The organism is Neobacillus sp. NPDC093182 (assembly GCF_044754045.1).
In genome coordinates, this window is the sequence record NZ_JBIVOI010000002.1 from 1 (window position 1) to 57,671 (window position 57,671).

At 38.9% G+C, this 57,671-nt stretch carries 56 protein-coding genes and 1 rRNA gene (1 of these 57 running past the window's edge); 15 read left to right on the plus strand and 42 right to left on the minus strand.

All coding sequences use genetic code 11. The features are described 5' to 3' along the window. Both ACIQAA_RS04650 and ACIQAA_RS04655 read right to left on the minus strand, forming a co-directional pair. Positions 1 to 1,029: ribosomal RNA gene (locus tag ACIQAA_RS04650) — 16S ribosomal RNA — on the minus strand; the annotation flags it as partial. A 272-nt stretch (positions 1,030 to 1,301) separates the two neighbouring features. Next, the gene (locus ACIQAA_RS04655; protein ID WP_402615629.1) at positions 1,302 to 2,177 is read right to left on the minus strand and encodes a nucleotidyltransferase-like protein; all 876 of its coding nucleotides are present in this window, start codon (positions 2,175 to 2,177) and stop codon (positions 1,302 to 1,304) included. A 147-nt stretch (positions 2,178 to 2,324) separates the two neighbouring features. On the opposite strand from ACIQAA_RS04655, the gene ACIQAA_RS04660 reads away from it, so the two are divergent. Continuing rightward, positions 2,325 to 2,690: a YgzB family protein gene (locus tag ACIQAA_RS04660; protein ID WP_283863911.1), complete on the plus strand. Its 366-nt coding sequence runs from the start codon at positions 2,325 to 2,327 to the stop codon at positions 2,688 to 2,690. An 18-nt stretch (positions 2,691 to 2,708) separates the two neighbouring features. Here ACIQAA_RS04660 and perR read toward each other — a convergent pair whose 3' ends face one another. The 5 genes from perR to ACIQAA_RS04685 form a co-directional block, all read right to left on the minus strand. Next, positions 2,709 to 3,146, minus strand: coding sequence for a peroxide-responsive transcriptional repressor PerR (gene perR, locus ACIQAA_RS04665; protein WP_179602546.1), 438 nt, complete (start codon positions 3,144 to 3,146; stop codon positions 2,709 to 2,711). Between the two features lie 105 nt (positions 3,147 to 3,251). Beyond that, positions 3,252 to 3,806, minus strand: coding sequence for a cob(I)yrinic acid a,c-diamide adenosyltransferase (locus tag ACIQAA_RS04670; protein WP_402615633.1), 555 nt, complete (start codon positions 3,804 to 3,806; stop codon positions 3,252 to 3,254). Between the two features lie 293 nt (positions 3,807 to 4,099). After that, a complete protein-coding gene (locus ACIQAA_RS04675) occupies positions 4,100 to 4,738 on the minus strand; it encodes an MBL fold metallo-hydrolase (protein ID WP_402615636.1) in 639 nt (212 codons plus the stop codon). Then, positions 4,707 to 4,808: an LmrA/YxaF family transcription factor gene (locus tag ACIQAA_RS04680; protein WP_402615639.1), complete on the minus strand. Its 102-nt coding sequence runs from the start codon at positions 4,806 to 4,808 to the stop codon at positions 4,707 to 4,709. The genes ACIQAA_RS04675 and ACIQAA_RS04680 overlap by 32 nt, the downstream gene beginning before the upstream one ends. 5 nt (positions 4,809 to 4,813) lie before the next feature. Further along, entirely contained in the window at positions 4,814 to 5,176 is a 363-nt protein-coding gene (locus tag ACIQAA_RS04685; protein ID WP_402615642.1) for a TetR/AcrR family transcriptional regulator, read from the minus strand. Between the two features lie 140 nt (positions 5,177 to 5,316). Between ACIQAA_RS04685 and ACIQAA_RS04690 the strand changes: the two genes are divergently transcribed. Then, positions 5,317 to 6,075, plus strand: coding sequence for an IclR family transcriptional regulator (locus ACIQAA_RS04690; protein ID WP_402615645.1), 759 nt, complete (start codon positions 5,317 to 5,319; stop codon positions 6,073 to 6,075). Between the two features lie 89 nt (positions 6,076 to 6,164). Here ACIQAA_RS04690 and bcp read toward each other — a convergent pair whose 3' ends face one another. Beyond that, positions 6,165 to 6,635: a thioredoxin-dependent thiol peroxidase gene (gene bcp, locus ACIQAA_RS04695; RefSeq protein WP_402615648.1), complete on the minus strand. Its 471-nt coding sequence runs from the start codon at positions 6,633 to 6,635 to the stop codon at positions 6,165 to 6,167. Between the two features lie 65 nt (positions 6,636 to 6,700). Beyond that, complete coding sequence (locus ACIQAA_RS04700; protein WP_402615650.1) at positions 6,701 to 7,105, minus strand: ion channel; 405 nt, start codon at positions 7,103 to 7,105, stop codon at positions 6,701 to 6,703. 175 nt (positions 7,106 to 7,280) lie between these two features. On the opposite strand from ACIQAA_RS04700, the gene ACIQAA_RS04705 reads away from it, so the two are divergent. The 6 genes from ACIQAA_RS04705 to ACIQAA_RS04730 all read left to right on the plus strand — a co-directional run bounded on the left by ACIQAA_RS04705 (position 7,281) and on the right by ACIQAA_RS04730 (position 17,555). Next, positions 7,281 to 8,576 (plus strand): glutamate-1-semialdehyde 2,1-aminomutase, encoded by a 1,296-nt coding sequence (locus tag ACIQAA_RS04705; RefSeq protein ID WP_402615653.1) that lies wholly within the window; start codon positions 7,281 to 7,283, stop codon positions 8,574 to 8,576. Positions 8,577 to 8,875: 299 nt separating this feature from the next. Further along, positions 8,876 to 13,345, plus strand: a complete 4,470-nt coding sequence (locus ACIQAA_RS04710; protein WP_402615656.1) for a glutamate synthase-related protein — start codon at positions 8,876 to 8,878, stop codon at positions 13,343 to 13,345. Positions 13,346 to 13,538: 193 nt separating this feature from the next. After that, positions 13,539 to 14,612, plus strand: a complete 1,074-nt coding sequence (locus tag ACIQAA_RS04715; RefSeq protein ID WP_402615659.1) for an FUSC family protein — start codon at positions 13,539 to 13,541, stop codon at positions 14,610 to 14,612. Between the two features lie 316 nt (positions 14,613 to 14,928). After that, a complete protein-coding gene (locus tag ACIQAA_RS04720; RefSeq protein ID WP_402615662.1) occupies positions 14,929 to 15,210 on the plus strand; it encodes a hypothetical protein in 282 nt (93 codons plus the stop codon). Between the two features lie 333 nt (positions 15,211 to 15,543). Then, positions 15,544 to 16,365: a mechanosensitive ion channel family protein gene (locus ACIQAA_RS04725; RefSeq protein WP_402615664.1), complete on the plus strand. Its 822-nt coding sequence runs from the start codon at positions 15,544 to 15,546 to the stop codon at positions 16,363 to 16,365. A 263-nt stretch (positions 16,366 to 16,628) separates the two neighbouring features. After that, the gene (locus tag ACIQAA_RS04730) at positions 16,629 to 17,555 is read left to right on the plus strand and encodes a glycoside hydrolase family 43 protein (protein WP_402615667.1); all 927 of its coding nucleotides are present in this window, start codon (positions 16,629 to 16,631) and stop codon (positions 17,553 to 17,555) included. A gap of 67 nt (positions 17,556 to 17,622) precedes the next feature. Here the strand turns inward: ACIQAA_RS04730 and ACIQAA_RS04735 are convergent, their stop codons facing one another. The 7 genes from ACIQAA_RS04735 to fabL form a co-directional block, all read right to left on the minus strand. Next, the gene (locus ACIQAA_RS04735) at positions 17,623 to 18,855 is read right to left on the minus strand and encodes an MFS transporter (protein WP_402615670.1); all 1,233 of its coding nucleotides are present in this window, start codon (positions 18,853 to 18,855) and stop codon (positions 17,623 to 17,625) included. Positions 18,856 to 18,878: 23 nt separating this feature from the next. Continuing rightward, on the minus strand, positions 18,879 to 19,943 hold the full coding sequence (locus ACIQAA_RS04740; RefSeq protein WP_402617049.1) for an ROK family transcriptional regulator: 1,065 nt from the start codon (positions 19,941 to 19,943) through the stop codon (positions 18,879 to 18,881). Between the two features lie 186 nt (positions 19,944 to 20,129). After that, positions 20,130 to 21,905 carry an ABC transporter ATP-binding protein gene (locus ACIQAA_RS04745; protein WP_402615673.1) on the minus strand — a complete coding sequence of 592 codons (1,776 nt, stop codon included), beginning with the start codon at positions 21,903 to 21,905 and terminating at the stop codon, positions 20,130 to 20,132. Positions 21,906 to 22,022: 117 nt separating this feature from the next. Further along, positions 22,023 to 22,553 (minus strand): nucleoside tri-diphosphate phosphatase, encoded by a 531-nt coding sequence (ntdP, locus tag ACIQAA_RS04750; RefSeq protein ID WP_402615676.1) that lies wholly within the window; start codon positions 22,551 to 22,553, stop codon positions 22,023 to 22,025. 192 nt (positions 22,554 to 22,745) lie between these two features. Next, complete coding sequence (locus ACIQAA_RS04755) at positions 22,746 to 23,003, minus strand: YgaB family protein (protein ID WP_402615679.1); 258 nt, start codon at positions 23,001 to 23,003, stop codon at positions 22,746 to 22,748. A 291-nt stretch (positions 23,004 to 23,294) separates the two neighbouring features. Continuing rightward, the gene (locus tag ACIQAA_RS04760; protein WP_402615682.1) at positions 23,295 to 23,624 is read right to left on the minus strand and encodes a gamma-type small acid-soluble spore protein; all 330 of its coding nucleotides are present in this window, start codon (positions 23,622 to 23,624) and stop codon (positions 23,295 to 23,297) included. Positions 23,625 to 23,700: 76 nt separating this feature from the next. After that, complete coding sequence (gene fabL / locus ACIQAA_RS04765) at positions 23,701 to 24,450, minus strand: enoyl-[acyl-carrier-protein] reductase FabL (protein WP_402615685.1); 750 nt, start codon at positions 24,448 to 24,450, stop codon at positions 23,701 to 23,703. Between the two features lie 110 nt (positions 24,451 to 24,560). On the opposite strand from fabL, the gene ACIQAA_RS04770 reads away from it, so the two are divergent. After that, positions 24,561 to 24,785, plus strand: a complete 225-nt coding sequence (locus ACIQAA_RS04770; RefSeq protein WP_402615687.1) for a hypothetical protein — start codon at positions 24,561 to 24,563, stop codon at positions 24,783 to 24,785. Between the two features lie 30 nt (positions 24,786 to 24,815). On the opposite strand, the gene mutY is transcribed toward ACIQAA_RS04770, so the two are convergent. Further along, positions 24,816 to 25,910 carry an A/G-specific adenine glycosylase gene (gene mutY, locus ACIQAA_RS04775; protein ID WP_402615690.1) on the minus strand — a complete coding sequence of 365 codons (1,095 nt, stop codon included), beginning with the start codon at positions 25,908 to 25,910 and terminating at the stop codon, positions 24,816 to 24,818. Between the two features lie 121 nt (positions 25,911 to 26,031). Here mutY and ACIQAA_RS04780 point away from each other — a divergent pair, with 121 nt between their 5' ends. After that, a complete protein-coding gene (locus ACIQAA_RS04780; RefSeq protein WP_402615693.1) occupies positions 26,032 to 27,015 on the plus strand; it encodes a metal-dependent hydrolase in 984 nt (327 codons plus the stop codon). Between the two features lie 94 nt (positions 27,016 to 27,109). Here the strand turns inward: ACIQAA_RS04780 and ACIQAA_RS04785 are convergent, their stop codons facing one another. Continuing rightward, on the minus strand, positions 27,110 to 27,379 hold the full coding sequence (locus ACIQAA_RS04785) for a YfhJ family protein (protein WP_402615695.1): 270 nt from the start codon (positions 27,377 to 27,379) through the stop codon (positions 27,110 to 27,112). Positions 27,380 to 27,513: 134 nt separating this feature from the next. On the opposite strand from ACIQAA_RS04785, the gene ACIQAA_RS04790 reads away from it, so the two are divergent. Then, positions 27,514 to 27,693, plus strand: a complete 180-nt coding sequence (locus tag ACIQAA_RS04790) for a small, acid-soluble spore protein K (RefSeq protein ID WP_283863896.1) — start codon at positions 27,514 to 27,516, stop codon at positions 27,691 to 27,693. A gap of 40 nt (positions 27,694 to 27,733) precedes the next feature. Here the strand turns inward: ACIQAA_RS04790 and ACIQAA_RS04795 are convergent, their stop codons facing one another. After that, on the minus strand, positions 27,734 to 28,057 hold the full coding sequence (locus ACIQAA_RS04795) for a YfhH family protein (RefSeq protein ID WP_402615699.1): 324 nt from the start codon (positions 28,055 to 28,057) through the stop codon (positions 27,734 to 27,736). Between the two features lie 84 nt (positions 28,058 to 28,141). Here ACIQAA_RS04795 and ACIQAA_RS04800 point away from each other — a divergent pair, with 84 nt between their 5' ends. Then, complete coding sequence (locus ACIQAA_RS04800) at positions 28,142 to 28,819, plus strand: SDR family NAD(P)-dependent oxidoreductase (RefSeq protein WP_402615702.1); 678 nt, start codon at positions 28,142 to 28,144, stop codon at positions 28,817 to 28,819. A gap of 9 nt (positions 28,820 to 28,828) precedes the next feature. On the opposite strand, the gene recX is transcribed toward ACIQAA_RS04800, so the two are convergent. After that, positions 28,829 to 29,638, minus strand: a complete 810-nt coding sequence (gene recX / locus ACIQAA_RS04805; RefSeq protein WP_402615705.1) for a recombination regulator RecX — start codon at positions 29,636 to 29,638, stop codon at positions 28,829 to 28,831. Positions 29,639 to 29,972: 334 nt separating this feature from the next. Between recX and ACIQAA_RS04810 the strand changes: the two genes are divergently transcribed. Together ACIQAA_RS04810 and ACIQAA_RS04815 are read left to right on the plus strand one after the other, a co-directional pair. After that, positions 29,973 to 30,107 carry a YfhE family protein gene (locus ACIQAA_RS04810; protein WP_082799616.1) on the plus strand — a complete coding sequence of 45 codons (135 nt, stop codon included), beginning with the start codon at positions 29,973 to 29,975 and terminating at the stop codon, positions 30,105 to 30,107. A 94-nt stretch (positions 30,108 to 30,201) separates the two neighbouring features. Next, on the plus strand, positions 30,202 to 30,390 hold the full coding sequence (locus tag ACIQAA_RS04815) for a YfhD family protein (protein WP_402615707.1): 189 nt from the start codon (positions 30,202 to 30,204) through the stop codon (positions 30,388 to 30,390). Between the two features lie 311 nt (positions 30,391 to 30,701). Here ACIQAA_RS04815 and ACIQAA_RS04820 read toward each other — a convergent pair whose 3' ends face one another. The 18 genes from ACIQAA_RS04820 to desA all read right to left on the minus strand — a co-directional run bounded on the left by ACIQAA_RS04820 (position 30,702) and on the right by desA (position 52,669). Next, positions 30,702 to 31,370, minus strand: a complete 669-nt coding sequence (locus ACIQAA_RS04820; protein ID WP_402615710.1) for a GNAT family N-acetyltransferase — start codon at positions 31,368 to 31,370, stop codon at positions 30,702 to 30,704. A gap of 15 nt (positions 31,371 to 31,385) precedes the next feature. Then, complete coding sequence (locus tag ACIQAA_RS04825) at positions 31,386 to 32,060, minus strand: GNAT family N-acetyltransferase (RefSeq protein ID WP_402615713.1); 675 nt, start codon at positions 32,058 to 32,060, stop codon at positions 31,386 to 31,388. A gap of 12 nt (positions 32,061 to 32,072) precedes the next feature. Continuing rightward, positions 32,073 to 32,933 carry a carbon-nitrogen hydrolase family protein gene (locus tag ACIQAA_RS04830; protein WP_402615716.1) on the minus strand — a complete coding sequence of 287 codons (861 nt, stop codon included), beginning with the start codon at positions 32,931 to 32,933 and terminating at the stop codon, positions 32,073 to 32,075. Between the two features lie 93 nt (positions 32,934 to 33,026). Then, positions 33,027 to 34,403 (minus strand): argininosuccinate lyase, encoded by a 1,377-nt coding sequence (gene argH, locus ACIQAA_RS04835; RefSeq protein WP_402615719.1) that lies wholly within the window; start codon positions 34,401 to 34,403, stop codon positions 33,027 to 33,029. 62 nt (positions 34,404 to 34,465) lie between these two features. Next, positions 34,466 to 35,677 carry an argininosuccinate synthase gene (locus tag ACIQAA_RS04840; protein ID WP_402615722.1) on the minus strand — a complete coding sequence of 404 codons (1,212 nt, stop codon included), beginning with the start codon at positions 35,675 to 35,677 and terminating at the stop codon, positions 34,466 to 34,468. Between the two features lie 78 nt (positions 35,678 to 35,755). Then, complete coding sequence (argF, locus tag ACIQAA_RS04845; protein WP_402615725.1) at positions 35,756 to 36,733, minus strand: ornithine carbamoyltransferase; 978 nt, start codon at positions 36,731 to 36,733, stop codon at positions 35,756 to 35,758. Continuing rightward, complete coding sequence (gene carB / locus ACIQAA_RS04850; protein ID WP_402615728.1) at positions 36,717 to 39,953, minus strand: carbamoyl-phosphate synthase (glutamine-hydrolyzing) large subunit; 3,237 nt, start codon at positions 39,951 to 39,953, stop codon at positions 36,717 to 36,719. Before carB ends, argF begins: the two co-directional genes overlap by 17 nt. Further along, positions 39,940 to 41,016, minus strand: coding sequence for a carbamoyl phosphate synthase small subunit (locus tag ACIQAA_RS04855; RefSeq protein ID WP_402617052.1), 1,077 nt, complete (start codon positions 41,014 to 41,016; stop codon positions 39,940 to 39,942). The genes carB and ACIQAA_RS04855 overlap by 14 nt, the downstream gene beginning before the upstream one ends. 5 nt (positions 41,017 to 41,021) lie before the next feature. Next, entirely contained in the window at positions 41,022 to 42,221 is a 1,200-nt protein-coding gene (locus ACIQAA_RS04860) for an acetylornithine transaminase (RefSeq protein ID WP_402615730.1), read from the minus strand. Then, a complete protein-coding gene (argB, locus tag ACIQAA_RS04865) occupies positions 42,221 to 43,015 on the minus strand; it encodes an acetylglutamate kinase (protein ID WP_402615733.1) in 795 nt (264 codons plus the stop codon). Before argB ends, ACIQAA_RS04860 begins: the two co-directional genes overlap by 1 nt. Before the next feature lie 14 nt (positions 43,016 to 43,029). After that, complete coding sequence (argJ, locus tag ACIQAA_RS04870; RefSeq protein ID WP_402617055.1) at positions 43,030 to 44,256, minus strand: bifunctional ornithine acetyltransferase/N-acetylglutamate synthase; 1,227 nt, start codon at positions 44,254 to 44,256, stop codon at positions 43,030 to 43,032. 40 nt (positions 44,257 to 44,296) lie between these two features. Beyond that, a complete protein-coding gene (gene argC, locus ACIQAA_RS04875) occupies positions 44,297 to 45,334 on the minus strand; it encodes an N-acetyl-gamma-glutamyl-phosphate reductase (protein ID WP_402617058.1) in 1,038 nt (345 codons plus the stop codon). Between the two features lie 275 nt (positions 45,335 to 45,609). Continuing rightward, entirely contained in the window at positions 45,610 to 46,941 is a 1,332-nt protein-coding gene (locus tag ACIQAA_RS04880; protein ID WP_402615736.1) for a diguanylate cyclase, read from the minus strand. Between the two features lie 111 nt (positions 46,942 to 47,052). Then, entirely contained in the window at positions 47,053 to 47,817 is a 765-nt protein-coding gene (locus tag ACIQAA_RS04885; RefSeq protein WP_402615738.1) for a MerR family transcriptional regulator, read from the minus strand. A 129-nt stretch (positions 47,818 to 47,946) separates the two neighbouring features. Then, positions 47,947 to 49,560: an acyl-CoA dehydrogenase family protein gene (locus ACIQAA_RS04890; RefSeq protein WP_402615741.1), complete on the minus strand. Its 1,614-nt coding sequence runs from the start codon at positions 49,558 to 49,560 to the stop codon at positions 47,947 to 47,949. 199 nt (positions 49,561 to 49,759) lie between these two features. Beyond that, positions 49,760 to 50,359 (minus strand): response regulator transcription factor, encoded by a 600-nt coding sequence (locus tag ACIQAA_RS04895; RefSeq protein ID WP_133370523.1) that lies wholly within the window; start codon positions 50,357 to 50,359, stop codon positions 49,760 to 49,762. Positions 50,360 to 50,361: 2 nt separating this feature from the next. Next, complete coding sequence (locus ACIQAA_RS04900) at positions 50,362 to 51,495, minus strand: sensor histidine kinase (protein WP_402615746.1); 1,134 nt, start codon at positions 51,493 to 51,495, stop codon at positions 50,362 to 50,364. A gap of 142 nt (positions 51,496 to 51,637) precedes the next feature. After that, the gene (gene desA, locus ACIQAA_RS04905) at positions 51,638 to 52,669 is read right to left on the minus strand and encodes a Delta(5) desaturase DesA (RefSeq protein WP_402615749.1); all 1,032 of its coding nucleotides are present in this window, start codon (positions 52,667 to 52,669) and stop codon (positions 51,638 to 51,640) included. Positions 52,670 to 53,076: 407 nt separating this feature from the next. Between desA and ACIQAA_RS04910 the strand changes: the two genes are divergently transcribed. Beyond that, positions 53,077 to 54,183 carry a GIY-YIG nuclease family protein gene (locus tag ACIQAA_RS04910; protein WP_402615752.1) on the plus strand — a complete coding sequence of 369 codons (1,107 nt, stop codon included), beginning with the start codon at positions 53,077 to 53,079 and terminating at the stop codon, positions 54,181 to 54,183. 14 nt (positions 54,184 to 54,197) lie between these two features. Here the strand turns inward: ACIQAA_RS04910 and ACIQAA_RS04915 are convergent, their stop codons facing one another. The 4 genes from ACIQAA_RS04915 to ACIQAA_RS04930 all read right to left on the minus strand — a co-directional run. Continuing rightward, positions 54,198 to 54,803 carry a methyltransferase gene (locus ACIQAA_RS04915; RefSeq protein ID WP_402615755.1) on the minus strand — a complete coding sequence of 202 codons (606 nt, stop codon included), beginning with the start codon at positions 54,801 to 54,803 and terminating at the stop codon, positions 54,198 to 54,200. A 22-nt stretch (positions 54,804 to 54,825) separates the two neighbouring features. Beyond that, positions 54,826 to 55,383: a hypothetical protein gene (locus tag ACIQAA_RS04920; RefSeq protein WP_402615758.1), complete on the minus strand. Its 558-nt coding sequence runs from the start codon at positions 55,381 to 55,383 to the stop codon at positions 54,826 to 54,828. Positions 55,384 to 55,386: 3 nt separating this feature from the next. Continuing rightward, complete coding sequence (locus ACIQAA_RS04925) at positions 55,387 to 56,016, minus strand: SCO family protein (protein WP_402615760.1); 630 nt, start codon at positions 56,014 to 56,016, stop codon at positions 55,387 to 55,389. Between the two features lie 77 nt (positions 56,017 to 56,093). Then, on the minus strand, positions 56,094 to 57,671 hold the 3' portion of the coding sequence (locus tag ACIQAA_RS04930; RefSeq protein WP_402617061.1) for a cbb3-type cytochrome c oxidase subunit I. The gene runs 105 nt beyond the window's last position; only the last 1,578 of its 1,683 coding nucleotides appear in the window; its start codon lies off the right edge, out of view; it ends in the stop codon at positions 56,094 to 56,096.

Below are 57,671 nucleotides of genomic sequence, written 5' to 3' on the forward strand. Positions count from 1 at the left end.
GTCCTATCTCTAGGAGTGTCAGAGGATGTCAAGACCTGGTAAGGTTCTTCGCGTTGCTTCGAATTAAACCACATGCTCCACCGCTTGTGCGGGCCCCCGTCAATTCCTTTGAGTTTCAGCCTTGCGGCCGTACTCCCCAGGCGGAGTGCTTAATGCGTTAGCTGCAGCACTAAAGGGCGGAAACCCTCTAACACTTAGCACTCATCGTTTACGGCGTGGACTACCAGGGTATCTAATCCTGTTTGCTCCCCACGCTTTCGCGCCTCAGCGTCAGTTACAGACCAGAAAGCCGCCTTCGCCACTGGTGTTCCTCCACATCTCTACGCATTTCACCGCTACACGTGGAATTCCGCTTTCCTCTTCTGTACTCAAGTCCCCCAGTTTCCAATGACCCTCCACGGTTGAGCCGTGGGCTTTCACATCAGACTTAAAGGACCGCCTGCGCGCGCTTTACGCCCAATAATTCCGGACAACGCTTGCCACCTACGTATTACCGCGGCTGCTGGCACGTAGTTAGCCGTGGCTTTCTGGTTAGGTACCGTCAAGGTACCGGCAGTTACTCCGGTACTTGTTCTTCCCTAACAACAGAGCTTTACGACCCGAAGGCCTTCATCGCTCACGCGGCGTTGCTCCGTCAGACTTTCGTCCATTGCGGAAGATTCCCTACTGCTGCCTCCCGTAGGAGTCTGGGCCGTGTCTCAGTCCCAGTGTGGCCGATCACCCTCTCAGGTCGGCTACGCATCGTCGCCTTGGTGAGCCGTTACCTCACCAACTAGCTAATGCGCCGCGGGCCCATCTGTAAGTGTCAGCCGAAACCGACTTTCAGCTTTTCCTCATGAGAGGAAAAGGATTATCCGGTATTAGCTCCGGTTTCCCGAAGTTATCCCAGTCTTACAGGCAGGTTGCCCACGTGTTACTCACCCGTCCGCCGCTAACCAAAAGGTGCAAGCACCTTAAGATTCGCTCGACTTGCATGTATTAGGCACGCCGCCAGCGTTCGTCCTGAGCCAGGATCAAACTCTCCAAGAAAGTTGATTAGCTCATTTTGTTACGTTGGCTAGTTTCTATAGAAGAAACTAATATTTTTTGTTGACGTTCTTGTTTGTTTAGTTTTCAAAGAGCAATTATCACTATCGCTCGTAAGCGACTTTTATAATATAACACAAATCATTTCACAGTGTCAATATTATTTTAATAAAAAAAGAAAACCGTCACCCGCGATAACGTTATTTCATTCGTTCGCAGCGACGGTTATTAATATACCAAGTATCTCAAAAAAGGTCAATAGTTTTTATTATTTTTTACAATAACTTTTTACTTACCTGGTAACATCGATGATAAATACCATGTCCCTTTGTTTCTAGACTAACAACATCAATTAACCCTTTTTCAATTAGATACTCAATTAGGACGGCCAAATCAACAGAATAAGGGATCAACTCGTTATCATTCTGGATCTCATTGAAAGACCAGCATTCTTTCGTACTTAGAACTTCTAGCAGATGAGCACAGCCAACTTTCGTACGAGAATGTATCATAAACTCGCTGGCCAAAAATAATAACTCCAGCCTTTTTTCAATTGGCTCTTCACTGTTTACAAGCTCTTCATATAATTTTACTATTTCGGGTTCTATCTGTTTAACCTGCTGCCAAACCGTTAATTCAGGATGAAGACCATTTTCAATTACGGCTAGCCGCGCTAAGTGGTGAAGCGAATGAACAACATAATTATAGGCGTCAAGGTATTGTTTATTTTCAAAGAGGGCCTTTCCATCGACATACCTTCTAATTAATTTCGCAAATTCTAACCCCATTTTAATTTTTCGTCCATTAAACGGAAATTCACGGAGCTCTGTTTTAAGATTTTCAATGTACTCATTACGGTCAAATAAAATTTTTGCAGTATGCAGCCATTCAAATATTTTTCGATTCGTTCCTAATAAAAGCCAATCTTTTAATTGCGCCTCTGTTATAATATGCATTGCTGCCTTGCTGTCGTTATAAGTATAATGCTTTATTGATAACGGCTGTTCTCCCTCTTTTACTATGATTAAGAGAATTACATCAAAGGTGTCTGTGGTATGGCTTGATTTATGTCTTTTTTCTATCATCAATACACCAAGTGTATTGGATTGACTAGCCCGTTCCTGATATATGGGCCGAAGAATGTCTTTCATCCTCATTCCTCCATTTTTCTCGATAACTATATGTTCGACAGTAATAAAGAATCTCCTTCTTATACAGAAGACAAATTTCGACATTCTTTAACATAACATTTTTTCGGCAGATGTAAATATGGTATAGTTTGTCTAGGAGGGAGAAATATGGCTAAATATTCAAGTAAAATTAATAAAATCCGCAGTTTTGCATTATCCTTAATATTTATCGGCTTTATTGTTATGTATGGTGGAATATACTTTCGCAACTCTCCACTTATTATGACCATCTTTATGCTTTTCGGGCTGTTATTTATCATTGCAAGTACAGTCGTTTACTTCTGGATCGGGATGTTATCAACTAAAACCATACAGGTAAAATGTCCAAGCTGTGGGAAACACACAAAAATGCTGGGGAAAGTGGATATGTGTATGTATTGCCGTGAACCTTTAACACTTGATCCCAATCTTGAAGGCAAAGAGTTTGATGAATCCTATAATAAGAAGTCAAAAAATAAAAAGCCGATATCTTAATCGGCTTTTTTTGAAATATTAATGTACTTCTTTACTGGTACACTCAGGACAAGTCCCGTAAATCTCCATACGATGATTATTTACCTTAAAGCCTGTAACATGCGAAGCAAGCTGTTCCACTTCATCTAACCCAGGATAATGGAAATCAACGATTTTTCCGCAGTTCTCACAAATCACATGATAATGATGTGATGTAACAAAATCGAATCGACTGGAAGCATCACCATATGTTAATTCTTTTACTAAACCTACCTCACGAAATACTCGTAAATTATTGTAAACTGTTGCCACACTCATATTAGGGAATTTCCCTTCAAGGGCTTTATAAATATCATCTGCTGTAGGATGTGACATCGAGTTTATTAAATATTCAAGTATCGCATGACGTTGTGGAGTAATACGCACTCCAGTTTCTTTTAAGGTTTCCAACGCTTCTTTTAACTGATTCATCGCCATGCACCTCTATTCCAAAAAAATTCTTAAATTATAATTGTTATAATTAGTTTACTAAGGAATTAATACTTTTGTCAATATTGTTATATCATTATTAGGTAATTGTTATTATTTTTCTTGGTGTAACGTCTGCTCTTTTATCCCCACAGCATGATTAACATATCGAGCTGTAACAAATAAAAGGTCTGATAGCCGATTTAAATAAGCCAATACAAGAGAATTAACATCTTCCCCCAATGAAACTGCACATCTTTCCGCTCTTCTGGCTGTTGTACGTGCAACATGGAATGCTGCACCAGCGGAATGTCCTCCAGGCAGGATAAAATTAGTGAGTTCCGGAAGAGATTCATTTAATTCGTCAATTTGCTTTTCCATTTCTTCAACATCACTAGCATTGAGAGACCACTTTACTTCCTTTCCTTTAGGGGTTGCCAGCTCCGCACCAACGTGAAAAAGATTTGTTTGTATTTTATGATACATATTCTCTATTAATTCTTTCTTTTGAAAAGATTCATCTTTTAAATAACTTAATGCAAGTCCAATCATTGAATTTGTTTCATCACAGGTCCCATATGCCTCAACACGCAAATCATTTTTCGCGACCCTTTGCCCATAGATCAACGATGTTGTTCCTTTGTCACCCGTTTTCGTATAAATTTTCATATTCTTTCCCCCAATTTTGTTTATTTCTTATTATATATGTACCCCATTTGTTTACTTCATTTTATCACCTAATAGGCTGCCAATAAAACATGAAACAAAGTGGTTACGATCAATCCATAAAAAAAAGGGTCGATTACCGACCCAACAAGTTTTATCTGAGGAGGTATGCCCTAATAAAATGATATTCAAATTGCATTCTTTTGCATTGGACAAATGCCTCTTCTATATAAAATAGGCTATGCTTTAGTGATGCCAAATCCCTTTTGATCTATGGATTAATTGCGAGCCCATCTTCAGCAGCTATAATTTCCCCTTTTAAAACCTTTTGCTGAAAATACTTTTGAAATACTCTCAATATCTACATTACCCAGACCAATATGGGTTAAGACCACCTTTTTAGCTTTTGAATCTGCTGCCATTTTTGCAAGATCCTCTATGGTAGCATGCGATTGCTTTAAACCATTCTTTAAATTTTCCCGAGCTTGTTCGGGTACAAATGAGAAATCACTCGTTAACATTCCATCAAATACAAGAATTTCTGCATACTTTGCAAAAGATGCAAAATTCTCCGAATAAGTTAAATCACCTGAAACCACTACACTTTTCCCATCTGCATCAAAGCGATAGGCATAGGTTGGAACGGTATGCGGGACAGGGATGGATGAAATTTTCACACCATCTAGATCCAAACTATAATGATTCTCTGTAACATCTGTAATATTAACATTTGTAAGTAATCCATCCTTTGGCCAGCCTAAACCAGCACGATACTCCAAATCGGTTCTAAAAAAATTCACAGTCGTATCATAAAGCTCTTGGACTTGAGGACCGATTAGATTAAGGGAACGCCTGCCAGTTGGTCCTTGCCAGCCATCAATAAAAATGTTCCAAAAGTCTCCATTATGATCCACATGTTGATGTGCAAACAACATATTTTAGCGGCTGGCTTGATTTTTGTGTTAAACAAAGCATTATTGCACCTTCTATAGAAGCAATCATCATGAGAGCTATAGAATTTGCGTTTTCTTTTGAAAAAGAGAACCTATTTCGCTTACGATGCTTGTGAATGTTGATACAACAATCCTGCCTTCTTTTTCAAAGTCCGATACTAATATGTCAATCATCGCCAGGGTGGCTTCTTGAGTCGATGGATATTGTTTGAAAATATTCTTCATATGTGTAGTAATCGTTTCGTCAATTGACTTAAGACAAGCCATTAGTAATTCTTCTTTGCCATCTGGAAAGTGATGATAAAACGAACCTTTTGAAATATTACATGCTTTTATGATTTCGGTTACTCCTACACCCTTATATCCTTTTTGCTGGAATAGTGGTATTGAAATGTCAATTATCTGTAATTTCGTATCCATTTAATAGAAAAACCCCTTCATCCTTACAGGTCTTTTTATTACTATAGCAATAAAATTTTCCATTTTTGAAGAAATTCACTATAATTGTTTACAACACTAGCTATTAAAATATAGGGATTAGGGTCTTTAGGAGGTTTGATATGGAAGCAATTAAAAAAGGAACGACCATCCAATCATTAGAAGTAGGGATGAGCGTTATAGAATCAATCGCCAAACAGGGCAGGCCGATAAAATTTTCTGATATTCAAGAGTTAACACAGATTACAAAAAGTAATCTTTATAAATATTTGAATACCTTCACACAATTAGGCATCCTCTATCGTAACAAGGATACCGGAGAATATGTGTTGGGAAGCAAGTTAATTGAATATGGGATGGCGGCAGTGGATCAAGAAAATGTTATCGACCGGGTCTCACCTTTTCTCCATGAAATAAACGTGAAGAGTTCGAATACTGTTTTATTTTCCACTTGGACTCAAAATGGTCCCATGATCGTTAAAGATTTTAATAACAATCGAGGGCTTAATATTGGTGCACAAATTGGAACCTTTCTTCCTATTCGATCAGCAACGGGCAAAGTGTTTATGGCCTTCATGGAGGATCAAAAGATTCGGGAGTGGAAAGCGAAGGAATTTATACAGATTTCTTCAGAGGAGATAAGTCAGCTTGAAGGTGAATGCGAATCCGTAAGAAAGAAAGAAATTGCATTTGCAAGGGAACCGCTGGTCTCTTCCGTGTCTTCCGTTTCCATTCCGGTATTAAACTATAAAAAACAACTCCTTGGAGCTGTAACCGTTGTCGGCTTTTCTGAGTTTATCCCGCAAAATGAAAATAATGAACTATCTCGATATTTATTAGATTTAAGCAAAGAAATATCAGGCAGTTTCGGTTATCGGTGACTTGTGGGGGGATTTCCCCCACTTTTTGTGCATACAAAAAGGCTTTACTCCAATTGAAGTAAAGCTCTTTTAGTGTTAGACATGGAACTTCATGCTAGATTCTCTTTTACATACTGTAAAGCTTCTTCCACATGCCCTTTTACTTTTACTTTTCGCCATTCTTTTGCTATTTTACCTTCTTTATCAATGACAAATGTAGATCTTTCAATTCCCATATACTCTTTACCAAAATTTTTCTTTAATTTCCAAACCTCATACAATTCAGAAACACGGTGATCTTCATCAAATAAAAGTAAGAAAGGCAGGTTATACTTTTCTCTAAATTTTTCATGTTTTTCTATCGGGTCGGGGCTGACTCCAATAATAATGGAATCTAACTGTGAAAAGTCTCCGTGATAATCCCTAAAATCACATGCTTGGGTTGTACAGCCTGGTGTCATATCCTTTGGATAAAAATACAATACAACATTTTTGCCTTTAAAATCTGACAATTTTACTTTTTCACCATTACTAGCTAATAATTCAAAATCAGGAGCTTGTTTGCCTAATTCTATTGTCATACCTACATCACCTCATGGAAAATATACTCTTCCATAAGCCTAACCAAACATGATTAACTATACAACTATTTAATCTCATTAACTTCCCTGTCCATTAGTGCACGAGCTACAAAAGCTGCTGGCATCGTATAGCCTATCAAAGCTTCAACAACGGCAACGATTCTCCCGTAGCCGTGCGGAACAACATCCCCATTTCCGACAGAAAATAAGGTCATCGCACTGAAATAAAAGCTTGTTTCAAAGATGTTATAGTTATTTTCATGATTTACTTCTACAAGTAATGAGATCCCTTTTAATTCAAACAATAAATAGATCAGTCCAAATCCGAGAATAACAGTTAAATAGATAGACCCCAAGAAAAGAGCGTTTTCAATAGAAACAAACTTTCCTTTTATTGCGTTTGGAATAAACAATGTTCTGATACTCATAAAAATACAGAAGATTACGATTGGTAATAAAAAATAAAACATTAGCGGACACCTCTATAGAGTCAGTTAGTCTCATTCTATGCCAGCTTGGACAATAAAATATCCACAATCCATACTAAAACAGCAGGAGCGTAAAATTTTTCAAAAGTAAAACAAATAAAAAGTCGATTAAAAAAGTGCTATTATAGGAAGGAATCCATTTCAAGGAGGAAAGAAAATGCAATTTACAAATTCTGAACGGATACATAATGAAGCGTTAAAACATATTGTTGGCGGTGTAAACAGCCCCTCTCGTTCTTATAAAGCCGTTGGTGGCGGTGCCCCAGTGGTGATGGAGCGTGCTCAAGGAGCTTATTTCTATGATGTGGATGGAAATCAGTATATTGATTATCTAGCTGCCTACGGTCCTATTATCACAGGGCATGCTCACCCACATATTACAGAAGCTATTAAAAAGGCTGCGGAGAGTGGTGTTCTTTACGGCACTCCTACCCCACATGAGGTAAAGTTTGCAAAGATGCTGAAGGAAGCAATGCCTTTTTTAGAAAAGGTTCGTTTTGTGAATTCAGGTACCGAAGCAGTCATGACAACGATTCGGGTTGCTCGCGCCTATACAGGCAGAGATAAGATTATTAAGTTTGCGGGTTGTTATCATGGTCACTCTGACCTAGTTCTGGTTGCTGCCGGGTCAGGCCCATCAACACTAGGGACCCCTGATTCTGCTGGGGTTCCAAAGAGTATTGCGCAAGAAGTGATTACCGTTCCATTTAATGATATTGAACCATTTAAAGAAGCGTTAGAAAAATGGGGCGGTCAAATTGCTGCGGTTCTAGTGGAACCGATTGTCGGGAACTTTGGGATTGTTGAGCCTAAACCTGGTTTCTTACAGCAGGTCAACGACCTTACTCATGCTGCGGGTGCACTTGTCATCTATGATGAAGTCATTACAGCTTTCCGCTTTATGTATGGCGGAGCACAGGATCTATTAGGTATCCAGCCTGATTTAACAGCCCTAGGGAAAATTATTGGCGGTGGTCTGCCGATTGGTGCCTATGGCGGGCGCAAGGAAATTATGGAACGAGTTGCACCACTAGGACCTGCCTATCAAGCGGGAACAATGGCTGGAAATCCAGCTTCCATTCTTTCGGGGATTGCCTGTCTCGAGGTACTAAAGCAAGAGGGAGTTTATGACTACCTCGACCGTTTAGGTGCCATGCTTGAGCAAGGAATTTTGGAAGCAGCGAAAGAGCACAATATTCAAATCACCATCAATCGTTTAAAGGGTGCACTTACTGTTTATTTTACAAATGAAAAAATTGAAAACTATGAGCAGGCAGAAAAAACCGATAGTGAAATGTTCGGAAAGTTCTTTAAGCTAATGCTGCAACAAGGAATAAACCTTGCCCCTTCTAAATATGAAGCCTGGTTCTTAACCATTGCTCATACAGAAGAGGACATTGAGGCTACAATTCATGCGGTAAACAATGCATTTTCTCTACTAAAAGACGAATAAATATACATTTTTCATGCACTAAAAGAGAGTGGTTAACACTCTCTTTATTTTGTTATCTCTCTTTGAAAACGTTTACATTATAACCTTTCTTCATTTTTTAACAATAATTTTCCCTGAATTTTCTATCCACAATTCTGTATATTTATTTGATTTCTGAAAATTCTTATGATAATATTAATTTATTATTCTTAAAACAAATTTTTCTATGGGACTGCGCTTTATTTGTCAAAATTTCTCACATTAAAAAGATAAATAGGAGGTGAAGCGGCTTTAGAGGATCTCCGCTGAAGCCAATTTATATGAATGAAAGATGGACCCCTTCCCTTTTTAAAGATTTCCATAAGCATGAACACGACGCCTGCGGAATTGTCGCTTGTCTCGAAAAGAGCAAGCTGCCAACAAGAAAAAACATTTTTGATTGCATAGATGCCTTAGTAACCATGAATCATCGTGCTGGCTTCATTAACGGTGAAGGTGATGGCGTTGGGATTCATGTTGATATCCCAAAAGCACTCTGGAAAGAAAAATTACAAATAGCCGGTATTGACCCATCACATACAGATAAAGCGAGCTTTGCGGTAGGTCATGTTTTTATCAGCCAAAAGGCTGACTGGTTATCTACTAAACAAGAATTACTTCAAAAACTAAAAAACTTTGATTTAGATATAATCTTTGAAACGAATCAAGTAACCGATTCAAGTGCATTAGGACCGATTGCTATCCAAGAAAATCCTGTTTTCTGGCAATTTGCCTGCCTTTCTGAAAAATCAGGGAAAGAATTAACGAAAGTCTTATTCGAAGCAATCGTCGATTTAGAAACCAATGAATATGTACATGTTGCGTCTCTAAGCCAAAATCATGCCGTATATAAAGTAATGGGTGCTGGCGATATTCTTCCTCGTTACTACAAGGATCTAGCTAGTCCCATTGTTGCTTCAACTATTACTCTTGGTCATAACCGTTATTCTACCAATACCCTTTCCAGCTTTTTCAGAGTACAGCCTTTTAGTGTGCTTGGCCACAATGGAGAAATTAATACCATTGCCAAACTTCGTGATGAAGCAAGAATGATTGGTGTACCACTTGTAAAGGATGGCAGTGACTCACAAGATTTAAGCCGGACAATGGAAACCTTAATTTGCCGTGAAGGGTATACGTTATTCGAGGCAATGGATCTGTTATTCCCGCCAATTATCAATGAAATTAAAGCCTACTCTGAAGATTTACAAGATTTATATACTTATATTCGTGAAGCTTGGGGTCATTTTGCCCAAGGTCCAGCTGGCATTATTTCTAGGTATGGCGATGAAGCTGTTTTTAGTGTAGATGCACTCGGTCTACGTCCGCTTTGGATGCTGGAAATCGAGACTTCTTATTTATTTTCATCTGAGCCGGGTATCATTCCTTCCAGTGAGTATGTAAACGATCCTAAGCCTTTAGCCCCTGGAGAGAAAGTCGGCTTTAAGTGGAACAATGATAAATTAGAAGTTTACGAGCAGAAACGCTTCCAAAATGAGGTTTATAACCGTTTTTCCAACCGCTTGAATCTTGAAAATTCTAGATTACGTTTACAAGTACCATCGTTAGAAAAAACGATTACCATGAATTATCCCGACAAAATTCATAATGGACAATATAAAGCATTTGGCTGGGAAAGAGATCACATTCAATTAATCGAGCAGATGGCTGAAAAAGGTGTCGAGCCTATTCGATCTCTAGGGCATGACGCACCACTAGCTGCTCTTAATCCAGAACGCAAAAATATTGCGGATTATATTAAAGAAAGCGTAGCCGTTGTTACAAATCCGGCGATTGACCGTGACCGTGAAACAGAACATTTTTCTACACGGGTGATTATTGGAAAACGTCCAGGTTTATTCGGTAACGAAAAAACAGAAACCGTTCTTGAATTAACCACCCCCCTTCTTCTAGAGGGCAAGGCTGGTTATAGCTGTTCAGAAGCCATTGGGCAGCCTAGCTTTGATCAAGTCGTTCACCATTTCCAAAAGCAAAAGCTTGTCGCGTTTATTTCGGCATCCTTTAGGAAAGATGAGAATATTGATACGGCTCTAACAAGAATTTCGGATGAAGCCGTTCAAGCAGTTATTTCAGGAAAGAGCCTGCTTGTTCTAGATGATGCAAATGCACATCAGGAAGATTTTTACTGGATTGATCCACATTTAGTAACCTCTGCTGTTGATCAAGCATTGGTAAAGGCAGAATTAAGAAGAAATTGTTCATTAGTGCTGCGCTCTGCAGCCATTCGTTCACTGCATGACATGATCACTGTTTTTGGATTAGGTGCAGATTTAATCAGCCCATACTACATGTTCATGACTGTTCTTGATGAAGACAACAAACCTCTGATTAACCTTTATAATGCTTTATCGAAAGGACTTGAAAAAGTAATATCAACCATTGGAATTCATGAACTTCGCGGATATGGCCGACTATACTCGAGTATCGGCTTACACGAAGATATTGCCAATGTGTTGAATATTGTTAACTTTTTTGGCTCTAAAGAGATCGAGAATGATTTTGAAGCAATGAAGAATGATGCTTTTGCAAGAGCGGAAGATTATCAGAATGAGAAGGAAAGAGTCGGGAAAACTTTCCACCTCTTCCCGCGTATCTGGAAAGCTATAGGTGAAGTTGCTGCTACTGGTGATTACAGTGCTTACCGGGAAAAAATCAGTGAACAAGAAGAGCAAAATCCGACGACTATTCGTCATTTACTTCAATTAAAGAAGAGCAGCCAAGCAATCTCACCGGAAAATGTGAACATTGCAGTTGGTGAGCATGATTTACCATTTATTATTTCTTCCATGTCGTTTGGTTCACAGAATGAGATTGCCTTTAGAGCTTACGCAGAAGGTGCTGACCGCCTAAACATGGTCAGTCTAAATGGTGAAGGCGGCGAAATCAAGGATATGCTTGGTAAATATCCTAAGACTAGAGGACAGCAGATTGCCTCTGGACGTTTTGGTGTAAATGCTGAGCTTTTAAATTCTTCTAATCTATTAGAAATTAAAATCGGGCAAGGTGCAAAGCCTGGTGAAGGCGGACATTTACCTGGTTCTAAGGTAACCGCCAAGGTTGCGGCTGCTCGAAATGCTACACTTGGTTCAGACTTAATTTCACCATCAAACAACCATGATATTTATTCGATCGAGGATCTAGCACAAATGATTCTAGAATTAAAAACAGGTAATGACCAAGCAAAAATTGCTGTAAAAGTACCTGTTGTACCAAATATCGGAACCATTGCTGTAGGGATTGCGAAAGCAGGCGCTGATATTATTACATTAAGTGGTTTTGATGGCGGTACAGGTGCTGCCAGAATTCATGCGCTTCAGCATGTTGGCCTTCCTGTTGAAATTGGAGTAAAAGCGGCCCATAATGCCCTTCTAGAAAGCGGACTCCGTAACAAAGTAGAGTTGTGGGCAGATGGTGGAATGAAGAGTGCTTTAGATGTCATGAAGGTTATGCTGCTTGGGGCAAACCGTGTTGGTTTCGGAACTCTATCCATGCTGGCAATCGGATGTACAACATGTCGTGGATGTCATTTAGATACCTGTCACGTTGGAATTGCCACTCAAATTGAATCTGAAGTTCAAGCGAAGGAACATGGACTTCGCCGCTTTGTACCACGTCAACTTGACTTAGCTGTGAATGGAATTATGAATCTATTTTCATCCTTTGCAAATGAATTAAAAGCTCTGGCAGCTTCTGTCGGTATTACTAATTTGCAGGATGCAGTTGGACGTTCTGATTTATTGGAGCAGGTTAAAGGAAAAAATCAGCTTAGCCTATCGTATTTATTAAAGCCATTAGAAATTAGCCAATTCACAAAATCAGAAGAATCCAAGGCATTCCAAGAGGTCCAAATGCAAGTGGCTGTAGGTGCCGAGTATTTAGACGCCAGCGTGGATCAATTACATTCTTCTCGCGAATTTGACAGTGTTACCTCTGAACAGCGTGTACTGGCAAGCAGAGTTTCTTGTCACCGTGTTCGCGGAAGACTTGATGGATCCTACCAACAGCTCCCTCCTGTCCAGCTTAAGTATAAGAATGGCTCGATTCCTGGTAATGGCTTAGGGGCATATAATAGTGGAGGAATTGAAATCACTGTTAACGGCGGCGGTCAAGATGGAGTTGGTAAAACCTCTTTTGGCGGTAATATCTATATCCTGAAATCTAAAGGAAAAGATGGCAATTATTATAATGGTTCTGTCGGAAAAGGCTTTGGTTATGGCGCACAAAAAGGTCTTCTTGTCGCTCAAGGTAATGCTGATGCCCGTGCAGGAATTCGTCTTTCTGGTGCTGATTTAATTGTCGGCGGTTTTGTGAAGCAGCCTATTCCTGAAAAAGAGACTGGAAATATTGGTGCCAATGCAAACATTAAAGGATTTGCCTTTGAATACATGACGAACGGTCGTGGATTAGTGTTAGGAGACCCAGGTCCATGGATTTGTGCCGGTATGACTGGCGGCGTGGTTTATGTCCGCCTGCAGCCAGAGGTTGGCTTAACTGCAGAAGCGATAATGAGAAGGATTGCGAAAGGTGCTAAAGTATCAGTCTTGAGTTTAAGCGAAAATGGTAAAAAAGATGTCAATGAGCTTCTTGGTAAATATACAGATATATTAGAAAATGACGGACAGACAGAAGAGGCATATCTGCTTCGTGCGTTACTCTCTAACCCAGAAGATCACTTCATTCAAATTGTTCCAGTCAAAGAACAAGCTGACCCAGCTGTTTCTACAGAATGATTTAAAAGGAAACGTCCGCTTTATAAAGCGGACGTTCTTTTTTTGTATTTGAACAAATATCTTTAACTATGCTGAAGAAAATTCATATAATATCTCTTGATAAAATGATTTAATCCATGTATAGTACGTAATTGTTCATTAATGAAGTAAACTATGTACAAAATCACACAAATTTGAAAGGAAACCATTTGGAATGAAGTTAGGTGCCCGCATCTTTAAAACGGGAATTGCAATTGTCTTATCCCTTTACTTAGCACAGCTGCTGCACTCACCATCTCCTGTATTGGCAGGCATTGCTGCAATTTTTGCGATCCAGCCAACAATCTATCGTTCCTACTTAACGATTGTTGAACAAATACAAGGGAATTTAATTGGTGCGATTCTTGCAGTGATTTTTGTCCTTTTACTAGGAAATCACATTATCATCATTGGTTTAGCCGCTGTTATTGTTATTATTATCAACCTTAAATTAAATATTGAAAATACAATTGGACTATCTCTTGTAACACTCCTCTCAATTATGGAAACCCCTGGTACCGATTTTATACCGTTTGCCGGAATCCGTTTCTCAACCATCATGATTGGAGTCTTTTCTGCCTTTGTGGTAAACCTTGTTTTTCTGCCGCCTAAATATGAAAATAAGCTGTATTTTAAAATTACAGGAACAACAGAGGAAATTATTCGCTGGATACGATTAAGTACTCGGCATGACTTTGACCACAATGTGCTAAAGGTTGATATTGAAAAATTAAAAGACAATTTAATTAAGATAGAACAGTTTTATTTAATGTATAAAGAAGAAAGAAGTTATTTTAAAAAGATTAGCTTAGAAAAGTCAAGAAAACTAGTGGTCTTCAGGCAGATGAGCTCCACTGCCAAAAGGGCACTGGATACATTAAAAAAACTTCATCGATTTGAAAACGAAATTCTTCATCTGCCAGAAAACTTTCAACAGTCGATCCAAGAGCAGCTCGACAGTGTCATTTACCACCATGAGCAATTAATGCTGCGGTTTATTGGCAAAGTTCCAACACCCTTGGACAATGAAACGAATACCTGTATTAATAATAAGGAACTATTCGAGTTATTCTTAAGCCATCAAAAGCTCTACAGCGACCAAGACGATCCGCATTTATATCATACCATGCAGGTGATTTCTTCCATTATCGATTACGGGGAGCAGGTAGAGCATCTTGATACATTGGTTACAAGCTTTCATTCTTTCCATCATAATGAAGTAACCATTGAGCAGAAGGAAATTGAATAAAAAAGGAAAACTTACCAGAGTTCTGGTAAGTTTTTTTGACATATTAGGAGTGTTTCAAGTGTCAACTATTAACATCTTTTTTAGATTCATTTCTCCCAACAGCTAATCCTAAAAGACCACCTGAAAAAAAGATTATAAAATTATTTACCTTCATTTCTCCTGTAAATATGGTCGTTAAAATTAATGTGATTATACCAATCCCCATTATGAAAAATACTCTTAGTGAGTAAAACCATTTAGGTTGGGCAAAATATGTTCGGGAACAGGCACGCTAGAACGCGATTCTTCCCGATTACAAAAAAGGGAGTGAAATGAAATGACTGAAAATAACAAACGCAATCGCAACGACGGAAATGCAAACCAAGCTGGTAACAATGCGACTAATCAAGGTGGCAGTGACGTTGGTGAAGCAGTAGGTACAGTAGGAGGCGGTGCTGCAGGTGCCGCTGCAGGTTCTGTTTTGGGACCACTTGGTACAGTTGCAGGCGGTCTTGCAGGCGGTGCGCTTGGTAACCAAGTGGGCGAGGAATTTGGCGGCAATAACAATTCTGCAAACAACCGTAATGCGAACAATAACAGGGGTTCTAGAAACGAGTAATTACAGTTAGGGGGCATGAGGAATCTGCCCCTTTTAGTTTAACTCTCAAATTTATATAAAAAAATGAGAGATGAGTTACTTGTTCTTGAACTAATCTCAACAGTTAGTCCAATAAGAACTAAAGCCAAAAAAGGGTATTAATCTTGCTTAGGATGAATTCCCGCAATTGAATTTATCTCTATATGTTTTAATATCCATTCAACAGCGGAACCACAAATTGTTCCCCAAGAAGCCCCGATAGGGCTTCTTTTTTTAATGGAAGCATGCTATCTTTAAAGTTTGTTGATAACGACATTACTTTGGTATAGTGTAAAAAAAGTGGGGGTTGATAGGATGTTTTTCTTAGGACTGTATGAGCAGTTGCCTGTAAAAATATTAACGGTGGCACTGCTGATTATACTCACGGTATATTTAATCCGCAAATCCATTAAGCTTTTCTTTGACAAAACGAGCTTCTTGGATGAAAAGCGGGAAGAGACATTGATGCATTTCTCCAACCAGGTGACAAAGGTATTGGGACTGGTGTTCTTCTTTATTTATGTCCTAAGCTATTTAGGCTTCGACCTGGCAAAGCTTGTCACTGGTTCGGTGGTGGTGGCAGGTGCCTTGGCATTGATCCTCCAGCATATCATCCGCGATTACATTATGGGGCTGACCTACTTGTTTGAGCGCCAGATTCATCACGGGGATTATGTCATCATCAATGGAAACCGTCAGGGAAAAATCGAGGAAATCAGCATGCGCCACCTGAAGATTCGACAGTATGACGGATATCTCTATACGGTCTCTTACAGCAACATTACTGAACTTCAGAACGGGAACCGGGGAAGGCGCCGGGTAAACGAAAGCCTTGTCCTAAACTATAGGCAAAACCCTGATGATGCCTTCAAGGTGATGGAGGAAGTGGCACAAATATGCAACGAGAAATACGGTGAATACTTGTTGAAGGATGAGAACGGGGTTCCCCTGGAGAGTTACAAATTCAACCAAATCACCGAACTGAACGTGGATTTCAGGGGTCACCGGTATTCAATATCAGGCCTTGTGAAGGAAACGGATTTGGTTGAAGCGGGCAAAAAGCTGAGGTATGAACTGGCAATGGCTGCCTACAAGAACGAGTTAATGATGGCAGAGAGTCTCAACACAAGCCAATAAAAATTAAAATAGCAAGAGTTCATCCTCTCTTGCTTTCTCCATAATAACAAAAGCCTCCATATGGCAGCCTTCCGTTCAATAACAAATTTATATCTCTCAGTTAAATAAAGTCAGATGCAAAGGCGATCGCCTCTTGTGAAAAAAATGTAATTGACTCCTACATTTCTACTGATTTTTCATTGTTTTAGTCTGATATATAGATTGAATCACTCCTTTAATGATGAGAACATTTATATAATATTTCATTGGAAGGAGTTAACAAAATGCCATATTATAAGAAAGAATATGAAGCCTATCTATTTGTGCATTTTATTCATGAAGACGAGCGCAGAGATGACTTAGAGCAGGTCTACTTTTCCGTTAGTAAGGATGGCTTGCAATGGGAAACTCTTAATGAAAAGAAACCGATATTGACATCAAAGTTAGGAGATTTGGGGATAAGAGATCCATTTATTATCCGTTCTCCAAAAGATAATAAATTTTATATAATAGGCACTGATTTATCGATGTATTATCGTAAGGATTGGGATGAGGTACAGAAAACTGGAAGTCAGCATATTGTGGTTTGGGAGTCTAAAGATTTAATTAATTGGTCAGAACAACGATTAATTAAGGTTGGACCGGAAACTGCAGGCTGCGTTTGGGCCCCAGAAGCAATTTATGATAAAGAAGCAGATGATTTTCTAGTATTCTGGGCTGCAAGAGAGAACTTTGGGCTTGAGAAACATAGAATCTATTATTCTAAAACGAAGGATTTTATAAATTTTACTGAGCCCTACATATATATTGAAAGAGAGAATCATATTATTGACACAACCATTATTGAAGAGGACGGTAAATATTATCGTTTTTCAAAAGACGAGACAGTTAAAACTATTACCGTAGAGGTTTCCGAAGCTTTACTTGGAGAGTTTACTCCACTAGATACGAATCTCAAAAATATAATCGGAGTTGAGGGGCCAGCCTGTTTTAAAATAAAAGGTGAAGATAGATGGTGCTTATTACTCGATCATTATGCGGTTGAGAAAAAATATATACCTTACTATACAACAGACTTAAAGACAGCTCAATTTACTAAGGGTCAAGAAGATTTGGATATACCTGTTAATTCTAAGCATGGTGGTGTTATGCCAATCACAATGAATGAGTACAACGCTGTGGTCGAAGCCTATGGAAAAAGTAATAATTAGCTTCTGGCAAAATTAGCGAAGGCGATGCTCCCCTAAGCATCGCCCCCCTTATTTCTATAGCATTATATTAAATGGCTGTTGAGCTCGTATGTTTCTTCTTTAATAAATCCTTCTGTTTCAGGAGGCTATTTAATTTTTCTGAACTTAAAAGCATAGCTGTAACAAATAAAACAATACAGATTGGGAAGATACCTATAGTTGAACGAGACGCAATGAACCCAAGAAGAGGCGGCATAAAGGTACTGCCTGTATAGGCAACAGCCATTTGATAACCCATAATTGTCTGGGAATGCTGCTTACCAAAACGTGCTGGTGTCTCTTGTAACATACATGGAAATATTGGTGCCAGCCCAAATCCAATCATAATAAAGCCTACAAGCGAGAAACTGGCTGGCAATGGCAGGAATAGAAGTACAGCACCGACTAATGCTAGTATTTGACCCATCCGAATAAGAGTAAGATTACTAATTTTAAAGGTAATAAAGCCTGTAATAAATCTACCAATTGTTATTCCTGCGTAGTAAAAGGAAACCCATTGGGCTGCAAGTGCTACGGGTAACTCTTTTACATTTACCAAAAAGCTGCTTCCCCAGAGACCCACTGTTGATTCAACCCCACAATAAAACAAGAAGGACGCTAGAGCCAGTTTTACTCCTTTAATTTGTAAAGGTTTAACTTCTTCCGATTTATCTTTATTAAATTCATCGCTTGAATTTTCGTGCTCTTCATTTAATGGAACATTACTGTTTTTTGTCACTCTATTCCATAAAGGCAAAGTCAGAAATAGGATGATAATTAAGGTAAACTGAATTCCAGAAATAGCAAAATATCCATTTCTCCAAGAATTTTGTCCCGAAATAAACTGAGCCATTAAAATCGGGCCAAGTGTAGCTCCAACTCCCCAAAAACAGTGTAACCAACTCATATGGTGTGCTTTATAATTTGCAGCAACATAATCATTCAATCCTGCGTCAACTGCACCTGCTCCTAATCCAAGTGGTATGGCACATACAATTAACCAAACAACCGATGGGGCAAAATGAAATCCAAGTAAAGCACCTGCAGTCATTAAGACGCTGACAAATGTGACTTTGCCTGTCCCGAATCGTTTAAGTACCTTTCCGCTGACTAAACTGGAGATAATTGTACCGCTTGATACTGTCATAAAAAGGAATCCAGCCGTCTCAAGCGGAGCCCCAAAGTCTGATTGCATCACGGGCCACGCTACCCCTATCAACGAATCAGGTAAACCTAAGCTAATAAAAGCCAAATAAATGATGACTAAAAGGAATGTTGTCATACTTAAACCTCGCATTAAATGATTTAGTGGTCATATGTATTATCCGATTTGTTTTTCTTGCTTGTTCCGTTCATCATGAGATTAAGTCCAAGACTTTGTAATCCAAATAAATAATCTTGTTTCCAATTACCCATTGTAAGGTCTGGAAGATGCTCTGACGGGATATATTTTGAGCTGCCTATGGCAATTTTGTTTAATATTGTTTGTTCAACTTCATCTTTACAAAAAATGATGGTATGAGGGTTTATGATAGCCACAAAAGAGGCAACTAGTCTGCTAATTGCATCAATCTCATTATCGTGACTGATAGTACCTTTAATAGGTCTACTTCCGTTTTCCAAAGCTTGCCCAAAATTTCGGTCATCGTACTGAGGAACGAATGAAATCTCCCCAGAGAAGAAAGTACTTCCTCGGACCACATCTCCATTTATCATGATTCCTGCGCCTGGACCATTTTGACCTGAATACAAATAAATAAGGGATTTCTTGTCTTTGATTCCCATACTATCGTGATATCCAAGCACTGCCGCATTCATATCGTTTTCTATTACAACAGGAATAGAGAATCTATTCTCCAAGAATCCCTTCAAGTTAAAATTTTGAAGATGTTCATAACCTGGTATATAAAAGATCCGCCCATTATCAACGGAACCGGGCACACCAATAGCTATTGAACTAATTTTCGGATATTTCTCCACTATCTCTTCAATACACCTGGTTAATAATGTTAACTCAGGTTGTACTAATAAACTGGATGTTTTTCCTGCCTCCTTCTTTTCTCCTAAACAGTTAAAAACAATATAATTTGTTTCTGTTCTTTCCAAAAAGATAGCCAACCCAAACATATACTCGGAATTGTATGTATATCTTTTCGCCCTTCTTCCACCACTTGAATCGTCAAGTCCAATTGGGATTATTTCCCCGTCCTTTTCCATCTGTGCTAAGAATTTACTAATTGTAGGGAAACTAATTCCTAATTTATCGCTAAGTTCAACTTTCGTTGCACTTCCAAGTTCTAAGAGTGATTTACGAATACCGGTAAGGATTACCTTCCTCATTGATTTTGGAGTTGCATTCACTTCGGTCACCACCTATTAAATGAACTTATTAAAGAAGTTTAATAAGTATTCATCAAAAAACTTATTAAACTTCTTTAATAAGTGATGTGGTTAATATATCATATAAAATTACTGTATACAATAAAGATAAAGTAAATTCTTGCTGCATACAAAAAAAATGACGTATCCCAATACGTCATTTCTTGTTGTTCTTTTCTACGCTTGCAGCGGAGCTTTTTCTTTATGCTGTTCCAACTGCTGCACTTGAAATAATTTATAATAATGGCCTTGTTTCGCCATTAATTCCTCATGATTACCCACTTCGACAATTTTGCCATGTTCGATTAAGACAATTCGATCAGCATGGGTGATGGTGGATAAACGGTGGGCTACCACAAAGGTCGTCCGATCCTTTGCCAGCTTATCTAGGGCTTCTTGGATAAGGTGTTCACTTTCTAAATCAAGAGCCGAAGTTGCTTCATCTAATAATAAAATCGGCGGGTTTCTTAAAAACACGCGGGCGATAGCCACTCTTTGCTTTTGACCACCCGAAAGCTTTACTCCTCTTTCTCCAACCTTCGTATCATATCCTTTTGCCAAATTCACGATAAAATCGTGTGCATTGGCCGCTTTGGCTGCTTGATAGACTTCTTCATCCGTTGCGCCAGGTTTTCCCAATAAGATGTTGTTCTTAACAGAATCACTAAATAAGATATTGTCCTGAAAAACCACCCCTATTTTATCCCGTAAGGATTGGACCTGGAAGTGGCGGATATCCACTCCATCTAAGAGGATTTTTCCTTCCGTGATATCGTAGAAACGAGGAATCAGGCTGACAAGTGTCGACTTGCCTCCACCACTCATCCCAACAAGGGCAATCGTCTCACCTTTTTTTACATCAAGGTTGATGTTTTTCAAAATCATTTCCTCAGATTCATTGTAGGTAAATTGAACTTGATCAAATGTAATGTCCCCCTTCACATCCTTGCACTCAACGGCATTGGGAGCATCGACAATATCATATTTTTCATCCAGGAATTCAAATACCCTGTCCATAGAGGCGAATGACTGCGTCAGGGTTGTAGAAGAATTCACAAGCCTTCGTAACGGATTGTACAATTTATCAATATAAGCAAAAAACGCCATCATCGTTCCCAGCGATAAATCTCCTTGAATAACTAGGTAGGCTGAGTAGCCGATAACGAGCAAAGGTGCGATATCGGTAATCGTGTTAACGGATGCAAACGCCTTCGCATTCCAGCTGGTGTGCTCTAAGGCTTTATCTAAAAAGTTTTTATTTTGTTTATCAAACTGTGTCTGCTCAAAATCTTCGATTGCAAAGCTTTTTATGACCGGCATCCCTTGCACACGTTCATGGAGGTAGCTCTGAACCTCTGCAAGTGCTTGAGAACGTGACTTTGTGAGTTTTCGCAAATTGCCAAAAAAGTATTTGATCGAGATCGCATAGAGCGGAAATAACAAAATGGAAACCAACGTTAGACTGACATTCATATAAAACATAATGATTATTGCGATAACAATTGTGGCAATATCGAGCCACAGATTCATTAAACCGGTAATGACGAATGTTTTCGTCTGCTCAACATCATTAATAACGCGTGAAATGACCTCTCCTGAACGGGTATTGGAATAATACTTAAAGCTGAGTTTCTGTATATGTGTATACATACGGTCACGGATATCATAAAGAATTTTACTCGATGTCCATTGCGCGAAATATTGGCGGTAATATTCAATCGGCGGTCTTAAGAAAACAAAAACAACGATCATTACCCCCATTATTAAAAGTAATTTTTCTATTTTCTCATCATTGGTTAAACCGCCTTTGCCAATGATATCATCCACAACATATTTAATGAGCATGGGAATGATAAGCGGAATGGCGAATTTTACAACCCCGATAATAATGGTCCCAATAATTTGAAGGCGATATGGCTTAACAAATTCGAGATATCTTCGAACACTACCCAAGATTGGCCCCCCTTTCCTGCAGTGCACTTTAATAAGAACAGGGAAAGATGATGAAGGCACATACAAATCTTGTGTAGGTGCCTTCATCATCTTTCCATGGTATTGTAACATTTTCCATTAACGTCTGTAAGTTAAGTAACGCTCATACCAGATATCAATAAAATCTGGTGCAAATGGTCCTTTTCGCTGCCGGATCCAAAGAATGAGCTTCTCAACATTTCTTTTCAGAATTTGGTCAATCACTTCGGGATATTTCATCTCTCGACGGTGGCGTTCATATTCATCTTCATCTAACAAATTAAACGTCATATCAGGGAATACCTTGATATCAAGGTCATAATCAATATATTTAACTGCTTCACCATCAAAGATAAATGGTGAGCTGAGATTACAATAGTAGTAAATACCATCTTCACGAATCATTCCAATAATATTAAACCAGTATTGTGAATGAAAATAACAAATCGCTGGTTCTCTTGTAATCCATGTTCTTCCATCTGATTCCGTTACAATTGTGCGATCATTCCCGCCAATTACTAAGTTTTGGGATCCCTTTAAAACGGTCGTTTCTTCCCAGACGCGATGGATGTGCCCATTGTGTTTATAGCTATGTATTTGTATTGGTTCTCCTTCGATGGGTACGCCCATATTCTCCCCTTCTTCCTTCCTAAACGCTTTGTAACCTAGTTTCCTGCACTTAAACGACAAATGGTAACAAATCATTTACTATTTCTTATTATTATAACGGTTGAATAAGGAATTTAAAACAAAAGAGCCATTGATTTCAATGACTCTTTGAAAAAAATTGCATATTTTTCAATCATTTCTACATTTGTTGACCTAAATGGAAGGTTCTAAGTCACTTTCACGATAGGATTGAATTACTTCTTCTGTTTGTTTTTCAAAAATTTCCTGAATTTCTTTAAGCTCTTTTTTCATTTGATTGATGTCAAATTGGACACTTTCTAACTCTGTTTCGTTTTGTATAGTCTGTAGTTGTTGTTCGATTTCTTGACAACGTTCAAGTTCTCCCTGAAGGTATAGTAATTTTTCCATTGTCATCATCTGCTCAGATACTAAACGGTTAAAATGATCCATTTACCACACCGCCTTATTTTTTCTATCTAATATGTATTCTTTAATAAACAGTTATTTCCTTTGACTACTTATGTAAACTTAGGAGAAGTTTTGTCGAATAAACGAAAAGCGGAAGCGACTTGTTCAGGGGCGACAGGCATAAGACAAGGCGGCAAGAAGGTTGTTCTTTAACCTTCTTGTCGGATTGGCTTATGACCCCGAGCCCCTAGGCGCTGGAGCTGGACAATTCTCGAAGTTCAAACATAAAGAAGACGCTCTTTCGAATGAGAGCGCCTTCTGCTTACGTATTTATTAGCTTTGACCAAATTGACCAGAGTTGCCTTGGCCTTTGTTAGCTTGAGATTGCTGGTTTTGTCTTCTAACTTCAGCAGCATCTGTTTGGCTTGCAAATTCTGTGCCCAATTGACCAGCTGAACCAGCAGCTCCAGCAGAACCTTGACCGCTTTGAGATTGCTGATTTTGTCTTCTTACTTCTGCTGCATCTGTTTGGCTAGCGAATTCAGTTCCAAATTGACCAGCAGAACCTTGACCGCCTTGAGATTGAGCGTTTTGTTGTCTAACTTCTTGGATGTTAGTTCCAGCAGAAGTTTTGTTTGGTTGTTGATTGAAGTTGTTTGCCATTTTAATCACCTCCACAAAAATTAAGATACCCAGGAGGTGAGGAGACTATCCAAAAAAATTTTAAAAAAATATCTCGTTACACCAATAATGAAATACCGCCATCGACAATAATTGTCTGCCCCCGAATCATACTAGATTCTTCTGATAAAAGGAACATGACACAATTTACCATATCTTCAATTTCGACCATTCGTCCTGCTGGTGTTTTCTCCCTTGCTTCTTGGAGAAGCTCTTCCCTATTCGGAAAATGAGTTAACGCCTCTGTATCAACAGCCCCGCCAGAGACAGCATTAACCACGATATTTTTAGGAGCTAATTCAACTGCTAAATATCTAGTTAAGGCTTCTAAGGCTGCTTTAGATACTCCTACGACCGTGTAATTTTCTAAATATCGTATAGACCCTAGAGAACTAATGCTGACAATCTTCCCGCCGCCATTTTTCTCCATCAATTTGGCTGCTTCTTGTGCACAGAATAATAAAGCTTTACTGTTAATATTTAATGTCCAATCCCAGTGATTTTCTTCTAGTTCCATAATCGGACGTTGAACTCCAGAAGCTGCATTATTAACAAAAATATCCAGTCTGCCGAATTCTTCCTCGATTTGTTGGAACATGGCTTTAATTTTACTTACATCACCGACATTCGCTTTAACCACTAGTACTTTTCTGCCTAATGCTTCGATTTCTTCTGCCACTTTAAGTGCAGACGTTTTACTTCTTGCATAATTGATGACAATGTCATAACCTTCTTGAGCCAGCCTTAAGGCTGTGGCTTTTCCTATTCCTCTGCTGCTTCCTGTAATTAGTGCTACTTTTTGTGTCATATACTCTAATTCCCTTCATAAACAAGTTTTGTATTCATTTTAGCGTTTTAATGTATAGATGACAATTGATTACAAACCCTAAGGCTATTAAATGAGAAAGGAAGAAGATTATGTATGTAGGACGGGATATGACAGAACTTTCTATGGTCTCTAAAGCCGAATGGAGGGACAGTGAACTCGCCTTCTTTCACCACTCATTGCAGCAAATAGCACCCTACTTAAATAGTGAAGGTGTAAGCATTCACCGCGAAATCATCGAAGAAATTGAAAATCGCGGCGGGATCAAGCGTCAAGAAGCTGATTATACACACGGTACGAAAATTAGTTATGATTAATGTAAAAGAACGCCTTACATGGCGTTCTTTTTAAATATACTCTTTATACAGCTTTAGCATTTTATGAAAAGAAACGGGGAAAGCATGCTCTTCCATTTCATCTATGGAGATAAATTTCCATTCACTATGATCCGTAAATTCCGAGCTTATTGTACCTATATAGACGGTGATATTCCAAACTAGGTGGGAAAAAATGTGTTCTATTTGACCAATATTCTTTTCTAACTTAATATTCATATCAAATGATTCTTTGAATAGGCCGGAAATTTTGGCACGTTCCATCACAAATGGCTGGTGAAGTTCCACATTTGGAAATTCCCATAAATTCGCTAACAGCCCGTTTTCAGGACGTTTATGAATTAATATTTTTCCACTTTCATCCTTCACAATAATCGCTGCAAGGTCAACACTTCTTTGTGAGTTCTTTTTCGTTTTAATAGGAAGTTCGGTCTCGACTCCCTCATGAAACGCTTGGCAATGATCCCGAACTGGGCAAAGTAAACAAGAAGGGGATGTGGGGGTACAGATTAATGCACCAAGTTCCATTAAGGCCTGATTAAACGCCGAGGGGTCATCATGAGAGATAACCTGCCTAACAGCGTTTTCGAATACCTTCCTAGTCGATGGCTTCGCGATATCCTCCCAAATCGATAGGATTCTTGATAAAACCCTCATCACGTTACCATCAACCGCCGGTTCAGGTATTCCATAGGCAATACTTAAGATTGCACCGGCTGTATAGGGACCAACACCTTTTAGGTTTGAAATCTCTTTTGGTGTATCTGGTACCTTACCGTCGTACTTCGCGTGTACTTCCTTTACAGCTGATTGTAAATTTCTTACCCGCGAATAATAACCTAGTCCTTCCCACGCTTTTAGAACTTTATCTTCATTTGCGTTGGCCAGGTCTTCTATTGTTGGAAACCATTCAATAAATCGATTAAAATAAGGAATAACCGTATCAACTCTAGTTTGCTGCAACATGATTTCAGAAACCCATACTTTATATGGGTCCTGGTCTTTTCTCCATGGCAGGTCCCGTTGTTCGGCTTTAAACCAAGTTATTAAATCTTCCTGAAATTTTTTTATTGAGATTTTTTCTATATTTTTCAACTCTTTTACCATTACTAAAGTTCCTCCAGCCTGTTAAACAAAACGAAATAAGGGAATATAATAATAAGCATTTTTTAACGATAAGCTAAATAAGTGTTTTTGACAAGAACTTAATAAAGGAGGATTTTTCCTTTTGGATACTGGAACTCACGTTGTAATGGGAATTGCCCTTGGCGGTCTTGCGACTCTTGACCCAGTGGTAGCTAGTAACTCTGCAACAGCCACGAGTGTTTTAATTGCTACCATCGCTGGATCACAAATACCTGATATTGATACCGTTTTAAAATTAAGAAACAATGCGATTTATATTCGTAACCATCGTGGTGTCACCCACTCGATACCGGCTGTACTTTTATGGCCCTTAATTTTGTTAGCGGTGATTTTTCCCTTTTTTCCAGGGGCAAACCTTCTCCACCTGTGGGGCTGGACATTTGCAGCAGTTTTCATCCATGTTTTTGTAGATATTTTTAATGCTTATGGGACACAAGCCCTTCGACCTTTTACATCTAAATGGGTGGCCTTAGGAGTAATCAATACCTTTGACCCCATCATCTTTGGAATTCACGTGGCAGCTATCGTAATTTGGGTTATTGGGGCAGATCCTGGGTATACATTTTTAGGCATGTTCATTGTTTTAATTGGGTATTATATACTTCGTTTTTATGCCCAAGCAAAAGTACGTGGAGCCGTAAGAAAGATAATTCCAGATGCCACAGATATCATTACTTCACCAACCATGAAGTTTAATTTTTGGAGAATAGCTGCTATGAATGAAGAGGAGTTCTTTGTTGGAAGGGCAATGGGTACAAATATTGTGATATACGATCGTTTCAAGCGGGTACCTGTTCCCAAAACTCCAGTCCTTGAAGCAGCAAAAAAAGATAGTAATCTTGCTGCCTTTCTATCCTTTTCCCCTGTGTACCGTTGGGAATTAGATGAGTATGATGACCATTACGAAGTACGATTTATTGATTTGAGGTACCGCAGCAACGGACATTATCCCTTCGTGGCAGTGGTCCAGTTAGATCTGGAGTTAAACCCAATAAGTTCTTACACCGGCTGGGTGTTTAGCGAAAAGAAATTAAGGAAAAAGCTCAGTATTATACCTGTTGAATAAAAATTGAAGCGAAATCTCCTTAGATTTCGCTCCTTTTTTGTTTTTTAAATTGATCTACAAATAACAAAAAGACCACAAATTAATAATGTGGTCACTAGTTCAGCGAATTTTTGTCTTGATTAAGATATTCTTTATACTTTGGGTTTTTAGCCACAAAATCATGGAGTCTGCCGCCATAATTTTCAATCCATTGTCTAACAATTCTTTCGGTCACTTCGCTTCCCAGATAATCCCTTCCTGCCTTTGCCGCGGTGGTTTCAAAATCCTCCCACATTAATTCAACCCATGTCCTGGCTTGATGATAGGACAGCAATCCGTTTTTTTCTAACAAAAGTTTTGCTAATCTTTCATGATAATCGTTCATACATTCACCTCATTACCAATTTCTTATAACATAACCTAATCCAAAAATTCGAATACTACTATCACGTGGTAAGCATTGTTGTGACAACACTTTGCTATTCACGGTTTCTCATTCCCTTTAAATGGAGGTACAGCATGAGAAATAAAGTAACCAATTTCCCTAACCAAAACAACAACAAGCTAGAGGGAGAGCCAAGAGCAAAAGCAGAATATGCTTCTAGAAGAGCCGATGGCACAATCAATACACACCCGCAAGAGCGGATGCGTGCTTCTGGTCAGCGTGAAAAGGATACACCAGAGTTTTTACAGCCCTAAACAGTGAGCAGACCAGAGACTTGTTCTCTGGTTTGTTTTATTATTTGAGTTCTTTTAACATTGAAATGGGTAAGGCTTCTTCTTTTCCATCACCTTTTAAGCGATACCCCCAAGCAAATACACCATTTAAATAGTCTATCTTAAAATATTCCCCTGGGTCACCTTCAAGTTCATAAATTTCTCCAGGCTTGAAATTGGATGGATCTAATAGATAAGCTCGTGCCATAACTGCCTTTCTCTCGAGCACCGCATATTCACTCACCATCCCCATTTGCTCTGCTTTTCTCGCTTTCTCTAACAGCTGGGCGATTTCCTGTTTTAATTCTTGCTCTGACATGGTGCTATAGCGTCTGTCCTGTTGCATTTCTTCCACTCCCGTTTTCGTTTTTTCCTTTATTTTAGTATAGTTATTTTCATGCAATTAATAAAGGATGAAGGAGAGATTTCAATGAAAACCATCATTGTTACCGGAGCTGGTTCTGGATTGGGTAAGGAAGTATCCTTATTATTATCGCAGCAAGGCTACCATATCTTTTTGACTGGAAGGTCTTCGGATAAACTTTCAGCAGTAAAAACAGAAATAGAACAAGCCGGAGGGGCCGCGGATTACGTTGTACTCAATGTTCAAAAGGAATCAAATATTTTAAAAAGCATAGAAGAAATAAGCAAATGTCACAAAATCTTTGGGCTAGTCAATAACGCGGGTGTTGGACATTTCGGTCCTTTTGTTAAAATAACACAACAAGAAATTAGCGAGATGCTTCAGACGAATGTTCTTGGTACCATTTTAATGACAAAAGCTGTATTGCCTTTACTTCAAGAACAAGGTGAAGGGATGCTGATGAATATTATTTCAACGGCAGGATTAAGAGGGAAAGTCAATGAAGCTGTTTATGCGGCAAGTAAATTTGCTGTCAGAGGCTTTACTGAAAGTCTGCAAAAGGAATACGAAAATAGCCCGATTAAAATTAAAGCCATTTATATGGGCGGCATGGATACTCCTTTTTGGGAAGGAAGCAATCATATTGCGGACTCTTCACGTTTTCGTTCAGCAAAAGAGGTGGCAGAAATGATTATGGAACAAATCGACCAGGATGAGATTATCATCGAAAGTAAAAAATCATGACTACCTGCGTCATGATTTTTCAATTTCTCCTAAATATTCCTCAATCAATTCCATTGAAAAGCCTTTACGGTATAAGGCTTGTTTCATTTTTTGTTCGTATTCAAAGCTACTATATTTACTATACTTCCGATGAGCTTTTTCGCCCTGATACCTAATGGCTTCCATTTCCTCATCTTGTTCTTTATCCATGTCTGCTTCATTTAGTGCAATATGAATAACTTCGAATGGATAGCCCTTTCTTAACAGCAGCTGTTCCGCTTTTTGCTTAACAATTCGCTGTGATTCCTTTGTGCTTTTTTTGATTAACTTTTCAGATACCTTAATGGCTTTTTCAACTTGTTCCTCTTTTGGGTACTCGGCAATAGCCTGTTTAATAAGACCCTCATTAATACCTCTCTCTTTTAACTCCGTGGTGATTATGTCTGGGCCTTTATCTGTCGTATTCATTTGTGTTCTTACAAACGAGAATGCATATTCCTCATCATTAATGTATTTATGAGTAGCCAATTTATATAGAACCTCATTAATAATAGGTTCTTCTATTTCCTTTTGTGTAAGATAATCCTTTATTTCTTTTTCAGACCTCATTCTTCTGGCCAGATAATTAACAGCTAGATTATAGGCCTTCCGGATATCGTCTTGATATTGTATTTCCAGGATGGAAAGTTCATCAATCTCCAGCCCTTTTTTTAAATGAAATCTTACGAGAACATCGCTATCGACACTAAAGGCATATTCTTCGCCTTTACCATAATCCATAAAAATATTAAAGCGATCTTTATTTTTCTGCTGTGTGGTGATTTTTGTAATAACAGCCATATCCGTCACCTCACCCTTACTTTACCATATTTTTTTAACATTTGAGTATCATTCCATTCTTAAAAGGTAAAAATGGAGAATGTGCTTAATTTTTTCCATAAGCTTTTTAGCAATTCGCTGTGTTAAAGGAGACTGTTGCTTTTAGAACTTGTTGATTGGAGAGGAAGGCGCTTGACTCCAGCGGGATGAACGAGCTGAGTGAGACCCCGCAGGTCGGAACGACCGAGGAGGCTCACGGGCGAGCCCGCGGAAAGCATAGCGCCTGGAGCGCAAATCAACAACCTAATTTAACACAGCCTAAGGATTAACAAAAATGTTGAAAGGAATGAGCAAAATGGCAGGAAAAAAGAAAAAGGATATGGGCAGAGGCAAATACAGCTTAACTAGTACACAAGAGGTACTGTATCAGCGTGACTTTAAATTAGCAGATCGTGCTGGCGGGTTTAACGACAGTAAGACTAAACTTTAATATTTTCCATTAATGGACCCCTTTCTAATGGTACATGCTAATAGAGGGAACTTCTTATGTTCCTCAATAGCTAACATTGAAAGGGGTTTTTTTAATGGGTCGTGCGCAGGGACATAAAACTCGTGATAAAAACAAAGCATCACTTCCACAGGTTCCTAAAAACATGAAATCAGATGGTTATGACGTGGAATATTCCGCTGAATTTGCTGATCATGCAGACCTTGAAGCAATGGCACGAGCAAATGCAGCCAACCAGCGCGTTACAAACAAGCGTCGGAAATAACCCTTTTTCAAAAAAATGACAGCACATTTTACTGCAAAAAAAGAGAAGCAGGATCCTCCTGCTTCTTTAAAATTTATAAGGGGGAAATCGTTAATTCCTCGTGTCCTATAGAGAGATTATCGCCAATTATTAGCCAATAGAACCCGGTAAAACTCATACTAGGTGATTGTGAGTCCAATCACTATCCCTTTACATCTTCACTATACTCCCGTCTCCCATCAATCACAACGGCTTTCACAGTTTTTTAACATATTAATGGTAGAAATATGAATAGTATGTGAACTTTATAAGCTGTTTATATTTGAAACCCATCAAAGTGGCAATAAGGAAATGGATTCTTTCGTTCTTAACTGTACAATCATATCGAGCCATTCCTGCGGCTTATTTGATAGAATGGAGTAATAAGTGGTTAGAAAGTCAGCCACAAGGGAAGCAGGAATAGATACTAGCTCATCGTTCATTGGCATGAAGCAAAAATCGAGTCCTTTAACAGCCTCTCCATTATTTTCCCATGATGGATGTACATACTCTAGATCAATTCGTTTATAACCTAAATGTGAAAGGACTTCACGACGTACATAAGGATCCATTACCTTCACACCGCCAAACTCATGACCTACCCGATAGGGGTCATAGATTTCGGCAAACATGCCGAAAAGCTCTTTATCGTTTTCAGCAGCAAGCTTTTGCAAGTCCTTTAAGCGGTTAATCGCTAAAAAACGTCCTAGGCTAAGACCAGGCTTACTAATAATGGTGAAATCCGTCATCGCGATATTCCAATCTGGATAATAACGATACTCGGTTGCCCCTACAACTTCTTCGCCATTAACTGCAACAAATACTCGTATACCCGGATCCTCTAAAGGTTCTTTCCATAAATCATACTCTAAGACTTCCTCTGGTGGGAAAATTTCTCCCATTAGATCATGGAGTTTTTTAAAGTTTGGATCTTCAATACTAGTGATTCGTTTATACTCCATTATTTAACACTCTCCCTATGTTCGATTAAATGGATTTTTCCATTCCATTAAAGCTGCGTAATTACTTGATTCTTCATCTTCCAAATAATTTTCTACAATGCCAATCGGCACCCTTCCACAACGAAGCAAAAATGTGATAACAGGGTCTTTCAAATCCCCTTTTAGTACTTTATTTAAATACTGTTGAGGTGTAAGAGTATCAGCGACTTTATGATAACCAGGCATTCTGCCCCCGCCAAGTAAACGGACAAGCTTGTTCTGAATGACAACATGATACATAGCATGCATCAACAGTTTACCAAGTCCAAGTTTTCGATACTTTGGACGAACACTAATGTCTACAATATAGAGTGTATCACCACTTGGATTATGATTTTTAATGTATCCATGGTCCGTGATTTCTTCCCATGTATGCTCCATATGGCTAGGATCAAAGTCGACACAAAGCCCTGTAAGGGAACCGGCTAATATACCATTTACCTCAATACATATAGCTCCCTCTGGAAATCTCATTACATGGTTCGATAATTGTTCTTTATTCCACCATAGTTCTGAAGGAAAGGGAGGTAGAAAGCATTCAGTCTGTATTTGAATAAGTTCGTCAAAATCGGCTTGAGTGTAATTGCGAATGATCACAGGAACTGGCTTTTCTTGGTCAAATACGTAGAATTCAGTCCGATACAAGTCCATTCCACCCTTCCACTATTCTTCCCAATCTGGATATAAGTCTGTTCTGCGGTCATGCCAGGTAGTAACAGATCCTCGTTCTCTAACTTCGTATAATAACTCTAAATCAAGGTCGGCCGTGACAACCATATCGTTGTTCACTTCGCCTTCCACGAGAATACCTTTTGGCGGGAACGGGATATCGTTTGGTGTAATAATAACCGCCTGCCCAAAATTAGCACGCATGAAATCTACAGTTGGCAGTGAACCAACAGTGCCTGTTAAAACAACATAAACCTGATTTTCAACAGCACGTGCGTGGCTTGTATAGCGTACACGATGGAAACCATGGCGGTCATCGGTACAAGAAGGACAAAATATGACATCTGCCCCTTTGGCTTTTGCCATGCGGACGATCTCAGGGAACTCAATGTCATAGCAGGTCAGCAGGGCTATTTTCCCTTTGTCTGTTTCAAAAATTTGAAAGCTGTCACCTTTCTCCATGTTCCACTCATTGACTTCAGTAGGGGTGATATGAAGTTTTGCCTGCTCACCAATCCTTCCATCTGGGTAAAATAAATGAGCCGTATTATAAAGCTTACCGCCCTTTTCGATAACATGTGTACCGGCAATAATGTGCATATTGGTTTGTTTCGCAAAATTCGAGAACAATGCTCGGTATTGATCTGTGAAACTTGGTAAGTCATTGATTGTCAGACTCTGCCCCTGCCCATTCCCAATTGATAAAAGCTGCGTGGTAAAGAATTCAGGGAAAAGGACAAACTCTGCTCCAAATTCCTCCGCTGTTTTTATATAATGCTCGCATTGTGCTGCAAATTCTTCAAAGGAATGAATCGTATGTAAGTGATACTGTACAACTGAGACACGTAACTTCATCGTTCTTCCTCCTTTTTAAATACTGATATGAGGAAATTATCTACTATTTTGGGTATTAATACAAATAAAAAACCACCCTTTGGTGGTTTTCGCTTACTTACCTAGTTTTCCTTCGCCAAGCTCGATTTGTTTAAACACTTGTTCTGGTGATGTGCCTCCGAAGCTATTTCGAACGGCAACAACATGCTCTGGTGATAAAACTTCATAAATATCCTCTTCAAATAAGGAACTGAACTCTTGGTATTCTTCAAAACTTAAATCAAGTAAGAATTTTTGCTGTTGAATAGAATATAAAACAATCTTCCCAATGACTTCATGTGCTTCTCTAAATGGAAGACCTTTTCTTACCAAGTAGTCCGCGATATCAGTAGCGTTAGAAAAATCATTATTAATCGCTTTTCTCATAATATCTTTATTAACCGTCATTGTTTCAATCATTGGCGCTAACAACATTAGCGAGCCTTCCAATGTCTCGACGGTATCGAACATTCCCTCTTTGTCTTCCTGTAAATCCTTATTGTACGCTAATGGTAATCCCTTTAGGACTGTCAGTAAACCAATCAAATTGCCAAAAGTACGTCCCGTTTTTCCTCTTAGCAGCTCAGGAACGTCTGGGTTTTTCTTTTGCGGCATAATGCTGGACCCTGTACAAAAAGAGTCATCAAGCTCAACAAATTGAAACTCTTGGCTTGACCAAATCACAAGCTCTTCTGATAATCTTGAAATATGAGTCATGATGATGGAACCAATCGAAAGGAATTCTAAAATAAAATCCCTGTCACTTACAGCATCCATGCTGTTTGGATAAACCGTTTCAAACCCTAGTATCTCTGCCACACGTTCGCGATTGATAGGAAAAGTAGTCCCTGCTAGGGCACCAGAACCAAGGGGAAGCCAATTGACACGCTTTAAGCTATCAATCAATCTCTCTTTATCACGTTCGAACATCCAGAAGTATGCCATTAAATGATGCGCAAATGAAACCGGCTGAGCACGCTGAAGATGAGTATAACCTGGAATTAAGGTGTTAACATTCTCTTTTGCCTGCACAAGTAGTGAACTTTGAACATCCTCAAGCAGTTTTATTAATTCTGTTGTTTTTGTTCGTAAGTATAAGTGCATATCGGTTGCAACTTGGTCATTTCGACTACGTCCAGTATGAAGCTTACCACCGACAGGACCTATTTTTTCAATCAATAATTTTTCAATATTCATATGAATATCTTCATCTTCAACTAAAAACTCAACCTCGTTGTTGTCAACGAGCTTTTTTATTTCAAGCAGTCCTGCTTTAATTTTTTCCGCATCCTCGGCAGGTATAATACCGCATTCACCTAGCATTTGAACATGTGCCATACTGCCGGCGATATCCTCTTTGGCAAGCTTTTGATCAAAGGAAATAGAAGCCGTAAATTCTTCCACTAGTTTATTGGTTTCTTTTGTAAAACGCCCGCCCCATAATTTGGACATTGATGGTCCCTCCTCGAATCTAACAAGTTTGCCCTCGAAAAGGTTTCGAGGGCACCCGATTATTATTTCATTATCTTTTCTTTATTATTTACCTCAGCATTTACCTTTGTAGGCAGTCCCCAAATTTTGATAAAGCCAACAGCCGCATTGTGGTCGAAGGCATCTCCTTTTGAATAAGTAGCCAATTCTTCATTATAAAGGCTGTATGGTGACTTACGACCGACAACTGTATGGTTTCCTTTATGGAGTTTCACACGGATAGTACCAGTAACTACCTTTTGCGTTTCTTCAATAAAGGCATCGAGAGCTGGTTTAATTGGTGAATACCAAAGTCCTTCATAGATGATTTTTGCCATTTGCTGTTCAACTTGCGTTTTAAACTGAGTTACTTCACGCGTTAGGGTTAAGAATTCTAATTCCTTATGAGCATTAATTAATATTAAAGCTGCTGGATTTTCATAAACTTCTCTAGACTTAATTCCGACTAGTCGATTTTCAATATGATCAATACGACCGACACCATGCTTGCCGCCAAGTTCGTTCAAGGTTTCAATTAATTGCACCAATGGCAGCTTCTCACCATTCAATGCAACAGGAACACCTTGCTCAAATTCAATTTCTAGATATTCGGCTTGGTCTGGAGTTAATTCAATTGGCGCTGTCCAGTCAAATGCAGCTTCAGGAGCCTCAGCCCATGGATCTTCTAAGACACCTGCTTCACAAGCACGTCCCCAAATATTCGCGTCAATGGAGAAAGGATTGTCTAAATCAACAGGTACTGGAATTCCATTTTTCGCTGCGTATTCAATTTCTTCATCACGAGTCATGCCCCATTCACGAACAGGTGCCACAACCTTTAAACTTGGATTTAACGCTTGAATGGAGACCTCGAAACGAACCTGGTCATTTCCTTTTCCAGTACAGCCATGTGCTACTGCTGTAGCTCCTTCTTTTTCCGCTACTTCTACTAATAATTTTGAAATTAACGGACGTGAAAGTGCAGATGATAGCGGGTATTTCCCTTCATATAAACAATTAGCCTTTAAAGCCGGTAAAATATATTCTTTTGCTAACAATTCTTTCGCATCAATCATGTAAGCTTTGACAGCACCTACATTCAATGCCTTTTGTTTAATTGCCTCTAGATCCTTACCCTCACCAACATCTAGACCTAATGCAATAACATCATAACCATATTTCTCCTGAATCCATTTCACTGAAACGGAAGTATCTAATCCGCCTGAATACGCTAAAACAATTTTTTCCTTAGCCATTTATATATTCTCCTCGCATTTATGTGAATTAATATTCAATCAATAGAATTATTATACACTAAAAATCAAAAAAATCTACTATTCTAGCAAAAGTTTTAAAATTGCTTTTTGAGCATGAAGTCTATTCTCTGCTTCATCAAACACTACCGAATGTGGACCATCAATAATTTCTGCCGTAACCTCTTCTCCACGGTGTGCTGGTAAACAGTGTAAAAAGATATAATCCTTTTTCGCATTTTGACATAATTCAGCATTTACTTGATAGTCTGCTAAATCTTTTAATCTTTTTTCCGTTTCTGCCTCTTGACCCATACTAGTCCAAACATCTGTGACGACAATATCGGCATCCTTGATAGCTTCTTTCGGATTATGTGTAATTGTAATTTTGCTTCCAGTTAATTTGCCGGCTTCAATTGCCTTCTCAGTTATTTGACCATCAGGTAAATATCCAGGGGGGCTTGCAATGCTGATATGCATTCCAACCTTTGCTGCACCTTCCATTAATGAATGAGCCATATTATTGTTTCCGTCTCCTAAATAGCACATCTTTAATCCGGCCAATTTACCTTTGTGTTCTTGAATCGTTAATAAGTCCGCCATTACTTGAGTCGGATGATGCAAATCAGTTAGACCGTTGATTACCGGAACCGTTGCATGCTCTGCCAGTTCTTTAACAGAGTCGTGTGAAAAAGTTCTAATCATCATACAATCAATATAACGTGATAAAACTTTTGCTGTATCTGAAATACTTTCTCCTCTGCCTAGCTGAATATCCTTCGAACTTAAGAAGATTGCATGCCCCCCTAATTGGAGCATCCCTACCTCAAAGGAAACCCTAGTACGAGTTGAAGATTTCTCAAATATCATCCCTAGAACCTTTCCGCTCAAATAAGGATGTGGTTTTCCTTGTTTTTGAAGGCTTTTCAGTTCCTTTGCTTCTTCAAGAAGACAGAGAATCTCATCACTATGAAAATCGGACAAGGATAAAAAATCCTTGCCTTTTAATTGTGGCTGCTGTGACACACCCTTTGCGTTCCAGTTAATCACATTTGACATGTTCCACACCGCTCTCTTTGATATTGTAATATTCCGTTACTGTGCGTACCACTGATTGGGTAATAGCTTGAGCCTGAAGGGTGACCATCGCTTCCACTGTATCTAAATGAGTAAATACTGGTACATTGTAGCGGGTTGCTTGTTCACGAATGTAAAAACCAAATTTAATTTTATTTCTTCCTTGGTTTGGTATATTAATGACGGCTTGAATGGTATTGTTTTTGAAAAGTTCATTTACATCTTCGTTATCCATAATAACCTTTTCAATAGTAAAGCCTTTTTCCTGAAGGAATCTTGCTGTCCCTTCCGTTGCAGTCAGCTTGTAATTCTCGTTTACAAACTGCTGAAGTATTGGAAGGCTGGCTGATTTCTCCCGATCCGATATAGAACAGAATAGATATTTCTCTGTTTCACCACTTGATATAGGGAAAGCTTTTTCGAGCGCTTCATGGAAGGTTGCTCCTAACCCTAAAACTTCACCTGTTGATTTCATTTCCGGTCCTAAAACGTGGTCGACTCCCTTTAATTTGCTTCTTGAAAATACAGGTGCCTTAACCGAATAATAATTTGGTTCTGCTAACAAACCAGTTTCAGTAGATAAAGAGTTCAAGGATACTCCTAATTGAACCATTACCGCCCACTCGATCATTGGAACGCCTGTAACCTTGCTCATAATTGGAACCGTACGTGAAGAACGTGGATTTACTTCTAAGACAAGAACTTGATTTTGATAGATCACAAATTGGATATTCATGATGCCGACGATAGGAGCCGATTTGGCGATTTTTTCAGCATAATCAATTAATGTTTCTTTAAGCTCATTCGCTAATGAGATCGGCGGGAAAACACTAATACTGTCCCCGGAATGTACACCAGCTCTTTCGATATGTTCAAAGATTCCTGGGACAATGACATTCTGTCCATCACTAATGACATCCACTTCACATTCTAATCCAGGAATATAACGGTCTACTAATAACGGCCACATTTTTTCCTGTGAGGAGTTTTCCTCAAGCTGCTGAATATAATAGTTTAATTCTTCTTCTGAAAAAATAGTAAACATGGATTGGCCGCCAATTACATAGGATGGACGAACCAATACAGGATAACCGAGACTTGCTGCAGCTGCCAGCAATTCATCTTTATGTGAAACGGTCTCACCTACAATATGCGGGATGTCTAAGTTTTCAAGTAACTGATAAAATTCTTTACGATCCTCGAAAGCATCAACACTTTCAACACTTGTGCCTAGAATCTTTACTCCTTCTTCTTGAAGGTCATGTGCTAGATTAATGGCCGTTTGCCCGCCAAACTGGATTAACACACCTTCGATATTCTCTTTTTCAATTACAGTAAGAACATCTTCTGCAGTTAACGGTTCAAAATATAGGCGATCTGCTACGGAGTAATCTGTGCTGACTGTCTCAGGATTATTATTAATGACTACTGCCTCGTAGCCCATCTTTTTAATCGCTTTTGCAGCATGGACAGAACAGTAATCAAATTCGATTCCTTGCCCAATTCGGATTGGTCCTGAGCCAAGAACAAGAATCTTCTTGCTGTTTGTTTCCTCTACCTCATCTGCCCCAAGCCAGGTTGAATAGTAATAAGGTGTTACAGCATCGAATTCTGCAGAACACGTATCAACCATCTTGTAACCTGGTTTCCAGTTAAGTTCTTTCCATTTACTTCTTATTTGCTTTTCCTCGATGCTGAATATTTGCGAAAGAAGCTTATCGGAAATATTGTGACGCTTCGCTGTTTTTAACAAAGACAGTGGTACATCATTCCACCCATAAGACGCTAATTCGACTTCTAAGTCAACGATTGAGTTGATTTTGTATAAAAACCACGAATCAATTTCTGTCAGCCTCTTAATAGTCTCAAAGGAAATACCTCTTCTAAATGCTTCTGCAATCATAAATAATCTTTGGTCATTTGGAATTTGAAGCTTTTCAAATAAGGCTTCCGTATCTACATTTTTATTTGATTCCAGGCATAGTCCAAATATATTTAATTCCATCGAACGGATTGCTTTATTAAGCGCTCCTTCAAAGGTCCGGTCAATTGCCATTACTTCACCAGTTGCTTTCATTTGCGTACCTAATGTACGGTCTGCTTCTGGAAATTTATCAAATGGAAAACGTGGAAGCTTCACAACAATATAATCAATCGCTGGTTCAAAGGATGCAAAAGTGTTACCTGTTATTGGGTTCACAATCTCATCTAAATGGTACCCAACCGCACATTTAGCCGCCATCCTTGCTATCGGATAACCCGTGGCCTTTGACGCTAATGCGGAAGAACGGCTTACCCTTGGATTTACTTCAATAATGCAATATTGGTTAGATTCTGGATTAAGAGCAAACTGAATGTTGCAGCCGCCAATAATCTCTAATTCTCTAATTACTTTAAGAGAAGAATTTCGCAGCATTTGGTATTGCACATCCGTCAATGTTTGTGATGGAGCAACGACAATCGAATCACCTGTATGAACGCCGACAGGGTCCATATTTTCCATATTACAAACAATGATACATGTGTCATTGGCGTCTCTTATAACTTCATATTCAATTTCCTTCCAGCCTTTAATACTTCTTTCGACTAGGACCTGATGAATCGGGCTCGCTGCTAATCCCTTCTTTAGAACATGTTCAAGTTCTTCGGATGTATGGGCAAAGCCGCCTCCATGGCCTCCTAGTGTATAGGCCGGCCGGATAATAACGGGAAAACCTATTTCGTTGACGAACGATACGCCCTCTTCGTACGTATGAATAATCGCAGATTCTGGAATTGGTTCGCCAATCTTTATCATTAAACTGCGGAACCGATCGCGGTCCTCGCCATTTTTTATCGATTCTACAGAGGTTCCTAACAGCTCAACATTGTTTTTTTGTAAAATGCCTTTTTCATAGAGTTCAACTGTTAGATTTAACCCGGTTTGACCGCCTAAAGTTCCAATAATTCCATCAGGCTTTTCTTTTTGAATAATTTTTTCAATGGTTTCAACGTTTAATGGTTCGATATATACTTTATCTGCGACAGTTTCGTCCGTCATAATTGTTGCTGGGTTGCTATTGATTAATACGACCTGTATTCCCTCTTCTTTAAGAGCGATACAAGCTTGTGTTCCCGCATAATCAAATTCAGCTGCCTGCCCGATTACAATAGGACCTGATCCAATTACTAATACTTTTTTTAGGTTTTTATTTAATGGCATAACGTCTATCTCCCACGGAATTTATCTGATATACAAAATTTTCAAGGATGTATTGGGTGTCACTTGGTCCTGGATGTGCTTCCGGGTGAAATTGCACAGTTTGTATCGGAAAACGGCGATGCTTTAACCCTTCAATGGATTTATCATTAACGTTCCGGTACGTAATTTGGAATACCTGAGTGTCAATACTTTCATCGACCACCACATATCCATGATTTTGAGCAGTAATTTTTACTTTACCTGTTGCTAATTCTTTAACGGGATGATTGCCGCCACGGTGTCCATAAGCGAGTTTCTCCGTTTTCGCTCCATATGCAAGGGCAATTAACTGATGACCTAGGCAGATACCTAGAGTTGGGAAGTTCTGTGTAATCTTCTTGATTTCTGGAAACCATTGTTTCAGTGCCATTGGATCTCCGGGCCCGTTACTTAATAACACTCCGTCTGGCTTTAAGGCTTTGATTTTTTCAAATGGCGTGTTATAAGGGACAATCGTAACAGAACAATTTTCATCAAGCAGTGCATTTAGTATTGATTTTTTATATCCAAAATCAATCAGGACAACGTGTGGTCCTTCATTATTGAAATACTGAATATTTTTCGTTGAAACTTTCTCTACCCAAAATGGTATTGTTTTGTTTTGAGCAAAAGTTTGTTGTTTAGTCTTACTTAAATATCCTTTAACTGTCCCGCGGCTTCGAATCGTTTTAACAAGTAATCTTGTGTCCACGCCTGCAATACCTGGAACACCTGCCTGCATTAATTTTTCAGAGAATTTATTAATCGATTGGTAATGACTTGGTGTTTCACATAAATCACCAATTACCACTCCAGCTAAGGAAGGTGAAATGCATTCATCGTCCATTGCATTGATTCCATAGCTGCCGATAATCGGATAGCAAAACGTAATGAGCTGCCCTGCATAAGAAGGATCGGTTATGATCTCCTGATAGCCAGTCATACTTGTATTAAATACAACTTCTCCAATTGAATCCTTATTAGCACCTATTAGTACTCCTTCAAAAACTTCTCCAGTTTCCAAAGTAAGATATCCTAGTTCCAATACACTCACTCGCCTTTCTCTATACTTTGGAAAGTTTTTTCCAACGCTTTGGTGAATTCGTTCATTTCTTCTTTCGTTACTGTTAATGGCGGAAGCAGTCTAACAACAGTTGGCCCCGCTGTTAAAATCAACAGTTGATTTTCAATTGCTTTTTGAACAATTTGAGGAGCCTTATTTCCGACAACGATCCCTTTTAGGAGACCTTTTCCTCTAATATCTTCTATAAAAATGTACTTTTCTTTAAATTTAGTTAACAGTTCATCAAAGTACACTGAAATTTCATTAACATGCTTCAATAGATCTCTATTCATAATATGGGATATCGTTGCCACACCTGCTGCAGTTGCTAGTGGATTTCCGCCAAAGGTACTTCCATGTGTACCAGGCTCGAATGCTTTTGCTGCTTTTTCTTTCGCAATAATGGCACCAATCGGAAAACCTGATCCAAGACCTTTGGCTACACTAATAACATCCGGTTCTATACCGTATTGTTGATATGCAAACAGTGTGCCGGTCCTGCCGATTCCTGTTTGAATTTCATCAACCATTAAAAGGATGTCTTTCTCCGCGCAAATTTCTGCGATTTTCTTTACCCATTCTGGATCAGCCGGAATGACTCCACCTTCCCCCTGTACGAGCTCCAGTAAAATGGCTGCTGGCTGAAGTGTCTTTAACTGTTCAAGTGCTTCGATATCATTGAATGGAAGATAACTAAAGCCTTTGACTAGTGGAGCAAATCCATTCTGGATTTTTTCCTGTCCTGTTGCCGATAACGTGGCCAATGTTCTGCCGTGAAAGGATTGCTGAAAGGTAATGACCCCGAATGAATCTGTTCCTTTTACCTTCTGTGCGTATCTTCTTGCAAGCTTAATAGCTGCCTCATTTGCTTCCGCACCACTGTTGCAAAAGAAAACCTGGTCTCCACAGCTATTGGCAGTAAGAAGTGCAGCGAGTTCCTGCTGATTAGGAATGTGATAAAGGTTTGAACAGTGCCAAAGATTTTGAAGCTGCTCTTCAAGCTTTTCTTTCACCACGTCCGGTACATGCCCTAAATTACAAGTGGCAATGCCTGAAGTAAAATCTAAATATTTTTTCCCTTGATCATCCCAAACATAGCTTCCTTTCCCCTTTACCAACGTAATGGGAAAGCGGCTATAGGTTGCCATTACCGGCGAAATTGGGGAAACAGAAGTATTAATGGTCATTAGGCAATCTCCTCGTCTAAAACAATTTTTGTTCCAATATTTTTGCCGTCCACGTATTCTACTAAGCTGCTTTTTTCAAATCCATCAATAATACCCACCATTGGTATTTTATGAACTAATCCATCAATGGCTGCTTTGACCTTTGGAATCATCCCGCCATAGATGGTTTTATTCTCAATCAGTTCTTCTACTCTTGCTTTGGTAACCTTATCTAATTTAGCTTTTTCACCATTATTTTCAACTAAGATTCCAGGTATATCACTGATAAAGCAAAGGTTTGCTCCTAGTGCCTTGGCAACCGCACTAGCTGCAACATCCCCGTTAATATTGTATCGCTGCCCATCTGCACCAATCCCGATTGGAGAAATGACAGGTATATGTCCTTGGGATACAATACTTTCGATGACTGAAGTATTTACTTCAACCACTTCGCCTACAAAACCTAAACTTTCATCTGAATTCGGAACAGCTTTTAACAAACATCCATCTACTCCACTAACACCAAATGAACTGCCGCCAGCCTCAATGATGTTCCGTACTACTTGTTTATTCACCGTTCCGCTTAACACCATTTCAACGATATCTAATACCTGGTGATTGGTTACTCTTAAACCATTTACAAAGGTAGTTTCTACATGTAAGTTTTTTAACAATTTATTGATAAGCGGGCCGCCGCCATGGACAATAATCGGCGTCCATTCCCCTTTTTGATGGAGGGAAATTACATCTTCATAGAATGTCTTTGGCAGATTTTCTAACACACTTCCGCCACACTTAATGACTATATAATTCATCTTAATCCCTCCACTTACGTGCGGTAGGATGCGTTGATTTTTACATAATCATAAGTTAAATCGCAGCCCCATGCCGTTGCACTTTCATCACCTTGATTTAGTTCAACATGAATTTTAACTGTTTCCAGTTCTAAGTACTCTTTTACTTCTTCCTCTACAAATGAACAAGGTAAGCCATTTTCAAATACTTTGTAAGGACCAATTGCCACTTTCAATGCATTAGGCTCAACAGGTATTCCTGAATATCCGATGGCTGTAACAATTCTTCCCCAGTTCGGGTCAGTGCCGTAGATAGCGGTTTTTACCAGATTAGAAGAAATAATCGATTTCCCTACTGCTCTGGCTGCTTCATGGCTGTAAGCTCCATTAACTTGAACTTCAACGAGCTTCGTTGCCCCTTCACCATCTCTGGCTATTTTCTTCGCGAGCTCTTCACTTACCAGCTTTAAGCCTGCTTTGAATAAATCCCAATCTGGATGGTCTTTTGTCAGCTGGTCATTACCTGCTAACCCGTTTGCCATGACTAACACCATATCATTCGTACTTGTATCTCCATCAACTGTAATCATATTGAAGGTTTGATTTGTTATATCCTTTAATGCTGCAAGTAAATCCTCATGGGCGATATTGGCATCTGTTGTGACAAAACCAAGCATGGTCGCCATATTCGGGTGAATCATCCCAGATCCTTTTGCTGCACCGCCAATGCTAACTGTCTTTCCATCTATTTTTATTTGCACAGCAACCTGCTTAATGCAAGTATCTGTTGTTAATATCGCTTGTTTGAAATTTTGCTCATCTTTAAATTTTGGATGGAGGATTTGTTTAATCCCAGTTGTTACTTTATCCATTGGCAGAAGTTCTCCGATAACACCAGTGGATGTAACAGCAACCAAATGCTCCTCGATACCCAATTCGTTTGCAAATCCTTTTTGCATTTGAAATGCGTCTAGTATTCCCTGTTCCCCTGTGCAAGCATTGGCATTTCCAGAGTTGACGATTACCGCTTGGATTTTATTTTCTTTTGCTATGCTCTCTTGAGTAACTAAAAGGGGGGCTGCTTGAAAAATATTCGTTGTATATACGCCAGCAGTTGTTGCTGGAACTTCCGATACAATATATCCAAGATCAAGTCGTTTTCTTTTTATCCCGCAATGCATACCGCCTGCCGTGAATCCCTGCGGCAAAGTAACACTTCCTTCTTTTAGTACAACGATTTCTTTATTTGACACTACTGGCAACAAATTAATTCCCCCTCTATTCTAGGTAACTCGTAAAATATCATGGATACATTGGTATGCTATTAAGCCCCGTCCTGACATCCCAATCGTTCATTATGTTTGCATTTTGAATGGCCTGCCCTGCGGCACCTTTAACTAAGTTATCGATTACAGAAATGATCGTAAGTCTATTGGTTCTCGGGTCAACATGCAGCCCGATATCGCAGTAGTTGCTGCCGCTTACCTCTTTGGTTGATGGATAGATTCCATCTGGCCTAATCCTGACAAATGGATGATTTTCGTAAAACTGTTTATACATCTCATTTACTTCACTAGTTGATATTTTCCCCATTAGATTTACATAGGCTGTTATCATGATTCCTCTTGTCATTGGAACCAAATGGGTTGTAAACGAAATGGTTACAATCCTGCCTGTTTCATCTTTAAGTACTTGTTCAATTTCAGGTATATGTTGATGTGCTCCAAGCTTATAAGCTCTTAAATTTTCATTTATCTCAGCATAATGTGAGGTTAAAGAAAGACCCCTGCCTGCGCCGGAAACACCTGATTTGGCATCGATAATAATAGATTTTAAGTCAGCAAGATTTGCTTTCAAAATTGGCAGCAAACCTAGGCTCGTTGCAGTTGGATAGCAGCCCGGATTGGCAATTAGTGCTGCCCCTTTAATTTCTTCTGCATAAATCTCACTTAATCCATAAACTGCCTGGCTCAGATATTTCTTCTCAGGAGCTGAATGCTTATACCATGTTTCATATTCATTTTGCGACCTTAGCCGAAAATCTCCTGAAAGATCGATCACTTTGATTCCTTTATCCATCAATTGTGGAACCAGTTTACTACTTACGCCTGATGGAGTTGCCAAAAACACGAGTTCATTTTGTTCAGATAATCTATTTACATCAAAGCTTTCAAGTGGTTGATTGATTATTTCTGTAAGGTGTGGATAGGATTGGCTAAAGTCGTTACCAGCCTGAGAGTTGGAAACAACCGAACCAACCTCCAAATACGGATGCTGGTTTATAAGCCTTATTAGCTCTATAGCTCCATATCCTGTTCCACCAATTATCGCAGCTCTCATTTTTTCCAACTCCTAAGTCTCCTACATAATGTATCATTATACATACTTAGTAATAATTATTCAACCAATTAATTGCCCAATTTTCAGTTTTCGGTGAATTTTTTTGCGATTATTTTTGAAAACGCTTTCACTTTGCGTTGTATGAATATACAAATTTCATGCATGTTTTATGCATGTCACAACTTCTCAAAAAGATGTTTTTTATGAGGGGTATTGGTAATGATATGAAGTTTGATTTTTTAGTAACATTGTTAAAAAAATAGAAACCGGCCAATTTATAATAGGCTGGTTTCTTGTTTATTATAGATTTGATAATTATTTCTTCCTTTTTTCTTTGCTTCGTATAGAGCAAGGTCAGCATTTTTAAATAGTGTTTTTTCTTCTAGGTCAAATTGGCTGTAAAATGAAATTCCAATACTTGATGTAATTTTTATTTTTTCATTGGCAATAATCCATTCATCACGGAGACATTGTTGGATTCTATCAGCTATTTCCATAACATTTGTCTTTTCTGTCAACTCGGGTATTAGAATGACGAATTCATCTCCTCCAATTCTTGCTAGGAAATCATTTTTTCTGATCGCTCTTTTAACGCGCATGGCAAATTCCTTTAACACCTCATCACCAATGTCATGTCCATAGCTATCATTAATTTCTTTAAAATGATCAATATCAAGAACAAATACGGAAAGTACCAGATTCGTCCGTTTTGCTTTTTCCATCTCTAACTTTAGACATTGTGAAAAGTAAGTTCTATTAGGAAGACCCGTTAATGGGTCATGAAGGGCTAACTCTTTTAACATATCTTCATATTTCTTTCTTTCCGTGATGTCTTTATATGCAACTACCCCTCCATCCCAATCACCATTCTGATCATAAAGAGGCGAAAACGAGCCAAGAAAATAAATGATTTCACCATTTTTAGTTATCCGTTTTACCTCATGAGTAGTCACTGTCTCCCCGCTTTTTACTCTTTCAATGATTTTTCTTAGTTCTTCTTTACCATCTTCAGGGATAATACTGATGGACTTATCCTTTACCAGCTCTTCTGCTGTCCATCCTAACAATTTTTCAAATGCTTTATTTACTGATACAATATTTTGTTTTTTATCAAAGGTAAACATGACATCCGCCACGCTATTCCAAACGAGCTCAAAACGGTCTTTTATTCTTTGTATTTCACTTTCTTTCTCTCTTTGTTCTGTTAGATCTCGAACAATGGCTAACAGATGGGTACACTCACCGTCTTGATTAAATACAGGAGTTATCGTTGATTCCCAATAAATTACTTCATTATTACTGTTTTGAGGAAGGTGCGAAACAGTAACCATATCTTCGTACTTGATTGGCTTTTTTTTCTCCATTGCTTCTTCGTACTTGGTCTTGACAATATGGTAAGCATTTTTTGGAAGAACCTCCTCTATCGGCTTGCCAAAGGATTCATTTGTTAATCCGTAAAGGTCTTTAGCTGGTTTATTTAAAACAACATAGCTTAATGATTTATCAGGATTTACTTTTGTCAAAAAGACTAAATCAGTCATATTATTAATCAACTGATAAAATAGATCGGGTCTATTTAAAATCTCTAAACTATATTTTTCGACCATAATTTTCGCCTTTCCATGGACATTCTTATATAATGTTTTCTTTATTGTACACTCTTTACTTTGAAAATATAAAAAGCTCACCCGAAACAATTATTGGGTGAGCCTTAACTATTAGTTTTTTTGACCTGTGTAGATATGAATCGCGTCCCTTAGGAACACTGCGGTACCTGGCTGTTCTTTATCATAATAAGCCGTAAACCTTTCATCATCGACATACATTTGTGCCAGACCTGCATGGGCTTCCTTGCTGTAATCTTTCCAATAATAAGTGAGCCATTGTTTGTGGAGATTGGCTGCTTTTTGTGCTAATTCACCTGCAGGGTCTCCTGTTTTAAATGCTTCAGCTAGTGTAGTGTGGATCTGTTCAGCTAATGCTGTTACCTCTTGATATTGCTCCTCTGTCATGTTCATTACTTTTGCATTTGAAGCCTCAACACTTTCCTTGCCATATTTATCCCGAATTTCTTTTCCGTATTTTTTCTCGTTATCTTCAATCATCTTCTTCTTAAAACCTTCAAATTTCTCTTTATTTGACATGGTTATTCTCCCTTCCGTAAGTGCTATCGTTTTATCAACATTGACGATTAATAAATCTAGTTGTTCTCTTTTCTCGAGGAGTTTTTCACGATGCTCCCGCAGTGCTTTAGCCCCATCAAAGGAAGGCGCAGTTACAATCTCCTTGATGCTGTCTAAACCGACTCCTAGCTCTCTATAGAATAGGATTTGCTGAAGCCGGTTTACTTCCTCCTGTCCATAGATCCGATATCCTGATGAATTGATTCTTGCCGGCTTAAGAATTCCAATTTCATCATAATACCTGAGTGTTCGGGTGCTGACACCTGCGAGACTAGCTAGCTTTTGTATTGTATATTCCATGTGATCATCTCCTCATAAATTACAATACACCTTTACGCAACGTTAAGGTCAATCACTAGTTTGCCTATTTTTATAAAAAAGTAAAAACCAGCCTCTTGTAGACAGTAAGTGAGGCTGGCCTAAAACATTTTATTCGATTTCTGCCAATGCAGCTTCTTGATATGCTTTGAACAAGGAATCACAAAAAGTATCCCATTCCTCAGCGGCTTTGATTGAGGCTTCACTTACTTCTCCTAGGACTGGTCTTTGGAGTAAATCCTCCAGCTGATCAGAGAATTGCTCAATCGGCTCATGCTGCGCTCCTGCTAATACATTACGAACAAAATCAGATGGTGAATACCAATCTGCCACTCTCTGAAGATCGCGATAAATTTGAGTGAGAATCAGATTACGCGGGCCTTCCCATTGTTCATTAACGACAACATCACGGAAAATTCTTGGCAGTGCGGAGAATTCCTCCATTACTCCGTGACCTGCAAATACTGAAATGGCATCTCGAAGCACGTCCGCTCCTTCATTTGTCGCACATATTTTTTGAAGTAAGACAAGTTCTCGTAAGTTGAGTAGCTGCTTTCGTACTTCTATAGGATGGTCAGAATTGATCCCTGGATTTAATGGCTTCTCCAAGCGTAAGAATAGATCATAAATTTTAAAAGCACCTGCGGTTGTTCTCTTGGCAGCGCATTCAATTTTCTTCAATTTGCTGGCGGCTAGTGGATAGTCCTTTACCTTTTTGCCGAAAACGGTGCGAAAGTCGCCGTAGAGGTTCGCCTCTCTTGAAGCTCTAAGCATAAATCCTGCACAGGCAATTCCAATTTCCAACCTAGACAAAGTAAGTACGATTCCCACTGCGACAGCAATGCCTTTATCCTTTGGCCCAATTGGATAGGCAAGTGCACCGTTATATTGAATTTCAGCTGTAGGCAATTCGGCGGTGCCAAGCTTCCATTTTATCCGATTGATTTGGTAACCATTTCGTTTTTCCTTCTCCTTATCGCCGGGAAGCCAAGCTGGGACTATAAAAGTGGATACATTGTTTGTGCCCGTGATTTTTGCGGTTACAACGGAATAATCAGCATGAGCAGCAGAGCAGAAAAACTTATTTCCATATAACCGATAGTTTTTACCGTCAGGTACTGCTTCAAGAACATTAGCAGGCAAGTCTGAACCGCCTTGAATCTCCGTCATAAACTGAGCACCAATCGCAAATTCACCGTTTAGGCCTTCTTTCGTATGTAGTAAAATTTCTTGTAGTTCCGGAATTTCAGGATTAGGGAATTGATCAAGAAGGGCAATTAATCCATGCGTACAGGTTAGGGGGCATGTCACTCCGCCTTCACCGATTTGGTGCGTCAGCATTCTTTTCACAAAGCTTTCCCATGGCGGCATTTTACTCGAGAAAAGCCCTTCACCAAAAACTTCTTTCTCTAACTGGTGTACCTCGAATGGCCGGACAATGCGGTCAATTCGATGATTAAAAGCATCATAGTGCAGCATATAGGGACGGGCCTCTGGTCTCGCATTTTGCTCCGCTAATTGGTTCCACTTCGAGGACACCCTGGGTGAAAAAGTGAGAATTTTCTCGTGAACCTGTTCAAACTGAGCGCCAGTATATTTCCTCGCAGCCTTCTGCAAAAATGGTTCATCTCGATACCAATCTAAACTCTCACGTTTTGATACAAATCCATCAAAACTATAAGCATTCTTACCCCTCGTTTCCGTATCATGCGAAGTTAAACTCATCTAAAGCTCACTCCTTTTTAATAATCGAAATTTTCTGTCTAATTATAACATGACTGGCACAATAAAAAGAAACAGGAACACCGTCCTGTTTCAATTATTTTCCAAACTGTCCATATAGGATGGAAAGTGTCCACGAGTGGTGCCTGTCACCGCTGCAGAGCAGCGGTGACAGGCACCTTTTTTAGTTTCTATCGATTTATTATTTGAACCAGCCTTTTTCTTTGGATTGTTTGATGGCTTCGATTCGGTTTTTGACGTCTAGTTTGTCTAGGATGGTTGAGATGTAGTTGCGGACTGTTCCTGTTTTGATGCTTAGTTGCTCTGCGATTTCTTGTGTGTTTTTGCCATCTGCGACGAGTTCTAATACTTCTTTTTCACGGTCTGTCAGGGGATTTTCTTCGGAGTAAACATCATCCATCAGCTCAGGAGCGTATATGCGTTTTCCCTCCATGACGCGGCGGATGGAGCTGGCCAGCTCTTCACTTGGACTATCCTTCAATAAATAACCTCTTACCCCTGCTTTTAAGGCACGCTGAAAATAACCAGTTCGCGCAAAGGTTGTTAAGATAATCACTTTGCAGTTTAATCCTTTTATCTCTTCTGCCGCTTCAAGACCTGTTTTACCTGGCATTTCAATGTCCATAATGCAAATATCCGGCTCATGCTTACGTACCAAAGCTACTGCTTCTTCCCCATTTGAAGCCTTGCCAACCACTTCCATATCCTCTTCTAAATTAAGAAGTGAACCGAAGGCGCCCAACAGCATTTGCTGGTCTTCCGCTATTACGATTCTAATCATTTTTACGCCTCCTCCTTGTCAGACGGCTTTACGTCATTAGGCACTCTGATTACTAAAGTGGTGCCTTCTTTTGTTTGAAGCTCTAAACTGCCATTAATAAATTCAAGGCGTTCCTTCATTCCTAAAAGACCGCTTCCCCTTGTGTCTTTATCTCCTTCATCTTTAAAAACACCATTATCATGGATGGTCATCACCAATTCCTTCCAAGATTGCTCAACGGAAATGGAACAGGAGCTCGCACCACTATGTTTGACTACATTATTTACTGCCTCTTTCAAGCACATGCTGAGGATGTTCTCAGTCAATAAGGGAACATTTTTTATGGAAATATCCTGGTTTCCCTCAAAGGTTATTTCGGCTGCCTTCAATATTTGTTTTACACGTACAATCTCATCTTTTAATCGGATTCCGCGCATCGAAGAAACCATTTTTCTTACTTCACTTAACGCCGTTCTTGCGGTTTGCTGCACGTCCTTTAACTCATTGCGTGCCTGATCTGGATCTTTTGTAATTAATCGCCTTGCCAAATCACTTTTTAAACCAATGAGTGATAGCTTTTGCCCTAATGTATCGTGAAGGTCACGGGCAATCCTCTGACGCTCCTCGAGCTTAACAAGTTCTGAAATCCGCTTATTGGCATCCTCCAATTTCTCTTCGAGCTGCCCCATTTCTTTCTTGTTATGAATATTAAATGGAAGCAGAATGACACTGATCCAAATGATGATAACAAAAGGCAATTGCTTAAGAAAAAGTTCATCCATCTGTACAATACTGAAGTTAATAGATGCGGATGTACTAATCAAATGAATAAAATATAAGGTTAGAAACGTGACACGGTCTTTAATATTACCGATAAAATAAGAGAGAAAAAAAGCAAAATATACATAGCTGAAAAGACTGGTTGATGTGATCGAAATACCGATTAAGATGAAGGTCCAGAGATAAACCGGCCATCCTTTAGAAAAGAATGCAATCCGATAGAAAACGAAAAAGAGAATGGTTAGGATAATTCCAATAATTATTTTAATAGGTGAGGATGTTTGAAAAATAAAATAAAATGGCAATATGCAAAGAATTGTCCATATATATGGTGATATACCGCTATTTTTCTGGAATGTCATATACCTTTTTATCATGAAGGAACCTCATTTTCAGCTTTTAATAGTAATAACCTTAATTTTACCACAATTCCCCTCTATCTTCATTTACTACTATTTATTCGGCCAATACCTCCATTTAGAACAGTAAAAACGACAAGCCCTATAGGGCTTGCCGAAATTAAGCTTTCTCTGGTCGAAGAAACTCTTTTTGTTTTTTTAGCAGCGCCTTTATTTCTTTAAAGGTAACAAAATTCTTCGCCTTCTCATCCCATAATCTAAATTTAAGAGAGCTTAAGCTTGTGGCTAACGTGATGGTTGGAACATTTTGCAATGGCAGTGTGTTGTTATGTGCCTCTTCCAGCATATAATTAGGAACTCTTGGGCTTAAATGGTGAACATGATGGTAGCCAATATTCCCCGTCAGCCATTGTAGAATTTTCGGAAGCTTATAAAAGGAACTGCCTTCAACCGCTGCTTTTACATATTCCCAATGCTGGTCTTCCTCAAAATAGGAATCCTCAAACGTATGCTGCACATAAAAAAGCCATATTCCTAAAGATCCTGAAATTAGGAAGATTGGAGCTTGGACTAATAGGAATGGCTCCCATCCAATCGTCAAACAAAGTACCGCTGTCAAAGCAGCAATCCCTGCATTGGTTATATAGGTATTCATACGTTCATTGAAGCGAGCACCTTTTCTATTAAAGCGATTTTTAAGGAGGAAGACGTATATCGGACCGAGTCCGAACATAACGAGTGGATTACGATATAACCGGTATTTTAATCTTTCCCACTGTGAAGCAGCTAAGTATTCATCCACTGTCATCACCCAGATATCTCCCGTTCCCCGCTTATCCAAGTTGCTGCTTGTTGCATGGTGAACAGAATGATCATGCTGCCATTGATGATAGGGAAAAATCGTCAATATACCGGTAATCGTTCCAAGAATCATGTTTGCTTTTCGATTTTTAAAAAAGGAGTGATGGCAGCAATCATGAAATATAATAAATGTTCTCACCAAAAATCCGGCTGCAAGTACTGAGATTCCCAATGTAAGTATGTACGATATGTTTAGACTTTGATAGGCCAGAATCCACAATAATAAGAAAGGTACCAGGGTATTGATCAGCTGCCAAATGCTTGCTCGTAGATTTGATTTTTCATAAGGTACAACTTGCTTTCGTAAATACTTTTGGTTTTGTTCCATCATAACGTATATTCCCTTCTTTCATTTGTTATCAAAATTATAGCCCTAGTAAAACACCATTTTGTAGATATAGCTGTCATGTTCCAATCATGATAAATGTCATATTCCCCCTATTACGCAAGAGAGGAGAAGCTCATACTTGAGCCTCTCCTCCCCTTTTGGGCACTTTTATTTTCTGCTTTCATCGTGATTATTAACCCTAATTTTTTAAAATTTACTCATGGTATGTCCCATCTTTTGAGCAGCGGAATTTTACAATTCGCTTTTAAGTCCAGATTAGATATTGTCATGTTAATACTTTTGTATATTCTTTATTCAAAATCACCTTCATAACTGTTTTTTACCAGATTGTTATACCCAATCTGGTTATTTATTTATGTTAAAATGAAGAAAAATGGGGAAAGGGGGAGATGTTTATTTTTATAAAAGAAAAGGTGAAGACTCTTCCCTCGACCCCTGGGGTCTATTTAATGAAGGATTCCCGCGGCTCTATTATTTATGTCGGTAAAGCCAAAAATTTAAAAAGACGTGTTCAATCCTATTTCCAACAATCAAAAGCACATCCACAAAAGATTATTAAGCTTGTCAGCAATATTCGAGATTTTGATATTCTGTTAACCGATACTGAATTTGAAGCCTTTATGCTGGAATGCAAATTAATTCGAGACGTAAAACCTCTATTTAATAAAATGATGAAAAGTCCCCAATCCTACACCTACATCGCGATTGATAAGGATCGAACGTATCCAGACATTGCGGTCACAAACCATCGGGATGAACAGGATGGCAGACTTTATTTTGGTCCCTTTCCCAGCAAAGCTAGAGTCGAAACTGCAATTATCAGCATTAAGGAAGCCTTCAGAATTCTTTGCAGCAATCCTAAACGACAGAATTCGTTGTGCCTCAACCATTCTATGGGATTGTGCATAGGGATGTGCGGAGGCGGATCTGCTTTACAAGAATACCATGCCATAATGGAAGATATCATTGCTTTACTAAATGGTGAGAATAGGATAATTCTTGATAATATGAAAAGGAAAATGGCAGAGGCAGCCGCCGATTTCGATTTTGAAGCTGCAGCACAGTATAGAGACAGGATCGCTGCTATACAGTTTTTGCTTCGAAAAGAAAAGGTCATCGGGTTTACGGAAGGAAATAAAAATATTGTGGTTTTAGAAAATTTAAGCGAGGACACCTTCAAGATTTTTCTCATTAAACGCAGCGAGATTCTTTTCAGTAAAATAGTTACTATTGATAGTGCCGATGTTAATCAACTCAGCAAACTCATATCTACAACCTTTATCAATACTTCTTTTCCTGCCGGCAGCCATATAAAGAGAGATGAGATTGATGAAGCTCAAATTATTTATAACTATTTAAAAAGCAGCCACTGCCGGTATAAGACGATTCCCGATAAATGGATTCGAAACCACTTAGATAAGAACATTGAAAATGCTGTTACGAGTTTAATTTATACAAAACAAACGTCACAAAATATCCCTCGATTGTCAACATAGACGACGAGGGCTTTTTAATATGCCAAACGATAAATTAAAAATCGCTCATTGGCATTATTCTCATATAAACCAGGAAGTTGGACTTCTTTTATTAATTCAAATAACGTGTGGTTTTCTAAATAGTAGATATAATCCTCAGATGGATAATATAAAATCACGTCTACTTCCCGTTTACATTTTTCTACCGAAACCAAAATATTATTAATGATTTTCCAAAAAATCGGTATCGTAAATGGGTTAAAAAAATAAAAACGATTATCCATCGGATTAATTTCATATTTTTCTGCCAAGCAGCATTGAAATTGAATCTCACCTTTATTTTTAGCTTTTATTAAATAATTCACCTTGTTCTCCATCGCTTCTTCGTATAGCTTTTCGTTCATCTCAACCCCTGTAACGGATGCATGAAATAGGTAATGAATAAAGAAGTTGAGTCTTCCTTTTCCACAGCCAAAATCAACGATATGATCACTGCTGTTCAATTCATATTCAGCAAATAATTTTTCAAGTGCCCGATAAGGTGTTGGCTCGTAGCGGTGATAATGGAAGGACTTGTTATATCCCCTTTGAGTTCCTTCCGTCTCGATATTCAGCAATTCATCGTAATTCGTTTCTTTCATTCAATTTCTCCTGCCTGCCCCCTCATTCGTATGCGGAAGGGTCGATAAAAAAGTTATAGCCTAAGTAGACTACCATCCCAATTGCAGTCGTTAAAAATCCCCATCCAAGAGTGACTTGCTCAATTACTAGGTAGTTATTACATAATTGTACAGGTGACCAAATATATAGCCATCCTAAGCCGATAAACAGAACGGTAAAACTAACAATGATTGAATTTTTCCCGAAAGGATAGAGCTTTTTCCAGCTGTCCCTTAAAGAAATACCCGCTAAAAATGGTAGACTGATAAATTTAAATCCTTCAACGAGCGGAGTAGTCAAGGCTTCATCCATTGTCCGCGGTAACATCCAGTATAACATGATAACAACAAATAACGTAATTCCCGGAACTCCATTGCTGTTCCACTTTTCAAAAAATCCAGGAAAACGGTTTTGGAAAAAGCGTGCCATTAACATTCCCGCAATCACCAGCATCGGCATTTGCATATGCATATGAATAACCATTACGGATTCCATAAAATCTGCAACAGGAGGGGCAGCTAAGAAGATAAATAACAACAAACCATAAAATGATTGATTCACAGCTTACTCCTCCCCTCTTTCTAGGTTGCTACGAACCTTTTGAGCAGCTTCATCGATTTTTTTATAGTCCATTACATCCATCAGACTGCCTTTTTTATCCACTAAATAAAAAGCAGAATTATGAGCAAAATTCCCGTTATCATCGGGTATCACGATGACACCAAATGCTTTTAATAAAGAGTCTAACTCAGCCTTGTCCGGGATTCTTGCCATCCGCCAGGTTTCACCATCACTTTTAAAAAAGTCTTTGTACTTGTTTAATACAGCAGGTGTATCTCTTTCAGGATCGAAGCTTATGCTTAAAAAGACGATTTCTTCTCCTTTAACGCTATTCGGAAGTTTATCGTAGACTTGTTTCATGTTGTATTCTAGTTCAGGACAAACGGTGGTACAGGATGTATAGAGAAATGTAATAAATACATATTTATCTTCGAATTCAGATATTGAATATTTCCGCCCGATGCTGTCCTCAAGCGTAACATCAGGGAATTTAGGTTTATCATCTTTAAGCTGCTGCACCCTGGCGGTTTCGGCAGTAAATGCCGTGAATCCATCGGTTCCGATAAAAAACAAGCCTATGCCAAATATGATTACAAGAAAAAATGAGATTTTCGTATACCTATTATTGATCATAGTGATCACTTCCAAATTTGTTTTATTAGAATAAAGAGATAGCCCAATACCCTTGGAGCTATCTCTTTTTTTACATATTACCAAGTCTTAAACGGTGGTGATCCTGGAGGTGCATTTACGATAAATTCTGTTAACGGAATTACATATGCCATTGCAACTACGATAAGCATAACTACAATCCAAATTCCCCAGCGTTCTGTCAAATAAGGAGTTTTTGTTGCGTTATCTTCTTCCTCTGCAATTGGGAATTCTGTTTCCCCTTTTGGTGCAAAGAACATCATATTGAATACGGCGTACACTTGAAGAATAACCCCAATGATTAACAGTGTTCCCCCTACTGCTAAACACATTAAGTATGGGTCCCAGCCTAAAGCTGCAGCATGGTCGCCATAAGTTGTGTAAGAGGTTCTTCTTGGTGAACCCAGAAGCCCAACGTAGTGCATAGCACCTGCCATAAAGATCATACCGACGGTCCAAATCCAAGTTTGGATCACACCTAATCGATTGATTTGAGGCGTTAATACGCGGTTTGAAATATAAGGAACTAACCAGTAACTAATTCCAAAGAATGTCATAACTACTGACATACCTAATGTTAAGTGGAAATGTCCCACAATCCACATTGTATTATGAACGACTTGGTCTAATTGGTTTGTGCTCTGTGCAATACCGCCAGCTCCAGCTGGAATGAAGGCAATCATTGCTATAAATGGTGCTAGGAATCGAACATCGCCCCATGGCATTTTCTTCCACCACCCAATTAAACCTTTACCGCCTTTTCTTCTAGCCGTACGCTCAAATACTGCAAATAGCGCAAATGCTGTCATGAGTGATGGGAATCCAATTGCCAAACTCATAAATACGTGCATAAATTTAACGACTTCATTAATACCTGGGTCAATGATTTGGTGATGGAATCCACCTGTGATATTCATAATAACTAGAGCGATAATAACCACACGTGTTAGTAAATCACTCCAGCGCTTACCGCCGATAATTTTTGGTACAACTACGTACCATGCAGAAACAGCTGTTAAATACCAGATATTAACCAATGTGTGTCCAAAGGCCCAGAACAGTGTACGAGCAACCATTACATTGATCGTTTCAACCCAGCCAAATACCCATGGAATAATCATAAATAATACTTCAACTGCTACGAACATTAGAGCGAAAAATAATAGAACGAATACACCCGTTGCAAAGTAAGATAGGATAGGAACGTGTTGTCCTTTATGATTTTTTCTCCAATTTGCTACTTGGATAAATGCTCCAATACAGCACAACCAAACACCAACTACAATTAATGCTAAACCAATATAAAATACAGGATGTGCAGCCATCGGCGGGTAGAAGGTGTACATAACCGATGCTTCATTCATTAAAATTGGAATGACGGCTAATACAAATCCTACAAGCTTAACGAAGAAACCAGTCCAGGCGAGCTTTCTTACCTTTGGAAGAAGCCCCCCTAAATTGTGGGAAAGTGCTGCATAAAAGTAACCTATGGTGAAGAATGCTGTTAACACGAGGATCAGTAATAATCCATGTGCAGTCAATACTTGATAATAATTAAACCAAGTTGGTAATTCTAACAATCCTGCTCGATTTAAACCTTGTAATAATCCTAAAAATCCACCAACTAATAATGCGAT

What these genes read in the sequence shown, in the direction of transcription:
- ACIQAA_RS04860 (WP_402615730.1), bottom strand. Translation starts at nt 42,221, where the DNA reads ATGACCATTAATACTTCTGTTTCCCCAATTTCGCCGGTAATGGCAACC.
- mutY (WP_402615690.1), bottom strand. Translation starts at nt 25,910, where the DNA reads ATGGTAAAAGAGTTGAAAAATATAGAAAAAATCTCAATAAAAAAATTT.
- ACIQAA_RS04660 (WP_283863911.1), top strand. Translation starts at nt 2,325, where the DNA reads ATGGCTAAATATTCAAGTAAAATTAATAAAATCCGCAGTTTTGCATTA.
- ACIQAA_RS04710 (WP_402615656.1), top strand. Translation starts at nt 8,876, where the DNA reads ATGAATGAAAGATGGACCCCTTCCCTTTTTAAAGATTTCCATAAGCAT.
- desA (WP_402615749.1), bottom strand. Translation starts at nt 52,669, where the DNA reads ATGATGGAACAAAACCAAAAGTATTTACGAAAGCAAGTTGTACCTTAT.
- ACIQAA_RS04705 (WP_402615653.1), top strand. Translation starts at nt 7,281, where the DNA reads ATGCAATTTACAAATTCTGAACGGATACATAATGAAGCGTTAAAACAT.
- ACIQAA_RS04840 (WP_402615722.1), bottom strand. Translation starts at nt 35,677, where the DNA reads ATGGCTAAGGAAAAAATTGTTTTAGCGTATTCAGGCGGATTAGATACT.
- ACIQAA_RS04915 (WP_402615755.1), bottom strand. Translation starts at nt 54,803, where the DNA reads ATGAAAGAAACGAATTACGATGAATTGCTGAATATCGAGACGGAAGGA.
- ACIQAA_RS04810 (WP_082799616.1), top strand. Translation starts at nt 29,973, where the DNA reads ATGGCAGGAAAAAAGAAAAAGGATATGGGCAGAGGCAAATACAGCTTA.
- ACIQAA_RS04725 (WP_402615664.1), top strand. Translation starts at nt 15,544, where the DNA reads ATGTTTTTCTTAGGACTGTATGAGCAGTTGCCTGTAAAAATATTAACG.
- ACIQAA_RS04685 (WP_402615642.1), bottom strand. Translation starts at nt 5,176, where the DNA reads ATGGATACGAAATTACAGATAATTGACATTTCAATACCACTATTCCAG.
- ACIQAA_RS04755 (WP_402615679.1), bottom strand. Translation starts at nt 23,003, where the DNA reads ATGGATCATTTTAACCGTTTAGTATCTGAGCAGATGATGACAATGGAA.
- ACIQAA_RS04825 (WP_402615713.1), bottom strand. Translation starts at nt 32,060, where the DNA reads ATGGACTTGTATCGGACTGAATTCTACGTATTTGACCAAGAAAAGCCA.
- ACIQAA_RS04820 (WP_402615710.1), bottom strand. Translation starts at nt 31,370, where the DNA reads ATGGAGTATAAACGAATCACTAGTATTGAAGATCCAAACTTTAAAAAA.
- ACIQAA_RS04815 (WP_402615707.1), top strand. Translation starts at nt 30,202, where the DNA reads ATGGGTCGTGCGCAGGGACATAAAACTCGTGATAAAAACAAAGCATCA.
- argF (WP_402615725.1), bottom strand. Translation starts at nt 36,733, where the DNA reads ATGTCAAATGTGATTAACTGGAACGCAAAGGGTGTGTCACAGCAGCCA.
- ACIQAA_RS04910 (WP_402615752.1), top strand. Translation starts at nt 53,077, where the DNA reads ATGTTTATTTTTATAAAAGAAAAGGTGAAGACTCTTCCCTCGACCCCT.
- ACIQAA_RS04735 (WP_402615670.1), bottom strand. Translation starts at nt 18,855, where the DNA reads ATGACAACATTCCTTTTAGTCATCATTTATTTGGCTTTTATTAGCTTA.
- ACIQAA_RS04680 (WP_402615639.1), bottom strand. Translation starts at nt 4,808, where the DNA reads ATGATGATTGCTTCTATAGAAGGTGCAATAATGCTTTGTTTAACACAA.
- ACIQAA_RS04655 (WP_402615629.1), bottom strand. Translation starts at nt 2,177, where the DNA reads ATGAAAGACATTCTTCGGCCCATATATCAGGAACGGGCTAGTCAATCC.
- ACIQAA_RS04925 (WP_402615760.1), bottom strand. Translation starts at nt 56,016, where the DNA reads ATGATCAATAATAGGTATACGAAAATCTCATTTTTTCTTGTAATCATA.
- argC (WP_402617058.1), bottom strand. Translation starts at nt 45,334, where the DNA reads ATGAGAGCTGCGATAATTGGTGGAACAGGATATGGAGCTATAGAGCTA.
- ACIQAA_RS04670 (WP_402615633.1), bottom strand. Translation starts at nt 3,806, where the DNA reads ATGAAAATTTATACGAAAACGGGTGACAAAGGAACAACATCGTTGATC.
- ACIQAA_RS04720 (WP_402615662.1), top strand. Translation starts at nt 14,929, where the DNA reads ATGACTGAAAATAACAAACGCAATCGCAACGACGGAAATGCAAACCAA.
- argB (WP_402615733.1), bottom strand. Translation starts at nt 43,015, where the DNA reads ATGAATTATATAGTCATTAAGTGTGGCGGAAGTGTGTTAGAAAATCTG.
- ACIQAA_RS04795 (WP_402615699.1), bottom strand. Translation starts at nt 28,057, where the DNA reads ATGCAACAGGACAGACGCTATAGCACCATGTCAGAGCAAGAATTAAAA.
- fabL (WP_402615685.1), bottom strand. Translation starts at nt 24,450, where the DNA reads ATGACACAAAAAGTAGCACTAATTACAGGAAGCAGCAGAGGAATAGGA.
- ACIQAA_RS04700 (WP_402615650.1), bottom strand. Translation starts at nt 7,105, where the DNA reads ATGTTTTATTTTTTATTACCAATCGTAATCTTCTGTATTTTTATGAGT.
- ACIQAA_RS04800 (WP_402615702.1), top strand. Translation starts at nt 28,142, where the DNA reads ATGAAAACCATCATTGTTACCGGAGCTGGTTCTGGATTGGGTAAGGAA.
- ACIQAA_RS04890 (WP_402615741.1), bottom strand. Translation starts at nt 49,560, where the DNA reads ATGAGTTTAACTTCGCATGATACGGAAACGAGGGGTAAGAATGCTTAT.
- ACIQAA_RS04785 (WP_402615695.1), bottom strand. Translation starts at nt 27,379, where the DNA reads ATGAACGATTATCATGAAAGATTAGCAAAACTTTTGTTAGAAAAAAAC.
- ntdP (WP_402615676.1), bottom strand. Translation starts at nt 22,553, where the DNA reads ATGGGCGTACCCATCGAAGGAGAACCAATACAAATACATAGCTATAAA.
- ACIQAA_RS04880 (WP_402615736.1), bottom strand. Translation starts at nt 46,941, where the DNA reads ATGGTCGAAAAATATAGTTTAGAGATTTTAAATAGACCCGATCTATTT.
- ACIQAA_RS04760 (WP_402615682.1), bottom strand. Translation starts at nt 23,624, where the DNA reads ATGGCAAACAACTTCAATCAACAACCAAACAAAACTTCTGCTGGAACT.
- carB (WP_402615728.1), bottom strand. Translation starts at nt 39,953, where the DNA reads ATGCCATTAAATAAAAACCTAAAAAAAGTATTAGTAATTGGATCAGGT.
- ACIQAA_RS04715 (WP_402615659.1), top strand. Translation starts at nt 13,539, where the DNA reads ATGAAGTTAGGTGCCCGCATCTTTAAAACGGGAATTGCAATTGTCTTA.
- ACIQAA_RS04790 (WP_283863896.1), top strand. Translation starts at nt 27,514, where the DNA reads ATGAGAAATAAAGTAACCAATTTCCCTAACCAAAACAACAACAAGCTA.
- recX (WP_402615705.1), bottom strand. Translation starts at nt 29,638, where the DNA reads ATGGCTGTTATTACAAAAATCACCACACAGCAGAAAAATAAAGATCGC.
- perR (WP_179602546.1), bottom strand. Translation starts at nt 3,146, where the DNA reads ATGGCGATGAATCAGTTAAAAGAAGCGTTGGAAACCTTAAAAGAAACT.
- bcp (WP_402615648.1), bottom strand. Translation starts at nt 6,635, where the DNA reads ATGACAATAGAATTAGGCAAACAAGCTCCTGATTTTGAATTATTAGCT.
- ACIQAA_RS04770 (WP_402615687.1), top strand. Translation starts at nt 24,561, where the DNA reads ATGTATGTAGGACGGGATATGACAGAACTTTCTATGGTCTCTAAAGCC.
- ACIQAA_RS04730 (WP_402615667.1), top strand. Translation starts at nt 16,629, where the DNA reads ATGCCATATTATAAGAAAGAATATGAAGCCTATCTATTTGTGCATTTT.
- ACIQAA_RS04885 (WP_402615738.1), bottom strand. Translation starts at nt 47,817, where the DNA reads ATGGAATATACAATACAAAAGCTAGCTAGTCTCGCAGGTGTCAGCACC.
- ACIQAA_RS04900 (WP_402615746.1), bottom strand. Translation starts at nt 51,495, where the DNA reads ATGATAAAAAGGTATATGACATTCCAGAAAAATAGCGGTATATCACCA.
- ACIQAA_RS04690 (WP_402615645.1), top strand. Translation starts at nt 5,317, where the DNA reads ATGGAAGCAATTAAAAAAGGAACGACCATCCAATCATTAGAAGTAGGG.
- argH (WP_402615719.1), bottom strand. Translation starts at nt 34,403, where the DNA reads ATGTCCAAATTATGGGGCGGGCGTTTTACAAAAGAAACCAATAAACTA.
- ACIQAA_RS04895 (WP_133370523.1), bottom strand. Translation starts at nt 50,359, where the DNA reads ATGATTAGAATCGTAATAGCGGAAGACCAGCAAATGCTGTTGGGCGCC.
- ACIQAA_RS04830 (WP_402615716.1), bottom strand. Translation starts at nt 32,933, where the DNA reads ATGAAGTTACGTGTCTCAGTTGTACAGTATCACTTACATACGATTCAT.
- ACIQAA_RS04675 (WP_402615636.1), bottom strand. Translation starts at nt 4,738, where the DNA reads ATGTTGTTTGCACATCAACATGTGGATCATAATGGAGACTTTTGGAAC.